The 57,671-nt window shown below is 44.4% G+C and carries 52 protein-coding genes and 3 pseudogenes (2 of these 55 cut by a window edge); 23 read left to right on the top strand and 32 right to left on the bottom strand.

The genetic code is table 11. The features are described from left to right. From K1M91_RS12620 to K1M91_RS12605, 4 genes are all read right to left on the bottom strand, one after another. Window positions 1–394 carry the 5' portion of an HAD family hydrolase gene (locus tag K1M91_RS12620; protein ID WP_232802127.1) on the bottom strand. 212 nt of this gene lie to the left of the window's left edge, so only the first 394 of its 606 coding nucleotides appear in the window; its start codon is at window positions 392–394; its stop codon lies off the left edge, out of view. A gap of 69 nt (window positions 395–463) precedes the next feature. Then, window positions 464–3,703 carry an SNF2-related protein gene (locus K1M91_RS12615; RefSeq protein ID WP_232802126.1) on the bottom strand — a complete coding sequence of 1,080 codons (3,240 nt, stop codon included), beginning with the start codon at window positions 3,701–3,703 and terminating at the stop codon, window positions 464–466. Between the two features lie 115 nt (window positions 3,704–3,818). Next, window positions 3,819–4,616 (bottom strand): M48 family metallopeptidase, encoded by a 798-nt coding sequence (locus K1M91_RS12610; RefSeq protein ID WP_232802125.1) that lies wholly within the window; start codon window positions 4,614–4,616, stop codon window positions 3,819–3,821. 247 nt (window positions 4,617–4,863) lie between these two features. Continuing rightward, window positions 4,864–5,415, bottom strand: a complete 552-nt coding sequence (locus tag K1M91_RS12605; RefSeq protein ID WP_232802124.1) for a PadR family transcriptional regulator — start codon at window positions 5,413–5,415, stop codon at window positions 4,864–4,866. Window positions 5,416–5,571: 156 nt separating this feature from the next. Between K1M91_RS12605 and K1M91_RS12600 the strand changes: the two genes are divergently transcribed. Both K1M91_RS12600 and K1M91_RS12595 read left to right on the top strand, forming a co-directional pair. Beyond that, a complete protein-coding gene (locus K1M91_RS12600) occupies window positions 5,572–7,497 on the top strand; it encodes a RecQ family ATP-dependent DNA helicase (RefSeq protein ID WP_232802123.1) in 1,926 nt (641 codons plus the stop codon). A gap of 86 nt (window positions 7,498–7,583) precedes the next feature. Further along, window positions 7,584–7,949, top strand: coding sequence for an STAS/SEC14 domain-containing protein (locus K1M91_RS12595; RefSeq protein WP_232802122.1), 366 nt, complete (start codon window positions 7,584–7,586; stop codon window positions 7,947–7,949). Between the two features lie 264 nt (window positions 7,950–8,213). Here the strand turns inward: K1M91_RS12595 and K1M91_RS12590 are convergent, their stop codons facing one another. Further along, window positions 8,214–9,035, bottom strand: a complete 822-nt coding sequence (locus tag K1M91_RS12590; protein WP_232802121.1) for a hypothetical protein — start codon at window positions 9,033–9,035, stop codon at window positions 8,214–8,216. 202 nt (window positions 9,036–9,237) lie between these two features. After that, window positions 9,238–9,621, bottom strand: a complete 384-nt coding sequence (locus K1M91_RS12585) for a hypothetical protein (RefSeq protein WP_232802120.1) — start codon at window positions 9,619–9,621, stop codon at window positions 9,238–9,240. A 93-nt stretch (window positions 9,622–9,714) separates the two neighbouring features. On the opposite strand from K1M91_RS12585, the gene K1M91_RS12580 reads away from it, so the two are divergent. After that, complete coding sequence (locus K1M91_RS12580; RefSeq protein ID WP_083155619.1) at window positions 9,715–10,041, top strand: helix-turn-helix transcriptional regulator; 327 nt, start codon at window positions 9,715–9,717, stop codon at window positions 10,039–10,041. Between the two features lie 135 nt (window positions 10,042–10,176). Here the strand turns inward: K1M91_RS12580 and K1M91_RS12575 are convergent, their stop codons facing one another. The 4 genes and pseudogenes from K1M91_RS12575 to K1M91_RS21535 all read right to left on the bottom strand — a co-directional run. Beyond that, entirely contained in the window at window positions 10,177–10,875 is a 699-nt protein-coding gene (locus K1M91_RS12575; RefSeq protein ID WP_232802119.1) for a hypothetical protein, read from the bottom strand. Between the two features lie 107 nt (window positions 10,876–10,982). Next, window positions 10,983–11,492 (bottom strand): hypothetical protein, encoded by a 510-nt coding sequence (locus K1M91_RS12570; protein ID WP_232802118.1) that lies wholly within the window; start codon window positions 11,490–11,492, stop codon window positions 10,983–10,985. Beyond that, the gene (gene mobI, locus K1M91_RS12565; protein ID WP_232802117.1) at window positions 11,485–12,063 is read right to left on the bottom strand and encodes a conjugative transfer protein MobI(A/C); all 579 of its coding nucleotides are present in this window, start codon (window positions 12,061–12,063) and stop codon (window positions 11,485–11,487) included. The genes K1M91_RS12570 and mobI overlap by 8 nt, the downstream gene beginning before the upstream one ends. A 599-nt stretch (window positions 12,064–12,662) precedes the next feature. After that, window positions 12,663–12,849: pseudogene (locus tag K1M91_RS21535) on the bottom strand (transposase); the annotation flags it as partial. Between the two features lie 294 nt (window positions 12,850–13,143). On the opposite strand from K1M91_RS21535, the gene K1M91_RS12560 reads away from it, so the two are divergent. Next, entirely contained in the window at window positions 13,144–17,730 is a 4,587-nt protein-coding gene (locus K1M91_RS12560; protein WP_232802116.1) for a PKD domain-containing protein, read from the top strand. A gap of 205 nt (window positions 17,731–17,935) precedes the next feature. On the opposite strand, the pseudogene K1M91_RS12555 reads toward K1M91_RS12560, so the two are convergent. Beyond that, window positions 17,936–18,233: pseudogene (locus tag K1M91_RS12555) on the bottom strand (IS3 family transposase); the annotation flags it as partial. A 240-nt stretch (window positions 18,234–18,473) separates the two neighbouring features. On the opposite strand from K1M91_RS12555, the gene K1M91_RS12550 reads away from it, so the two are divergent. The 3 genes and pseudogenes from K1M91_RS12550 to K1M91_RS12535 all read left to right on the top strand — a co-directional run bounded on the left by K1M91_RS12550 (window position 18,474) and on the right by K1M91_RS12535 (window position 20,744). Continuing rightward, the gene (locus K1M91_RS12550; RefSeq protein WP_232802115.1) at window positions 18,474–18,665 is read left to right on the top strand and encodes a helix-turn-helix domain-containing protein; all 192 of its coding nucleotides are present in this window, start codon (window positions 18,474–18,476) and stop codon (window positions 18,663–18,665) included. Between the two features lie 12 nt (window positions 18,666–18,677). Further along, window positions 18,678–20,350 (top strand): annotated as a pseudogene (locus K1M91_RS21530) (DUF927 domain-containing protein). A 58-nt stretch (window positions 20,351–20,408) separates the two neighbouring features. Beyond that, entirely contained in the window at window positions 20,409–20,744 is a 336-nt protein-coding gene (locus tag K1M91_RS12535; RefSeq protein WP_232802112.1) for a helix-turn-helix domain-containing protein, read from the top strand. 19 nt (window positions 20,745–20,763) lie between these two features. Here K1M91_RS12535 and K1M91_RS12530 read toward each other — a convergent pair whose 3' ends face one another. The 8 genes from K1M91_RS12530 to K1M91_RS12495 form a co-directional block, all read right to left on the bottom strand. Then, window positions 20,764–21,036, bottom strand: a complete 273-nt coding sequence (locus K1M91_RS12530; RefSeq protein WP_232802111.1) for a tyrosine-type recombinase/integrase — start codon at window positions 21,034–21,036, stop codon at window positions 20,764–20,766. Beyond that, window positions 21,033–21,941 carry a site-specific integrase gene (locus K1M91_RS12525; protein WP_232802110.1) on the bottom strand — a complete coding sequence of 303 codons (909 nt, stop codon included), beginning with the start codon at window positions 21,939–21,941 and terminating at the stop codon, window positions 21,033–21,035. Before K1M91_RS12525 ends, K1M91_RS12530 begins: the two co-directional genes overlap by 4 nt. A gap of 171 nt (window positions 21,942–22,112) precedes the next feature. Beyond that, on the bottom strand, window positions 22,113–23,480 hold the full coding sequence (mnmE, locus tag K1M91_RS12520; protein WP_232802109.1) for a tRNA uridine-5-carboxymethylaminomethyl(34) synthesis GTPase MnmE: 1,368 nt from the start codon (window positions 23,478–23,480) through the stop codon (window positions 22,113–22,115). Window positions 23,481–23,603: 123 nt separating this feature from the next. Next, window positions 23,604–25,280: a membrane protein insertase YidC gene (gene yidC, locus K1M91_RS12515; protein WP_232802108.1), complete on the bottom strand. Its 1,677-nt coding sequence runs from the start codon at window positions 25,278–25,280 to the stop codon at window positions 23,604–23,606. A gap of 7 nt (window positions 25,281–25,287) precedes the next feature. Beyond that, window positions 25,288–25,536 (bottom strand): membrane protein insertion efficiency factor YidD, encoded by a 249-nt coding sequence (gene yidD, locus K1M91_RS12510; RefSeq protein ID WP_232802107.1) that lies wholly within the window; start codon window positions 25,534–25,536, stop codon window positions 25,288–25,290. Next, complete coding sequence (gene rnpA / locus K1M91_RS12505; protein ID WP_232802106.1) at window positions 25,503–25,859, bottom strand: ribonuclease P protein component; 357 nt, start codon at window positions 25,857–25,859, stop codon at window positions 25,503–25,505. Before rnpA ends, yidD begins: the two co-directional genes overlap by 34 nt. A 10-nt stretch (window positions 25,860–25,869) precedes the next feature. Continuing rightward, window positions 25,870–26,004: a 50S ribosomal protein L34 gene (rpmH, locus tag K1M91_RS12500; protein ID WP_119910821.1), complete on the bottom strand. Its 135-nt coding sequence runs from the start codon at window positions 26,002–26,004 to the stop codon at window positions 25,870–25,872. Between the two features lie 290 nt (window positions 26,005–26,294). Beyond that, window positions 26,295–26,720: a 3-phosphoshikimate 1-carboxyvinyltransferase gene (locus K1M91_RS12495; protein ID WP_232802105.1), complete on the bottom strand. Its 426-nt coding sequence runs from the start codon at window positions 26,718–26,720 to the stop codon at window positions 26,295–26,297. A gap of 225 nt (window positions 26,721–26,945) precedes the next feature. Here K1M91_RS12495 and dnaA point away from each other — a divergent pair, with 225 nt between their 5' ends. The 4 genes from dnaA to gyrB are packed head-to-tail and all read left to right on the top strand — an operon-like array spanning window position 26,946 to window position 32,951. Further along, window positions 26,946–28,325, top strand: a complete 1,380-nt coding sequence (gene dnaA / locus K1M91_RS12490; protein WP_232802104.1) for a chromosomal replication initiator protein DnaA — start codon at window positions 26,946–26,948, stop codon at window positions 28,323–28,325. A 13-nt stretch (window positions 28,326–28,338) separates the two neighbouring features. Beyond that, complete coding sequence (dnaN, locus tag K1M91_RS12485; RefSeq protein ID WP_232802103.1) at window positions 28,339–29,439, top strand: DNA polymerase III subunit beta; 1,101 nt, start codon at window positions 28,339–28,341, stop codon at window positions 29,437–29,439. Window position 29,440: 1 nt separating this feature from the next. Continuing rightward, on the top strand, window positions 29,441–30,517 hold the full coding sequence (recF, locus tag K1M91_RS12480) for a DNA replication/repair protein RecF (protein ID WP_232802102.1): 1,077 nt from the start codon (window positions 29,441–29,443) through the stop codon (window positions 30,515–30,517). A 13-nt stretch (window positions 30,518–30,530) separates the two neighbouring features. Further along, window positions 30,531–32,951 carry a DNA topoisomerase (ATP-hydrolyzing) subunit B gene (gyrB, locus tag K1M91_RS12475; protein WP_232802101.1) on the top strand — a complete coding sequence of 807 codons (2,421 nt, stop codon included), beginning with the start codon at window positions 30,531–30,533 and terminating at the stop codon, window positions 32,949–32,951. 230 nt (window positions 32,952–33,181) lie between these two features. Here gyrB and K1M91_RS12470 read toward each other — a convergent pair whose 3' ends face one another. Beyond that, the gene (locus K1M91_RS12470) at window positions 33,182–34,432 is read right to left on the bottom strand and encodes a valine--pyruvate transaminase (RefSeq protein WP_232802100.1); all 1,251 of its coding nucleotides are present in this window, start codon (window positions 34,430–34,432) and stop codon (window positions 33,182–33,184) included. A 339-nt stretch (window positions 34,433–34,771) separates the two neighbouring features. On the opposite strand from K1M91_RS12470, the gene udp reads away from it, so the two are divergent. Next, entirely contained in the window at window positions 34,772–35,539 is a 768-nt protein-coding gene (udp, locus tag K1M91_RS12465) for a uridine phosphorylase (protein WP_232802099.1), read from the top strand. Window positions 35,540–35,638: 99 nt separating this feature from the next. On the opposite strand, the gene K1M91_RS12460 is transcribed toward udp, so the two are convergent. After that, window positions 35,639–37,501, bottom strand: coding sequence for a TIGR00341 family protein (locus K1M91_RS12460; protein WP_232802098.1), 1,863 nt, complete (start codon window positions 37,499–37,501; stop codon window positions 35,639–35,641). A gap of 191 nt (window positions 37,502–37,692) precedes the next feature. Here K1M91_RS12460 and K1M91_RS12455 point away from each other — a divergent pair, with 191 nt between their 5' ends. Then, complete coding sequence (locus tag K1M91_RS12455) at window positions 37,693–38,649, top strand: hypothetical protein (RefSeq protein WP_232802097.1); 957 nt, start codon at window positions 37,693–37,695, stop codon at window positions 38,647–38,649. Window positions 38,650–38,771: 122 nt separating this feature from the next. On the opposite strand, the gene K1M91_RS12450 is transcribed toward K1M91_RS12455, so the two are convergent. The 4 genes from K1M91_RS12450 to tusA all read right to left on the bottom strand — a co-directional run bounded on the left by K1M91_RS12450 (window position 38,772) and on the right by tusA (window position 42,771). Further along, the gene (locus K1M91_RS12450) at window positions 38,772–39,245 is read right to left on the bottom strand and encodes a peroxiredoxin (protein ID WP_232802096.1); all 474 of its coding nucleotides are present in this window, start codon (window positions 39,243–39,245) and stop codon (window positions 38,772–38,774) included. Between the two features lie 152 nt (window positions 39,246–39,397). Further along, the gene (gene glyS / locus K1M91_RS12445; protein WP_232802095.1) at window positions 39,398–41,464 is read right to left on the bottom strand and encodes a glycine--tRNA ligase subunit beta; all 2,067 of its coding nucleotides are present in this window, start codon (window positions 41,462–41,464) and stop codon (window positions 39,398–39,400) included. An 8-nt stretch (window positions 41,465–41,472) separates the two neighbouring features. Beyond that, a complete protein-coding gene (glyQ, locus tag K1M91_RS12440) occupies window positions 41,473–42,378 on the bottom strand; it encodes a glycine--tRNA ligase subunit alpha (RefSeq protein ID WP_232802094.1) in 906 nt (301 codons plus the stop codon). A gap of 150 nt (window positions 42,379–42,528) precedes the next feature. Next, entirely contained in the window at window positions 42,529–42,771 is a 243-nt protein-coding gene (gene tusA, locus K1M91_RS12435; protein ID WP_232802093.1) for a sulfurtransferase TusA, read from the bottom strand. Between the two features lie 167 nt (window positions 42,772–42,938). Here tusA and K1M91_RS12430 point away from each other — a divergent pair, with 167 nt between their 5' ends. After that, window positions 42,939–43,121 (top strand): hypothetical protein, encoded by a 183-nt coding sequence (locus K1M91_RS12430; protein ID WP_232802092.1) that lies wholly within the window; start codon window positions 42,939–42,941, stop codon window positions 43,119–43,121. 13 nt (window positions 43,122–43,134) lie between these two features. Here K1M91_RS12430 and K1M91_RS12425 read toward each other — a convergent pair whose 3' ends face one another. The 6 genes from K1M91_RS12425 to K1M91_RS12400 all read right to left on the bottom strand — a co-directional run bounded on the left by K1M91_RS12425 (window position 43,135) and on the right by K1M91_RS12400 (window position 48,659). Continuing rightward, entirely contained in the window at window positions 43,135–44,364 is a 1,230-nt protein-coding gene (locus K1M91_RS12425) for an ABC transporter substrate-binding protein (RefSeq protein ID WP_232802091.1), read from the bottom strand. Next, window positions 44,364–45,842 (bottom strand): ATP-binding protein, encoded by a 1,479-nt coding sequence (locus tag K1M91_RS12420; RefSeq protein ID WP_232802090.1) that lies wholly within the window; start codon window positions 45,840–45,842, stop codon window positions 44,364–44,366. The genes K1M91_RS12425 and K1M91_RS12420 overlap by 1 nt, the downstream gene beginning before the upstream one ends. Next, complete coding sequence (locus K1M91_RS12415; protein ID WP_232802089.1) at window positions 45,832–46,542, bottom strand: response regulator transcription factor; 711 nt, start codon at window positions 46,540–46,542, stop codon at window positions 45,832–45,834. Before K1M91_RS12415 ends, K1M91_RS12420 begins: the two co-directional genes overlap by 11 nt. Window positions 46,543–46,732: 190 nt before the next feature. After that, window positions 46,733–47,386, bottom strand: a complete 654-nt coding sequence (locus K1M91_RS12410; RefSeq protein ID WP_232802088.1) for a ChrR family anti-sigma-E factor — start codon at window positions 47,384–47,386, stop codon at window positions 46,733–46,735. Further along, the gene (locus tag K1M91_RS12405; protein ID WP_232802087.1) at window positions 47,379–47,993 is read right to left on the bottom strand and encodes a sigma-70 family RNA polymerase sigma factor; all 615 of its coding nucleotides are present in this window, start codon (window positions 47,991–47,993) and stop codon (window positions 47,379–47,381) included. The genes K1M91_RS12410 and K1M91_RS12405 overlap by 8 nt, the downstream gene beginning before the upstream one ends. Window positions 47,994–48,083: 90 nt before the next feature. Continuing rightward, the gene (locus K1M91_RS12400; protein ID WP_232802086.1) at window positions 48,084–48,659 is read right to left on the bottom strand and encodes an LON peptidase substrate-binding domain-containing protein; all 576 of its coding nucleotides are present in this window, start codon (window positions 48,657–48,659) and stop codon (window positions 48,084–48,086) included. Between the two features lie 246 nt (window positions 48,660–48,905). On the opposite strand from K1M91_RS12400, the gene K1M91_RS12395 reads away from it, so the two are divergent. After that, window positions 48,906–49,403, top strand: coding sequence for a glutathione peroxidase (locus K1M91_RS12395; protein ID WP_232802085.1), 498 nt, complete (start codon window positions 48,906–48,908; stop codon window positions 49,401–49,403). Between the two features lie 95 nt (window positions 49,404–49,498). Beyond that, entirely contained in the window at window positions 49,499–50,512 is a 1,014-nt protein-coding gene (hemH, locus tag K1M91_RS12390; RefSeq protein WP_232802084.1) for a ferrochelatase, read from the top strand. Between the two features lie 53 nt (window positions 50,513–50,565). Here hemH and K1M91_RS12385 read toward each other — a convergent pair whose 3' ends face one another. Beyond that, a complete protein-coding gene (locus K1M91_RS12385; protein WP_232802083.1) occupies window positions 50,566–52,917 on the bottom strand; it encodes a winged helix-turn-helix domain-containing protein in 2,352 nt (783 codons plus the stop codon). A gap of 227 nt (window positions 52,918–53,144) precedes the next feature. Between K1M91_RS12385 and K1M91_RS12380 the strand changes: the two genes are divergently transcribed. The 7 genes from K1M91_RS12380 to K1M91_RS12350 form a co-directional block, all read left to right on the top strand. Further along, window positions 53,145–53,840 (top strand): cytochrome c biogenesis protein CcdA, encoded by a 696-nt coding sequence (locus tag K1M91_RS12380; RefSeq protein WP_232802082.1) that lies wholly within the window; start codon window positions 53,145–53,147, stop codon window positions 53,838–53,840. 23 nt (window positions 53,841–53,863) lie between these two features. Continuing rightward, window positions 53,864–54,358 (top strand): TlpA disulfide reductase family protein, encoded by a 495-nt coding sequence (locus K1M91_RS12375; protein WP_232802081.1) that lies wholly within the window; start codon window positions 53,864–53,866, stop codon window positions 54,356–54,358. 3 nt (window positions 54,359–54,361) lie between these two features. Then, window positions 54,362–54,817 carry a hypothetical protein gene (locus K1M91_RS12370; RefSeq protein WP_232802080.1) on the top strand — a complete coding sequence of 152 codons (456 nt, stop codon included), beginning with the start codon at window positions 54,362–54,364 and terminating at the stop codon, window positions 54,815–54,817. Further along, entirely contained in the window at window positions 54,814–55,260 is a 447-nt protein-coding gene (locus K1M91_RS12365; RefSeq protein WP_232802079.1) for a redoxin domain-containing protein, read from the top strand. The genes K1M91_RS12370 and K1M91_RS12365 overlap by 4 nt, the downstream gene beginning before the upstream one ends. Before the next feature lie 580 nt (window positions 55,261–55,840). Beyond that, a complete protein-coding gene (gene folM / locus K1M91_RS12360) occupies window positions 55,841–56,548 on the top strand; it encodes a dihydromonapterin reductase (RefSeq protein ID WP_232802078.1) in 708 nt (235 codons plus the stop codon). A gap of 21 nt (window positions 56,549–56,569) precedes the next feature. Next, entirely contained in the window at window positions 56,570–56,935 is a 366-nt protein-coding gene (gene folX / locus K1M91_RS12355; RefSeq protein WP_232802077.1) for a dihydroneopterin triphosphate 2'-epimerase, read from the top strand. 334 nt (window positions 56,936–57,269) lie between these two features. Continuing rightward, window positions 57,270–57,671 carry the 5' portion of a rhodanese-related sulfurtransferase gene (locus K1M91_RS12350; RefSeq protein ID WP_232802076.1) on the top strand. Its footprint extends 588 nt past the window's final position, so only the first 402 of its 990 coding nucleotides appear in the window; its start codon is at window positions 57,270–57,272; its stop codon lies off the right edge, out of view.

Raw genomic sequence — 57,671 nt, 5'->3', positions numbered from 1 at the left:
TCAATATGCCTTCTGGATCAGGTTTAGCTCGACAATCCTCCCGTGTTAACACAAGCGGAATGTCCAGCTTGAATTTTTCCAGTACATAAAGGCTGGCATCGCGCATATTACGCGTGAGCACGGCGGTGGGGATACCTAATTGCCGCAAGGTGAGCAGTAGCTCTGCTACGCCTTCGATCGCTTCAGCAGCATGGGCGCCGACCATTTCATGATCATAAATACATTGCTCGGCATGGGATATTTGCTGGTGGCAGGTTAAGGTGGCGAGATGTTCGAGGAGTGGCGACTGCTCAGGAAAGTTAAGCTCAGCTCTGAGTAAGTCAAAGTCGAGCTTCGAATCCACTAGGGTGCCATCTAAATCAAAAATAACCCCTTTAATTTTCGTGAAATCCATTTTTCCACCTTATTAGGTTTGAGCCGATAAGCGTATTGGCAACAATACGCTTATCTATGTGCTAGATGGTTACATCGATTCAAATAGCTTAAGTAACTGATCACTATCGGTCAGCACTTGATGTTCAGCCTCTTTATCTCCGTATACTGCATCTGCAAGTTGTTGTTTCTGTTGTTGCAATTGTAGCACTCGCTCTTCAACTGTTTTTTCACAAATTAGTTTATAAACAAACACCGGCTTGTCTTGACCGATACGATAAGCTCGGTCTGTTGCTTGATTTTCTGCGGCTGGATTCCACCACGGATCGTAATGAATAACGGTATCCGCTGCGGTTAAGTTTAAACCAACGCCGCCAGCTTTTAGTGAGATTAAAAATACCGGTACATCGCCATTTTGGAATGAGTTTATTACGTCTGAACGTTTTTGCGTTTGTCCAGTTAGTTTAGCGTAAGGAATGTTGGCATCTTTAAACTTATTTTCAATGAGCGCCAGCATTTGTGCAAATTGCGAGAAAATCAAAATGCGGCGACCTTCTTCAAGCATTTCTGGCACTATATCCATTAAGAAGTCTAATTTTGCTGATTGGTTAATTTTTTGTGCTTCTTCTAATTTAACCAATTTCGGGTCACAACAAGCCTGACGCATTTTTAGCAGGGCATCTAAAAATTCAATACGACTGCGTGCCATGCCCTTGCTCGCCAATAAGCCTTGCACGCGAGACTCCATGGTAACGCGAATACTTTCGTATAAAGTACGTTGCTCTGGCGGCATTTCAATGAGATGGGTGATTTCTGTCTTCGGTGGTAGCTCTTTCGCTACTTGATCTTTAGTGCGACGCAAGAGAAATGGCGATACTTTTTGTTTCAGCCATTGTTTGGTTTGGAAATCGCCTTCTTTTTCTATTGGCGTACGGTAGTGCTTATTAAAGGCGCTTAGGCCACCTAAAAACCCGGGCATCAGGAAATCATATATAGACCATAGTTCACCAAGGTGATTCTCCATCGGTGTACCGGTTAAACATAAACGGTGATCTGAATTAAGTTTTTTCACCGTTTGTGTCATTTTTGCGGTTGGGTTTTTGATCACTTGCGCTTCATCTAAGATCAATTCACTGAACTCAAATTGGTCTAACTCTTCACTGTCTCGTACCATTAGTGGATAAGTGGAGATGATGATGTCGTGATTGTTTATTTCGCTAAATAGTTGTTTACGCTCTGGCCCGTGCAGTTTTAGTGTGGTTAGATCCGGCGTAAATTTTTTCGCTTCTGCTTCCCAGTTACCCACTAAGCTGGTAGGACAAATAACTAAAGCTGGTTTAGTGAGTTTACCTATGTCTTTGCGGTGCTGCAGATAGGCTAGTGCTTGCACTGTTTTACCTAGACCCATGTCATCCGCTAGGATACCGCCAAAGCCGTAATCAAATAAGAAGTTAAGCCAGTTTAGGCCGTCCTGTTGGTAGCTACGAAGCTCAGCTTTTAAATTAGGTGAAGGTGGGATAGCTTGAATACCGGAAAAATTAGCGAGCTTTTGCGCCAGTTTTTTCACATGTTCACCGCCTACCCAATTATTAATATCTGGTAGTTGTGCTAATAGCCCTGCGTGGGTGTTAGGTAAGCGTAAGGTTAAGTTATCTTGATTGGTGAGCTCTTCCAAAATAGCCAGAATTGGCTCAATAGAGCTACGCTTAATGGTCAGCATGGCGCCATTTTTTTGCGGTAAAATTAGATCGCCTTTTTGCGACTTCCAATCAGTATGGCGTTGGATCCACTCCAGTAACATTGGTAGTAAAGGTAAACTACGGCCTTCTACTTCGATGGTTAAGCCGACATCAAACCATTGACTATTTTCTTCTATTTCAATGTTCATGCCTTGAACTTGCTGTGCAGTTAAGTCGATACTTTTATCAAACTCAACCTGCCAGCCTTGCTGTTTAAGGCGCTCACCATGTAACAGATTAAAACCTAGCCAAAGTTCTTCTTGGCTAATTTTGCTGTTACTGTATAGAAAACCTTGTAGTACTTGCTTGTCTAAACGACCTTGCAGCAGGTGTTCATTAGCGGGTTTTAATTGTAAACGTTGATATTGTTGCCAAGCTTGCTGTTCTTGCTCTAGTTCCCGTTTAATGTGATAACTGTTGCCATGAATGGTAAAGCGTGTTTGGCGCTCAAGGTGGATCACATTTGGGCAAAGACGAACTTCGCCATAGGCGAACCAGAATTCAGCAATAAGCGCGGCTTGGCCATTTTCTAAGCTGCCTTTCTTTACCGTTAACATTGGTACGAGGGGAGCATCAACTTCAACTTTCGGTAATTGAATCGGTGCTGGGATCGCGTCTTCAGTAAAGTTGATTAACAGCTCTTGAGTGAAGTGGGTTGCTTGTTGCTCACCTAATGGTGGTAATGCTTGTAATGCCTGTAAGAAACTGCCTTCTAGTTCTGTTTCAATGGGGCCTGCCACCAGCGAACTAGGAATTAAATACCAAGGGCTAGGCGTAGGTAGAAGCTGCCATTGCTCATCAATACCCTCTAGCTCGATGCTGAGTTGATGCTGATCTTGTTTATTCCAGCTTAAAGTCAGCTTGGCACTGTTGCCTAATAGTAATGGCGAGGCTGTGCTTTCCCAAAAACAACGCCCGGACTTGAGCATGCGCTTTAAGGCTAACTCGTCATTTTCGGTGATAATTACCGTGCTTTTTAGATTGTACTTATCCGTTTCTTTGAGCAGTAACAGCCGCACTAAGTTTTTATCGAAGTCAGTTAACCACGAGTCAGACCAAGAGTAATCATTCACTAACTCTTCTAATCGTTTACTACTGAATGCGCCAAAACTGCCATCTTTAAGGGTTTTTGCTGCGCCAACTTCTACTTGAATCATTCCATCTTTATTGTTTGATAAACAATAAATTGCCTTTTCTTTTGCCGTTGCATTTGGGCTGCTGGCTTGGCTTTGTTGTAAGTGCTGAGGCAGTTGGCTAAACCATAATTGGTAAGGATCGGCAGGCTCGAGTTGTTTTTGATAAGCGAGTAATAGTGCAACCGCATGCTTACAGTTCCAACCAACAGGGCAAGAGCATTGGCTACGGATGATCAATTTTCCGGGCTGGTTACTGGCTTTTACTTCTACATTGGTGCTGTAGCTGGTTTCTTTATCGCTACCTGTTAGGCTACCAATAAGCTTGTCTAGCTCAGGGCTGTATTTGCATTTTTGTACCATGCCTTCTGTGAATACTTTAAGCCCTCGATCAAAGGTAGGGCCGCCGAAGCTGTTACGTATATCTTTTTCCGAATAATCCAACATGGTACTGAGCATCACTTTCATTTATCGCAGGAAATGGGCCCGATTATATCGCTTTTTGGCTCTCGGGTGGGAAATGTATCTTGATGAGGGTGGCAAAAGTCATGATTAACTGCTGCCACCCTCAACTCTAAGCCTTACAGTTTGGCTTATTTGTTTGATATTTAGGCAATTTGTTTATTTTATTTTGTAGGTCTTTAATTCGAGTGCTATGAGATGGGTGAGTTGAAAGTAACTCTGGTGGTTGCGCGCCGTCTGCAGCTTTAGCCATATTTTGCCATAACTTAATACTTTCATTCGGGTTAAAACCGGCTTTTGCCATTAACTCTAAGCCTAAAATATCCGACTCTGATTCTTGTGTACGGCCATAAGGTAACAAAATGCCGACTTGCGCGCCTAAGCCTAGCCCAGCCATTGCCATACTATGATATTCGCTACCACTTAAAGCGGCGCTGGATAGTTGTAAGCCAAGGTTAGTGATTTGGCTTTGAGATAGGCGTTCATTACTGTGGTTAGCTAATACATGAGCAATTTCATGTCCGATCACCGTTGCTAGTTGATCTTGATTTTCGGCAACTTTTAGTAAGCCAGTATAGACGCCAATCTTTCCACCTGGCAGGGCAAAAGCGTTCACTTGTTTGCTGTCAAACACCACTACTTCCCAATGCTGAAAGCTATTTTGAGGTGGCAATTGTTTAGTAATGGCATTGGTGACACAGGCTACGTATTGGTTAGTCTTTTTATCTAGACTGATCTTTTCTTGTTTTTTCATTTCCTCAAATGATTGCGTTCCGAGCTGTGTCATCTCTGTGTCAGAAAACATAATCACTTGGCCACGGCCTGTGGGCGAGGTGGAGCAGCCAGCAAGTGCCAGACTTGCACAAAGCAGGCTGGTTTTGAAAAAAGAAAAGCTAAATATATTGGTCATGGCTTCTATCCTGTAACCCATCAAACGAGCCCTACATCATACTCCGCCAGAGCCTATAGCTCTAGTTGGTTCTGCAATCGTTAATATTAGGTGATGGTAAGGGAGTATACCCAATTAACTTGAAGGTACATGCTCCAGAGCGCGTGTAATACACGGATTAATGCAAAGCCATTAGCTAGCCGTCGTCAATACCTGGCCTATACCTTTGCTGAAATTGAACACCTTAGGTTGATTGGGGTTGCGGTGATTAAGCTTGTTCTTGCTGGGCTAAAGCTTGGATCTCTGGAATAACATCATTGGCCCAACCAAGCCAAGCTTGTTCCATCGCGATACCGCGTTTAAGGCTTAAATACGCAAGTTTTTCGCCTTTGCTCAGGTATTTCATATCTGGAAAGTCGGTTTGAAACGCTAAATACATATTTAAAGTTGCCTGGTGCTCTTCCACCAATCTTTTTAAATCACTTAAAATTGCACTGGCATTGGCGCATTCTCCCGCCATAAATTTTGCCAAGAAAGGTGAGTTTAATAAGCGCTCCGACGTGGGCTTACTTAGCCAATGCTCTAAGGCCTGTTGACCCGTAGGGGTGACGCTGTAAATTTTTTTATCGGGTTTTCCTTGCTGGGCTTGTTCAATACAGCTGATTAGATCTTCATCAGCCATTTTTTTTAGTTCACGGTAGATTTGCTGGTGGCTAGCTTGCCAAAAATTTGCCGACTTTTCATCGTACTCTTTAGCAAGTTCGTACCCGGTCATATCGCCTTTTTGTAAGGTAATTAACAATACATATTTTAAGCTCATGGCTCGTTCTTTATCCGTTATTTGACCTATTCATATTAACTAATTAACAGTATTAGTTCGAGGATGGACTTTAATTTCTGATAGTGAATATGCATGTATTTGGGAGGTCAGCGGGAATCAAGTACACTGAGGTTAATAACACTATTTGGAATGATTATGCTACATAGCGCCCTGAAGCAACATTTTGGTTTCGAGCAACTTAGGCCTGGGCAAGACCAGGTTATTAACGCGATTATGCAAGGTCACTCAGCGGCTGCAATATTTCCAACGGGCTCTGGTAAATCTCTTTGTTATCAGTTACCCGCAACCTTGTTACCCAACCTCACTTTAGTTATTTCTCCTTTACTGGCACTGATTAAAGATCAGCTCGACTTTTTACAACAGCGTGGCATTGCTGCGGCCTCGATCGATTCCAGCCAAAGTTTTGAGCAAGTACAGCAGGTGATGCAGGGGGTGCGTAACGGTCAGATCAAAATACTGATGATTTCAGTAGAGCGATTAAAAAATGAAAGATTTATGCGCTTTATTGAACAAGTGCCCATTGCGTTAATGGTGGTCGATGAGGCTCATTGTATTTCTGAGTGGGGACACAATTTTAGACCCGACTATTTAAAGTTGGCGCAGTATCAAAAGCAGCTAAGTATTCCACAGGTGCTTTTGTTGACAGCCACCGCAACCGAGCCGGTGATTCAAGATATGCAGGCAAAATTTGCAATCAATAGCCAGCACATAGTGGTGACCGGTTTTTACCGTGGTAACTTAGATCTCGCAGTGATGGCAACGGAACCAGCTGCGCGTATGGTTCAGTTACAGCAACTGTTAGCGGCTGAGCCTTTATTACCGAGCATTGTCTATGTCACTTTGCAGCACACCGCGGAAGAAGTGGCTGCGCAACTACAACGACAGGGCATAAATGCACAGGCTTATCATGCAGGGATGGAATCAGATAGACGACAGCAAATTCAAGCCGACTTTATGGCCGGTAGCTACACTTGTATTGTGGCGACCATCGCCTTTGGAATGGGGATAGATAAAGCCGATATTCGCCGTGTGATTCATTTTGATTTGCCTAAGTCGATCGAAAACTACAGCCAAGAAATTGGCCGAGCTGGGCGTGATGGTTTAGCGTCACAATGTGTCGTGCTAGCCAATAAATCCAGTTTAACTTTGTTGGAAAACTTTGTTTACGGTGACACGCCTGATCAACGAGCGATCCAAGCTATCCTGGATGAAATTAGCCAAGGGTCTGCTGAGTGGGAAGTGGTGTTGACACGTTTGTCTAACCAAACCAACATTCGTCAACTGCCGTTGAAAACCTTACTGGTTTATTTAGAAATGCGAGGCATACTGCGCCCCGCATACAGTTATTTTGCCGAGTATAAGTTTAAGTATCTATGGGATAAAAACGCCATAGTGCAAGCCTTTCAGGGCGAGCGGCAAGTATTTGTGCAACAAATTTTAAGTTCGTCTGTTCAAGCAAAAATTTGGTGTACTCCGGATCTTGAGCAAATGTGGCAACAACATGGTCAAGCACGCACGCGTGTTATTGCAGCGCTCGATTATCTACATGAAAAAGGCATGATTCAGTTAGAAAGTAAATTGATGACCGACGTTTATCGAATACAGCAACCGCCACACTCACAACCTAATTTAGCCAACGAATTACACCAATTATTCATTAATAAAGAACAGGCTGAAATTAATCGTATTAGCCAGCTGATTGGTTTTTTTGAGTCTGAGCAATGTTTAAGCCATCGGTTAGCGGGTTATTTTGCCGATCATCAAGCACCTGATCGCTGCGGTCATTGCTCGGTATGTCGTGGTCAAGTGGCACAATTACCTGCAGCTGCGGCGGTACCTATGCCTTCCTCAGAGCAGTTAAGTACTTGGTTATCACCTTTTCAACAAAGTTATGAAACCGCGATGGGATATGCTGCCAGTATTGAGGCTCAAGCTCGGTTTTTATGTGGTATGGCTACACCTGTACTAACCAAAATTAAAGGCCGAAAAATGGCAGGCTTCGCTCAACTAGAGCGGGTGCCATTTAATCAAGTGAAAGGCCTAATAGCGCAATATAATTAAACTGAATCTTGGATGAGCGAAGTAGCATGTGTCATGCTTGATTCGTTATTGCAAATTATTGAACCGGAACGGCATAGGAGATCACCATGTTTAAAGTTACGCGTGTGAATGATGCTCGTCTTGATCTTGAGGTTTCAGGCAAGTTGGACAGCGAAGCAATGAAATTAGTGTTAGATGAACTAATCGCAAAAAGTGAAGGTATCAGTGCGGGTAGCATGCTCTATCGAATTGCGGCATTTAATATTCCTACCATAGGGGCGATGGCGGTAGAGATGTCGCGTTTATCAGAGTTGTTTACACTGATGAAGCAGTTTCGCCGTATTGCGGTGCTCACCGACAAGGACTGGGTAAAGAAAGTCAGTGAGTTTGAAGGAGCGGTTATCCCTCATATAGACATTAAGGGCTTTAGTTTAGAAGATATGGCGGCTGCAGAGGCTTGGCTCGAACAATAATACATAGGCGGCTAGATTGACTAAAACTCAGGATAAGCCTTTAGGGGATACGGGCTTAAACTGAGTTGTAGACTATTCGGGTAGCGTTTTATTTACCGATACAGAAAGTGAAGTTTCCCATAATAGCTGGCCTCGCGCGACGTCTTGGGGACCAAATTACAATTTATGGTCAAATTCTTACTTCCCAAGATGACTTCCATCATAGATCAGGATGGGAAAAGTGGGAATGGTGGGAAACCGGATCAGCTTTCACTATCTTTCTCTTCAGCCAACGACAAACAAGAGAGGTTTTCCACTCTCTAGCAGGTAAGGTGCGGTGATCGTCTGATTACCAAGGTGAATGTTCCCTTTTGCTATATAGATGAAGATCCAATTGGGTAACTTACTACTAATAGCAGCGTAAAGTGCATCAGAGGGGATGTCACGATTCTTGCCTGGCGAAATTCTAAATCTCTGGTAGTAGACGTGATGGTTGGATTCAAATGCAGAACTTTCCTGTCCATCGTTCACGAAAGACGGTGACATCGTTCTTCTCGGCTCGAAAACTTCTATGGTGATATAGCATAGGCCCTGGTTTGTCATACCAGCTTGGTATTTTGGACATTGGTAGTCTGCACTATGGAAGTAGAACTCTATCTTTTGTTCTGAATTGCCATTAGTGCGCTCATAGTTAATAGATTGTTCTTGAAGCACGGTTTCGATGGCTGCGTTGAAGTGGTAGAGCAACTTTTGCTGTGCGTCTCGAGCGGATGTCGTTTCTTGTATAGGCATCCAAGCAATAATGCTGTTTCGTGAAGCGGTATCAGGCTGTTCCAGCAATGACGTTAGTCCTTCACTTAACTCAAGTCCCGCGCCTACTGAAGACGTGAGCAACAATGTATTTCCTGCGGCAGCTTCCGCGAGCTTAAATGCCTCAAAATCTTTCATTGGAATGACTTTGTCTTCTGTTTGGTAGAGCCCACCTGCATGAGCAATGTTATGATCACGGCTGTGGCTGTTGTCATATTGGATAGGAGTTGATGTAGAGGCGAATCCAGTGAGCAAAATGAGTAACGATAATGGAGTGAACCTAGCCTTCGGTTTCATGAGAAATTTCCTTTTCAAAACAATTTGATTTTGCAGTTATTTATCGGGTGATCACCAAGTTGACACATTGTAGATAAGCAGGAGATATCTTTTGATCTTTAAACTCACCAGTTGCAGATCGGGGGCTTTGCTATGGATCGTGGATCATTTTGTTATTACGATCCTTCCCAGTAGGAGCGAAAGTAATCATCACCTACCCATATCAATCAATCTTCCAGCCATAAGCTTCACCTGTCATGTCAAAGTGCCTGTTCTTCATCAACAAACCAGTGCTTGGGTTGATGCGTCGAGGCGCTCGCTTAACGCAAGACGAGTCATTGAGCGGAATGTTTTGTTGGTGCAAATGCCAGACATGAATGAAGAAATAGGTGAGGGTGGCGGCACTAGTGAATAGCCAGTTTATATAAAAGAGTACAAACCAAAATAACAACGTGATGTACTTATTTTTGTGGATAACATCCAGAGGCTTATGTAGCCAAATAACGCTTGGGAAGGCCATCAACATCACACCCCAGCTTTGATATACAGTCACTAACGCACCAAGACAAAAAACGCAAAATAGTGCGAACTTTTTTAGTTTTTTCATCTTAGTCTCCATCTTGTGCTTAGTTTTCCTAAGTATACAGGTATAATTAAAACTTAGAAAATCTAAGCATCGTAGGTTGATGATGATTCTCACTTGTCTAAAACAAATCCATTTCCACAGCGCCTTAAACAGGCAAGAAATCGCGTTGGTATCAGCCAGAGGGAGCTTGGTATCCGTTTGGGTATGGACCCAAGTTCAGCGAGTGGCCGTATGAATCATTATGAAAAAGGGCGTCATATGCCCGATATCGGTACGCTACAAAAGCTTGCTCAGGAGCTTGGTGTGCCTGTTGCATTTTTCTTTTCAGATTCCGACAGCTCAGCGGAACTGGTATGTTTGATTGAAAAGCTCAATGAAACTAAAAAGCAGGCGCTTATTGATCAGATCAGGCAGGAACTCGATAACATCGACCATTCATAAAGCTATCGCTCTCGTCCTGAATACCAAAATACTCCACCGACTGCGGCGACTGTCAGTAATAAACCACCCAGCCAAATCCAAAGTTCCATATTTACCTCCTGCAAGTATCTTCTATCTCTATTTAGCTTAGCTTTCCTAAGCATGAATTTCATCGAAAGCATGCGTCACTTGAGAAAAAACCGTCACAACCAACTTGTGCTCCGCTAAGGATGCAATTTGAAAGTAAAGATTACCTGTAGGGTTGGCCCAAATTTCATGTTGCTCGCTTCCGTAACGGAGTAGCTTTTGAAAGCGTGTTCTTGATGACAAAGTCAGTCTTTCTAGATTTGAATGGGAGAGTTGCTTCTGTAAGCTGTGCCATGGATTGCGAATATCACCTTGATTGTGTCTTTGTTGGTAGCGTTGCATTGCATGGTTACTGATGGCGATGGTGCCAAGTTTTGCAACCTCAAACGTCGGATAGGGTGAAGCATAAGGCGTAATAATGTCTTTTGTTTCTGGATGAGTGATATCAACAATCTCGTCAGAATAAAGTTTGATACCGGATAGACGGTTGGACAGAAACAGTGCGGCTGCTTTGAGAGTTTCATTCTTGGCCGCTAAAATGGTTTCTTTGGTTAGGCTGAGTGCGAGACCTTTACCGCTGTTTGGTACGCGCCCGAATACCTGTTTGTCGAGTAGTAAGAACCTTGCCGCCGTTAACTCTGCTATAGCGCACCAGAATTCACTTTGAGCAATTTGAACAGTAACGATACCGTGATTGTTCAATCCCGCGAACCAAGCGATATCGACGCTTTCAGCATTGATTTTTTCAACCTGAACTTTCAATCTCATCACAGCATTTTCTCCTCACTTTACTACCAGCATATCATCGACTTTGAAAATGCAAACTGTAGCTAGAAGCTTCATTTCACGGTATGAAGCTTCCAGATTGGATAGAGCTAAATATGCAGCTTTTCTATCGCTCGCATCGTTTTTCTCACCTGACTAGACAGTTTTCTTATAGGCTTCACACGCTGTTCCAGTTGGTTGAGCTGGTCTAGTAAATGCAGATAAAGTGGAATTTCCCAATCCATTGCATGTGAAAAACGGCGTAACACCCCATCTGAAACTTCTTGGGTTTCAAGCTCAGGATACCAACCTCCACGAGCGATCACGCGGTGCCATTTGATTTTAGGTAAGCGCTGTTCACTCGTAACAATGAACTCATAGCGAAATGGGTACTCGACGTTGTACTCTTTTGACAAGGCTTTCTTTAGTTTATCCATTTGTTTCTTCAGTTCTTTTGCTGCTGCCATCAAGTGCTTTGACTCTGTCGCAACGAAATCAGATAAACCATAGATTCTTTCAGGCAAAGGAACTGGCTCAGGCTGCTTCAACTTTAGATTACTGAACTCAATTTCCTTGCTTAGTTGCGTGATGCCGACGTTGGGTGTGGTTTTCTTAGTCATTTGGCTTCTCCATTTTTTTAAAGTGTTCACGAAGCTTGTGAAGTCGTTTTGTACAGATTTGGGCTTTTTGTTTGATGGTGAGGATTTCATGTCGCACTTCGCGGATCAGTGCGAAGGCATCTTCTGTGTACGCAATAAGATCGGATTCCCATTCAGCGTTGGCTTTTGAAAAGCGACCCGGTGGGTAACGAAAGCCTTTTCCTTTTGATAAATGCTTTGAGCGAACACGCTGTTCTTTGTTGTTTCGTTGTGACATTTGATTAGCACTGAGATACCAGTTGTAGTACCAAGCCGCTTTAAAGCGATGGTTGCGAACCCGAACACGGCAGCCGTAGCGACCAGGTGAAGTGTCCTTATGAGCTCGATGGATTCGCCAAAATTGGTTAGCGTAGCAACTGGCTAAAAACTCAAGCAAGTAGGGCTCCTGCATTGCAAAGTTCTCGATATCAGCAAGGGCTTTTAACGATTGTGATAGAGCGAGCTCAAAGCACTCTTGTTCACTTTCGGGTTGCCGCTGTTGGGCTCGTTGATGCCATTGATAGGCGGCGGAATGTTCATTTAGTTCAGTCATGTTGGCTCCTTGGTTGTTGAGCTCAAGGTAGCGCAAACATATTCTTACTTACGCATCTGTAATTGCCCTTTTGGGGTGCGTAATTTCCTTGTGTCCCACAGTTAGTTACCAAGCATTGCAGCGATTCCTCTCCCTGTACTTTCCAGATACCTATCTTTGTGGGACGTTGCTACGGATTATTTTCGTTGCTTTATTGTTTTGGAGGGGATGTAGGGAGTTATAGTCCAATCATTGTGGGACCTGAGCGTCGATTATTTCTTTTGATGGGATTGTGACGGTAAATTTCTAGATTATTGTGGGATTTTTCCTGTTTGTAGTAGATGAGGGCTGATGTACTTTCACATGTGAAAGCCCGTCGTTTTTATCGATTAGCATACCTTTTCCATACTTTCTCTTGGTGCCTTGTATAGATGAAAAGTAATGACACACAAATTCGGATGATAATGCAGACCATCACAAGAGGCGTTAACTGTTTTTGGTAGCGTTTTCGCAATTCACTTTCCCGAGCAAACGTAGAGTAGGTTGCTATTAATTGAGCCACTGAGTATGGCATGTTTATTAAACTAGATGACCAATGGGCTTTCTATCGTCAGTATTCTCGGGGGGAGTTGGGCCGCAATAATATCACCAAGGTTATTCGTGATGATGTGAAGTTTAAATCCATAAAATCAACCTATTATGCTTTTACCTCCTACAGCAGTCCCTTGAAACACTTTATGCCTAGGGATAGACCTTAATGCTCTTAGAATCAATAAATTTAATGCCTGTAGGTTCTCATTTTAGATGGGTGAAGAAATGAACTGAGAGGGGCAAACACGTAAGGCATGACGTCAAGAAAGCATGTATAGCAGAGCTGGAAAGTCATTCTTTCTGATCACAGAAACAGATCTTGGTTCCCTTCAATTCTTATCCCCGTTCAGTTTGAACAACGCTCACAACCTAAAAGTATTGACATAAAAATGCAAACACAACTCGATGATTACCGCTTCTAAGCTGTTATTTTATGAGCCTTTTCTTGAGTATATGAAATTCATTGTCTAGCTTTAAGATCGAAGAATCTTTTTAGTGCAAGGGACAACAATGAAAAAAATAACAATGCTTTTGTTGGGTTTTGTCGCGGTATTCAACATTGGGTGTGACAACAACACAACAACCCAAGAAGAAATATTACCGATTGCGAATGCAGGGCATCCAATATCCAGCGGGCGTGGAACAACAGTCGTACTCAACGGCAGTCAATCCCACGATCCAGAAGAAAAATCATTGACTTATCAATGGACAATTATCGAAAAACCGTCAGGTAGCCTTTCAACATTAAGTGACAACACATCCCCTTTCCCCAGTTTATATCTCGATAAAGTGGGCATTTATAAAGCTCAGCTCATCGTCAGCAATGGTGAGAAAGAGAGCCAGCCTTCCATTGTCACCATTTCAGATGCAGACACTCCTCCCGTTGCCAATGCAGGGAAAGACATAAAACTATCGGATCTAGGTTTTGTCGTTCTGGATGGAACTGGCAGTTTCGACTCAGATGGAGACAAGCTCGAATACCGCTGGACTTTGGTAAAGAAACCTCAAGGCAGCAGTGCCAGTATTCTCCAACCAACAAGTGCGACACCCACACTAAACTACGACTCTTCTGGCGAATATATCGCAGAGCTTGTTGTGAGTGATGGAGTGTATCAAAGTGCACCAGATAGAGTGGTTTTGACGGATAGCAACATTGCCCCCGTAGCCAAACCGAAGGCCGCTGCTTTTAAGACCCTTGGACAAGCGGTCGCTTTAAGTGGATCTGAGTCGTTTGATGCGGATGGCGATACTTTAAGTTACCAATGGCATATGGTCGCAGGGCCAAACGGCAGCCAGGCAAACTTACTTAATGCGACCACGCCACAAACGTCGATCACTCCCGATGTGGCAGGCGATTACATCGTAGCTTTAGTCGTAAAAGATGGGAACAACGCCAGTAGCCCAGCCACCGTGACCATTCATGCAGCTTCCAGTTTAAATCAGGCTCCCATTGCGGTAACAGGCCACGATAGGCAGATAACCACTTCACAGGAAGTGCATCTCGATGGCAGCGCCTCCCACGATCCGGAAGGTAATAGCCTGACTTATCGCTGGTCACTGGTACATAAACCTTCTGGCAGTCTGGCGCAGCTCAGTGAGCCGTTCAGTGTCCATCCTTTTTTTACTCCGGATATCCCGGGCAGTTATGTGGCGCAGTTAATCGTTAACGATGGTACGCGAGACAGTCTTCCGACTCGCGTTCTTCTGTCTGATAGCAACCTTCCACCTGTCGCCCATGCCGGCGGCGATCTCAAAGGCACCCCAGGACAAACCGTTCAGCTTGATGGCAGCTCTTCCACCGATGGTAATGGTGATCCTCTCAGTTATCGCTGGCATATTGTGAGCCAGCCTTCAGGAAGTCAGGCAGTATTAGCCAATAGCACAGCGGCACAACCATCATTCACTCTTGATGTACAAGGTCATTACGTTGTTCAACTCGTGGTCAATGACGGCTATGCGGACAGTGCACCAGATAATGTGGTGATAACCGATGTAAACCTAGCGCCGATAGCGGATGCGGGTAACGACCAAAAAATCAGTAAAGGCAGTACGGTTAAGCTAAGTGGTAGCCGATCGACTGATCCAGAAGGCTTGCCTCTCAGCTACCACTGGACACTGTTAAGCCAACCTGCTGGCAGCGCAGCGCTGCTCAGTGCCACCGATACCATAACCACTGACTTTGTGGCCGATGTGGGGGGCGATTATGTAGTCCAGCTGGTTGTGAATGATGGTGAACTCGACAGTACGCCCGCGACCGTCATAGTGCGCGACTTTGACAAAAACACTTTGCCAGTGGCCTCTGCAGGCTCAGACTTGGCCGCCGAGGCGGGGCAAAGTATATTGCTTGATGGCAGCACCTCCTACGATGCCGATGGCGACAGCCTGAGCTATCAGTGGGCTCTGCTGACCCGACCAAGTGGCAGTGCCGCCCAGTTAACTGATGCCGTCAGTGCCAATCCGACCCTTAAAACCGATGTGGTGGGTGATTACGTGGTGCAACTGGTGGTGAGTGACGGTAAGGGCAATAGCCTGCCGGATACCGTACTTATCCATGACATCGCCAAAAATGTGGCCCCGGTGGCCGATGCCGGCAATGACAGGCAGGTTGATTTGGGGAGTGTGGTCGCCCTCAGTGGCCAGGCGTCATTCGATGCCAATGGCGACTCCCTGAGTTACCGCTGGGCACTCATCAGCAAGCCCGCAGCCAGTGCGGCTTCGCTGAGCAGTATCAATCAAGCTAGCAGCCAGTTTACTCTGGATGTCGCCGGCAGCTATGTTGCCCAATTGATTGTCAACGATGGCAAGCTCGACAGCAGCCCAGTGACCGTATCCATCAGCAATAAGCCCAGTACCGGTATTGGTGCCAACCCTGTCCCCAGTGGTCATACGTTGATTTTAAGCAGTTCTCTTGGCGGGGATGAGCAGGTTGGTGGTTTGTATTCCATCAGCGAGAAGAACCTCAATGAAATACACCCGCTGATGAGTCTTAAAGGCAAACCCGGGGTACAGACAACCGATTATTTGGGCTTGGTGTTCAGCCCAGAGCGGGGCAAGTTCTTCTTTATGCTGCCAAATGAGGGCTTGTACGGCGGCGCGACCGTGATGAGCTTCGATCCGGTAACCAAAGCGGTGGAGGTGTTACGCCATATTGAGTATGAAGTCGTCAATGGTTATCGAGTTTATGGGTTTGCTAGCCGCTTGTTGATACACCCATCCGGAAACGCGCTGTTTGGTTTGGCCAAGTTTGGCAGTGTGTTGGATGCGGGGAGGGTGTTTTACCTGAACATAGATCCTGCCAGTGCGGATTATCTTAAATTTGCCTGGGTCGCAGACCTTGGTGCCCCCGATGCTAAGGGAGATACTTTTGGTCGCTCGCCACTGGCCCATATGCAATGGAATGATGAAAACCGCATCTTTATTGCCAACTACAGTAGAGTGAATGCGACCAAGACCAATGTGTTTGAACTCATGCCTTCCAATTCAGCGGATTTAAGTCAGCCTTGGGTTCCCACTTCCTACCTCAACTCACGTTTTATTAGTGAATTTATCTACACCTACAGTGGCAATTACATCAGTACCTATGGAGACGCCTTTCTTAGTGCAAATAGCTTTGAGGATAAAACCATTTTTGATGTCAGCGACCGCGAAGGTGCAGGCCTTGGTACCGTCAATTCTGACTGCAGAAACAGCATGGGGGTATTCAGTTGGATTGGAAATAACCGCTACTCTGTTTGCAAAGGAATCGGTTCACAGGCCCCTTTGCTGACAGAAGTAAACACAGTGAATGGTAGTTCAAGCGATGTCAGACGCTTTTCCAATTGGGGAGGAGCAATCGCAACGGGAATTGCACCATCCACTACAGGAGGAGCGCTGTATATTGCTAATGGAGATAATGCGGCAACCGTTTTTGCTGATTTGGTGCGCAGTAGTGGTTCGAATGTGATTGGCGGCTACACGGTAAAACCTTCGCAGGTTCGCAGTGTCGGTGGTCTTAACTTTACAGATAGCGCATTTATTGTGGCTGGCGCAGACCGGGGTTATCTCTTCATGGGGGATCCCGGTGTCGCCGATTTCCCCAATGACAACATCAATGACAGGTATGTGTCTGTTTTAAGCTATGACGGCGGCGCGACCCGCAACGGTGCCATCGTCACTAAGGATCGTTTGGATGATAGCGTCACTGTAACCAGTCTGGGTTATGCGGAAGGCGCCTATCCGATTGGCAAGCCGGTAGTGCATTCCAGCGGTAATATTTTCAGCGGAGTTTGGTTTGCGCCAGGGTTTGAAGGATGGGGTGCGACGTTCAGCTACGATCCAACCAATGCCCTGATCAAGTACGGAACCGGTAACCAATCAGTCCGTCCAGGCATTGCGCTTAAAGAAGATTTGCAAGGGCAACTCATTGGCCTTGGAACCGACACTAACGATGCGTTCCGGCAGGTGCTGTACAGCATAGATCCGGACACCCTGGCCTATTCTGCCATTGCCAGTTTTGACAGTACCGGTCAGGCAGAGGCAACCACAGAAGTGGCTCTAAAAGACACTCAGGCATGGGTCATTTCAGACGCCAATCTCTATTGCTTTGATTTGCAAACAAAGGCGCGCGCCAATACAGGTTCCTTTATCAGCAACGGGGCACATGCCCCCGTCAGAGCCATGACCTATTCTTCTGCGAGTAGCCACTGGTATTTACCTACGGCGGCAAGTGGTGTCAGTGGGGAGGGAACGATTCAACAAATCACCGATGATTGCGCAGCACCCATCAGAAGTGATGCCGTTACCGGGCTTGTAGATATTCCGGCTACCGCTCTGTTGGCGGCTTCTGACGGCAAGCTTTACTATGGAACCAAGAATGGCAAACTGATGCAGTTTGACCCCTTGCTGAACCAGGTTCAGCAGTTTGCAGCTTTGGGACAGGGTGAAGTTGTAGGTTATCTCACTGAAGACAGCAACGGTGACATTCTGGGCATCTTAAGACAGAGCTCGGGGGATTTATTGTTTGCAGCACCTTTGGCTGGAGGCACTGTGACTTCCAAGGCGTTGCCAAGCTCCTCACCAGTAGATGCCTATTACCCTGGAGTCGTCGAGCTCAAATGATGAACTTAATAGCCAGCCCAGTCTAACCTGGGCTGCTTTTTTCCCCTGTAAACACTAAGTAATCTGAACTCGGGATAAGAATTGAAGGACTTTTATCGCGGTATTATCCCCCGATACTAAAAGAGTGATTTCCCCCCTTGTTCAACTATACACGCTTGCTTGAAGTTATGACTTCCGTATTTAGTCCCTCTAAGTTTTTTGTTTATCCATCCATACTGAGTCGTTCGCCATGGTAGAGCAACTTTTGTGTGAATTTAGTGCTGGTAAATTGGCTACTTTGATCGGAGCTAAAAATATCGGGTGGTCCATAGTGCTCTATAAGTGACAATACCTTATTGTAGTGCTATATCAGGCGATAATGGCAACTAAGTACAGGAAGCTTTTAGCCATTGGGATGCAAGTGATATAAATAGACAAGCTTGGTTCTGGTAAGTGACTTCGATATCACACAGCAGTTAGGAATAAACCTTGTGTGCTTTATTCACCAGCGTCGTTTTATGGCGCAATTCAATTTCCTCAGTAGAGATCTCTTGGGCTGATAGTAGGCTGTTGAATGGGCAATTTTAACGTTAGATGTCGAACATCTTTACCATATTATTATGTGCGCCTGTGATTGATACCATCGTATTTTTATCTGTTAATTTTCTCTCAATCTGCCCAAAACGGGCCTGAGCAATGCGCGTGTTTCCTTTGACAATGTCAGAAAATACCTCCTGCTAGTTCTTTTATCGACGGGAGCAATTATGGACGAACAAAAACAATCAAATCAGCTATTGAGTTATCAAGAAATCTGTCAGCTAACTCAATTGTCGCAAGCGACGATTCGCCGCTATGTAAAAAACGGTTTCTTTCCTACACCTGTCACACTCTCACCTGGCGCTCGAAGTGTGAGATTTCGTCTTGAAGATGTGCAGAAGTGGCTTCTGAGTCTGTGATAGGGAGGTCATATGACGTTTCGACATCACCATGATCAACTACAGTATTTTTGCCGTGAGCGAGGCTGGCGTTCGTTGAGCTCTTCGGTCAAGGTTCTCGCTAGAACGCGTTCACCTGATCGGAAGTCAGGGTTCAGTGCTTGTATTGAAATCATCAATATGGATAAGCAGATGATCAGAATGATAGTGCCAGCCAGAAAGATCATGGGAGGGAGCAACTATCAGTTAAGAGATGAATTGTTCGATACCGGTTTTTGGCTGGAGCCAGAGCAAACTGCATGGAATATGGTCCAGCGATATTTGCGGGAAGAGCTCAAAGCGGCGGAAACGGCCTTTTGTGTCACAAGAACAGGTTGGCATAACAAGGTGTTCGTCGCTTCGGAGAAAAGTTTCGGGCGGTCAGATGAGTCCTACTACTTTTCTGGTGGGATGGCTGATTCACTCTGTTTGGCAGAAGGGAGCTTAGCGGAATGGCAAAGTGAAGTCGGTTCTTTGTTGGTTGGTAACCCCTTGCTCATATTTTCTGTTGGGGTTGCGTTGGCCGCACCACTTCTCAAACCAGTAGGGATGGAAAGTGCGGCATTCCATATCATGGGGCCGTCTTCGTCGGGGAAGTCTGTCACATCATTTGTTGCGGCGTCTGTTTATGCTGATAAGTCTTATATCAAGTCTTGGAAAACAACCGCTAACGGTATTGAGGCGGTTGCATCAGAACATCACGACATGTTGCTTGTGTTAGATGAGCTAGGGTTGTGCTCTGCGGAAGAAGCCAGTTCTGCGGCTTATCAAATCGTCAACGGATGTGGGAAGCTGCGAGCCACGGAAACAGGCGGCCTGGCGAATATTGCTAATTGGCGGACGTTGACCTTGAGTAATGGAGAGATTGGCCTGACAGAGCTGATGGAGTCCTCTGGTTATCAGGTGAAAGCAGGTCAGCTGATTCGAGTAATCGAAATTCCTGCCGAAGAGCGTTTCGGCTGTTTTGCGGAGCTACACCGATTTTCTTCACCATCTCAGTTTGCTGAGCACTTGGAAAAGCAGACGCAAAAGTACTTTGGCACTTTGTTCACGGCTTGAATGACGCTTATTTCAGATAAGCCTGATCTGGGAGTCGTTTTACAGCGTGAAATCGAAACGCTGAGGCAGCATTGGTCTAAAAGCAATTATTCCGGCCAGGTTCATCGGGTCTTGAAGCGCTTTGTCCTGGTTGGTTTAGCGTTGTCTGTTGCGTCAAGAAACAAGTTAGTGCCATGGTCTGAAGAAGAGTCGCTCTATTCCGTATATAGCGTTTTTAGTCGCTGGCTAGCCCATCGAGGGCATCAGCACAATCAGGAAACGTATGAGGTGTTAAGTGCTTTGAAACAAGCGATTCGGTATTGGGAAAATAAGCTTTCTGAATTCTGTACGAGCATATCTTCAAAGTTTGGTTACTGGCGGCAGGATGGTGATGACGTCCAGTGGCTTATCCACAAACAAGAGTTTGTTAAGCAGTTACGACTGCGGCGTCAGTACAAGAGTCAATCGAGCCCTTGATTCACAAAGGGTGGTTTGAAACCAATGAAGATCGTAGAGGAACACTTCGGATTATCGATAAGAAAAACGGTACTGAGTTTGATCATCGTTTTTTCGCTTTTTGGCCGGAAAAGATCCTCTCTGAATTGAAGGAGATGGGCATCGATGAATAATATATTCCCAGCTTTCCCACCTTCCCAGAGACATTCCAATGGGTGAGGAGGTGATACGATGACAACCAACGAGCAAGTTCTTCTTCAATCGATTCTCGCCAAAATAGATCGTGTTGAGCGCGCTGTTCTGGAGCAGCGTTTGCAGCAACAAAAGGTGGAGTTGCTTGGAAAGGACATTCTAACTGTCGATGAATGTTCTGTCTTACTCGGTTTGTCTACAAACCAGCTGTATAAGTTGACCAGCTCTGCGGAAATACCATTTTTCAAAATTGGTAAACACCTCCGATTTGAGCGTCAAGCCATCATGGATTGGGTAGAGCAGCAGCGTGTTTCATCTCAATATGAGATCGAAAAAAGGGCAGCAAACTATGTCGCCACCACCTCTCGCAAGTAATACTTTCATAGCAGCGGCCTTAGGCCGCTGAATCCTTTCCAGAAGAAGCAAAAAAATCGGGGAATGTGAGCATGGCTTCCATCCTACGTTGTTCAATGATGTCAGCGTAGATCTCGGTTGTTTTGAGTTCGCTATGACCGAGCAATCGAGACACTGAGTAAATATCCGCGCCTCTGCTCAGTTGGATCACGGCAAACGTATGGCGACCAGCATGGAATGTAACGTGTTTACTTATTCCAGCAGCCAGAGCCCATCTAAGCAGTTCTACATTTATGTAAGAAGAGTATTTCAATCCCTTGAATACGCGCTCGTGAGGGGCTTTGGGGCTACCCAAAAGTGATTCTGCTGACTTTGTATGTCTAAATACTGAAGGCTCTTAGCATCGCCGTGAGAGAGTTTGGCTTGGTCGAAGATAATTCGTTTGTGGCTATTGAATGTCTCTATTTCTGACCAAGTAAGTCGGTGGATATCGCACCAACGCATACCCGTTGCACATGAGAATAAAAACGCCCTTCTGAGGACTTGATAGCGACATTCCGTTTGGGCTAACGCGTTGACCTCATCCAGTGTTAAATAAACCCGCTTTGTCGTTTTGGCTTTGATGCTGGTCACTTGTGCAAGCGGGTTATCGCGAATAATACCTTCTCGATGCGCTTCGTTGATCGCAGCTCTAACTTTATTGAAGTAGGAGCTTTGTGTGTTGCGAGATAACGGTGTATCACTTTTGGTTTTCGCTTCATTGGTTAGGTAATACTTAAACCCGTCTAACCAGTCTTTATCCAGCTCATCAAAACTAAGATCATTTTTCCCGCAGTAGAACAGCAGGTGCTTACGAGCTGAAAGCCAGATCGAATGGTTGGAGGTTGAGGAGGTTTGTTCTTTGATGTCAATTTGCCGTTGAAAGTAATCAATGAAGCTAGCTGAACGCTTGGTTCGATCCTCAAAACCGTGCTTTTGGGATTGCCACTCAACCAGTCGTTTACTCTTAATGGTTTCGGCGAGAAGCATATGCTCTTTGTTGTGTTTTCGCTGAGCTGGTGTTTTGGGTTTGTCATAGATAAACAGATCTAGCACTTCGTGTTCACGTTTTCGCTGACGAGATCCGTTTGATTTAATGGTATAACCGTAGTCATAAATGAGACGCAATGTTCGCGTTCCATCTTCTTTAAGTGCCCGTTTTTCAATGAAAATTATCATGTTTGTCCCCAATTGGTCCCCAATACGGCATTTATCATGTCATTGGGGACCAACTGGGGACTAGATTTGGTAATTAACGGCAATAGATGGAAACAAACAGCAAATGACGTTCTAATAAAATCAGTGTGTTATATACCGTTGCTTGCAGTTGTTTTCCGTTATTTGCCCACTTTACTTCCCGATACAAAAGCTGGAGAAGATGCGAGTCAATAAATCATCGCTGGTAAACTCTCCAGTGATTTCACTTAAGGCTTCTTGGGCAAGTCTTAGTTCTTCCGCGAGCAGTTCACCTGCCATATAGACTTCTAATTGCTCTTTACCGTTATCTACATGGTGACTTGCAATGTTGAGCGCTTCCAAGTGACGGCGACGTGCCATAAAGCCACCTTCGCTGTTGCCTTGATAGCCCATAATCTGTTTAAGGTGCTCACGTAATGATTCGAGTCCTAAACCGGTTTTCGCACTGATGCGGTAAACGGGATGGCCGTGATCTTCGGTGATGGCTAAGGTTTCACCGGTTAGGTCTGCTTTGTTGCGTATCACCGTCATACCGATATTTTGGGGTAAGCGTTCAACAAAATCAGGCCAAATTTTGGCGGGGTCAAGCTCATCGGTGGTGGTGCCATCAAGCATAAACAATACCCGATCAGCATTATTGATTTCTTGCCAAGCGCGCTCAATACCGATTTGTTCTACTACGTCAGGACTTTCGCGCAAGCCTGCGGTGTCGATAATGTGCAATGGCATGCCATCAATATGAATGTGCTCGCGTAATACATCGCGTGTGGTGCCGGCTATTTCGGTGACGATGGCGGCTTCTTTTCCAGCCAAGGCATTTAACAAGCTTGATTTGCCAGCGTTAGGCCGACCAGCGATCACTACTTTCATGCCTTCGCGCATGATTGCGCCTTGTTTGGCTTGGCTTTGTACTAAGGCTAGCTGGTCGATAATAGCATAGAGCTGTGCTTGAATTTTACCGTCAGAAAGAAAGTCGACCCCTTCTTCATCGGGAAAGTCGATGGCTGCTTCAACAAAAATACGCAGATGAATAAGGGCTTCAACTAATTCATGTATCTTGTTAGAAAATTCACCTTGCAGTGAATTTAAGGCACTTTTCGCGGCTTGCTCTGAGGTGGCTTCGATTAAATCGGCAATGGCTTCTGCTTGGGCTAAATCAAGTTTGTCGTTCATGAAAGCACGCTCTGAAAACTCACCTGGACGCGCTGTTCGTACCCCTGGAATAAGCAGAATTCGCTTGATCAGCATATCCATGACCACTGGGCCACCGTGACCTTGTAGCTCTAGCACATCTTCACCGGTAAACGAATTCGGGCCCTTAAACAGCAGGGCTATCCCCTCATCGAGAGCGTTGTTGTGCTCATCTTTAAATGGCAGGTATTCGGCATAACGCACTCGGGGTTGCCTGCCTAATACTATCTCTGCCACTTGCTCACAAGCGGGGCCGGATACCCGAATAATGCCGACGCCGCCACGGCCGAGGGGGGTTGCTTGCGCGACGATAGTATCAATTGAATTCATCTGCTTATGCCTGTTGTATTAGAAGGTACAAATTATATATACGCTGCTCGGTATTATACGCAGTTCATAAAGAAAAAGGAGCCAAACGGCTCCTTCTTAATATGGCTTAAGGATTAGCTAAGTTTACGCTGAGGCGTTTTTACCTAACCCCTTTTTGTCCAACTCGCGGAAAATTAGCCACTGTTGTAACAAGGTTACTAAGTTACTCACTAACCAGTAAAGCACCAAACCTGAAGGGAAGAACAAGAAGAATGCGGTAAATACTACTGGCATATACTGCATGATCTTCGCTTGCATCGGGTCTTGTACTGTTGTTGGTGACATCTTCTGAATAAAGAACATGCTGATACCCATTAGGATAGGTAACACGTAGTACGGGTCTTGTACTGATAAGTCAGTGATCCAGCCAAAGAATGGCGCATGACGTAATTCAACCGACTCCATTAATGACCAGTACAGGGCAATAAAGATTGGCATTTGCAATAGGATAGGTAAACAGCCACCGAGTGGGTTTACTTTCTCTTTCTTGTATAGCTCCATCATGCCTTGTGAGACTTTTTGCTTGTCTTCACCATAGCGGTCACGTAACTGTTGAATTTTTGGTTGTAGTAAACGCATTTTCGCCATTGAGGTGTATTGCGCTTTCGTTAGCGGATACATCACACCTTTAACAGCAAAGGTGACAAGAATGATAGCGACACCCCAGTTACCAACAATGCTTTGGAAAAATAGCAATAATTGGAATAGCGGTTGGGCGATAAACCATAACCAGCCGTAATCCACGGTAAGGTCAAGGTGTGTGCCCACTTCTGCCATTTCGTCTTGTAGTTTTGGACCGACCCAAAGTTTCGTGCTCAGGGTTGCTTCACTGCCTGCTGCTACTGTTTGCAGTGGCGCTTTATACCCAATAGCTGCATCTGTGCCATACACACGGGTGTAAAGCTCATTGGTTTGCTCTTCGCTAGGAATAAATGCCGATACAAAGTAATGCTCTAGCATAGCAACGTAACCGCCTTTTGTTTCAACGGCTAAGTTCGCTTCTTGCATGTCATCAAATGGGTACTTGGTGTAGCGAGTATCATTTCTAGCAGCTAAAGGTGCAGAGTAAGCACCGCCACGATAAACCGGCATCACTAGGCTGCCGCCAGATGGCACTACGGTTTGTTTCAACTGGCCATATAGTTGCAAGTTAACAGGTGCATCTGAGTTGTTAATGACCTGATAATCAATGTCTACTTCATACTTGCCTTTTAGCAAGGTAAATACTTTTACGTACTTAATGCCAGTATCGGTAGTGAAATATAATTGCGCCGATACCTTATCCGCCCCTTCACTTAAGATAAATTTGTCTTGAGTGGTGGTGTAATGTGGACGACCTTTAGGGTGGCTATCAGGACCTTGACCAATTAAACCACTTTGCGCGATATAGGTATGGCCCTGTTCGCTTTTAAGTAGTTTAAATGGGGCTGGCTCGCCTTGTACTTCTGGGTACAACAGTAAGTCTGCTTCAACTATGTCACCCCCAACAGTATCAATCACTAACTTTAGTGTGTCATTGCTTAGTGTGATGCGCTTTTGTGATGCACTGTTTGACTCTACCGGTACATCTTGATTGGCATCAGCAGACGCCATCGGCACATCAGCGCTGATGTTAGCACTGCTAGGAACATTGTTAGCTGGTTGTGTTGCGACAACGGTTGGTTGTTCTGGTTGCGGATTCTTAAATTCTGTCCAAGCGACAAAAATTAAGTAGCTGACAAACAGCAGACCAATAAGTAAAAAATTACGCTGAGATTCCATAATTTAGTTAATCTCTTTTCTTAGGTTTAGGAACAGGGTCGTACCCACCAGGGTTTAAAGGATGACATTTTATAAGACGTTGGCCCGCTAACCAACAACCTTTTACCGATCCATGTATTTTAATTGCTTCAATAGCATAATGTGAGCAAGTGGGATGAAAACGACAGCGTGGGCCGAGTAAAGGACTAATAAGTACTTGGTAAGATTTTATTAAGCCAATGGCTAACCATTGCAACGGCGAACTATTCTTTGCCATAGTTTACCTAGAAGTTTTGCTAATTCCTCATTACTGAGGTCACCTGAACCACCTTTTGCGATGACGACTAAGTCGACGGCGGGCAATTGATGTTGACGAGTACGAAAGCTTTCTCTAACCACACGACGAATACGATTTCTACCCACAGCACGTTTGATGTGTTTTTTCGGTATAGCAAGACCAAGTCTAGGATGGGTAAGACCATTAGGTTTAGCAAGTATTGTAATATGAGGAGATGAAGCTGGAATGGGGTCTTTGAAGACGTTTTTGAATTGTTCGGGAGTTAACAAACGTAACTCCCGATCGAACGATAATTTAATCACGTCTGACTAATTATGCGCTCAGGCGCGTGCGGCCTTTAGCACGACGACGAGCTACAACTTGACGACCGCCTTTGGTCGCTTTGCGAGCACGAAAGCCGTGAGAACGCTTACGCTTAAGATTGCTTGGTTGAAAAGTACGTTTCATGGTTCTTTCCGTTATCAGTTAACTGTACAGTTGGCTTTCGTTCATAATGCTGTGAATGACATTATGGCAGTTGGCCTCAAAAAAGAGGGCGAATTCTATACCTTGAAATGAATCAAGTCAATTTAAATGCCGTCGTGTTGTGCAATTTTTATCCTAAGATAAAGCGCACGTTTCAGATTGGTGCCTAATAAAAGGTTATAAACTGAAAGTGCGCAGGATTATATAGAGATTTATTGAATTAGCAAGGATCTGAGAAGATCACAGCGTTTAAATTTTGCACTTAAACTCGATCAATTGAGAAAGCTGGTTTTAAACCAACCCCAGACGCCGAAAGAAAAGCCCGGTATGAGATCTATGCCTGCCGCTGATTTAAGTAAATAAAGGATCAATACACCTAATCCGGCACAAAAACACAAAAATAAACTGAGCAAACCGGCTTGGATCAAGCGTGAAATGTTTCTCTCGCGACGGGTAAGATCACGACGGTTACGGCCGGCCAAAAATACATAATAATAACGCCAGCGCAAAAATTTAACGGTGCCGCGAAAATCAATTTTATGCTCACCCCAACTGCGTGCGCCCAAAGCTACTTTCAAGTGGATCAATTGCTCTTCACTAAAACTATCATGAAGATCCTCAGGCAGTCGCTCGAATAGGTTTCGGACAAAAGGATCTTGTTTGATCGAACCTTTAATCGTGTTGGTTTTAGGTTCCATCTTACTGAATCCTCAAGGTTAATATGTTTCAATCATAGTCAGGCTAGGCCTTGGCGTAAATATAATTCATTTAATCAGCACATTTTGCACGCTTAGACCGAAATTTAATCTACCGCAATCTGTTTTTGTCAAGGAGCAAATTTGTCAATATGGTGATATAAAGCCTAGAGAAATCGGGCTTAGCAGGATAAAATGTGCGACCGTTTTTTTGTTTTGGAGTGATCTGTGTCTTCTTCCGTTTGGCAAAACTGCCTAGCTAGATTAAAGGATGAATTGCCGGCTACAGAATTCAGCATGTGGATCCGCCCACTACAGACCGAGCTGAAAGATAATGTTTTAACCTTTTACGCACCAAACAGATTTGTACTGGACTGGGTGCGGGATAAATATCTTAACCACTTCACTTCTTTGTTAGCTGAGTTTTGTGCTAATGAAATGCCGATTTTAAAATTTGAGGTGGGTTGTAAGCCAGTTATTGTTGAAACCAAAGCGACAGAAAAACCAGAACAAGCTGTTTCGTTTAGCAACAGCAGTGATAAAACCCCTTGGGAACGAGAGCCTAAAGCCAAGCCTGAGATATTTCATCGCAGTAACATCAACTTAAACTATACCTTTGATAACTTTGTTGAGGGTAAATCAAACCAACTCGGCCGAGCGGCCGCACGCCAAGTAGCTGAAAATCCGGGTGGCTCGTACAATCCACTGTTTTTGTATGGCGGCAGTGGTTTAGGCAAAACGCATTTGTTACATGCGGTGGGTAATGGTATCCGCGAGCACAAAAAAGACGCTAAAGTGATTTACATGCACTCAGAGCGCTTTGTGCAAGACATGGTCAAAGCACTGCAAAGTAATGCCATCGAAGAATTTAAACGCTATTACCGTAGCGTGGATGCCTTATTGATCGATGACATTCAATTTTTTGCCAACAAAGAGCGCTCTCAAGAAGAATTCTTTCATACTTTCAATGCCTTACTTGAAGGTAATCAACAAATAATCTTAACCAGCGACCGTTATCCGAAAGAAATAGATGGCGTTGAAGACCGCTTAAAATCGCGTTTTGGTTGGGGCTTAACGGTGGCTATCGAGCCGCCAGAGCTCGAAACCCGTGTCGCAATCTTAAAGCGCAAAGCGGCAGAGCATAACTTTGATTTGCCAGATGAAAGTGCATTTTTTATCGCCAAACGTCTGCGCTCAAATGTGCGTGAGCTGGAAGGCGCATTAAACCGCGTGCGGGCCAATGCTGATTTCACAGGTCGCACAGCAACTATTGATTTTGTCCGCGAAGCGTTGCGTGATTTATTGGCACTGCAAGAAAAGTTAGTGACTATCGACAACATTCAAAAAACCGTGGCGGAATATTACAAGATCAAAATGGCAGACTTATTGTCGAAGCGCCGTAGCCGAAGCGTGGCTCGTCCACGTCAAATCGCAATGGCGCTGGCAAAAGAGCTAACCAACCACAGCTTGCCTGAAATCGGTGATGCCTTTGGTGGTCGCGACCATACGACTGTACTTCATGCTTGTCGTAAAATTTTGCAGTTACGTGAAGAAAGCCACGATATAAAAGAAGATTACTCTAACCTGATTAGAACCTTGTCATCGTAAAGGAAAGGCGACCATGCATTTTTCTATAAACAGAGAAGCCTTGCTAAGGCCACTACAACTTGTGACTGGCGCATTAGGCAGTCGTCCCACGCTACCTATCTTAGGTAACGTACTGATTGAGGTGAGTGATAATTTACTTTCATTAACGGGCACGGACTTGGAAGTAGAGTTGATCGGTCAAATGCCCTTAGAAGGTGATATTGAACCTGGACGTACAACGGTACCCGCGCGCAAGCTACTCGATATTTGTCGCGGCTTACCAGATCAATCAGATATTCGTTTAGCGTTAGAAAACGATAAGGTCATTTTACGTTCGGGTAGAAGTCGCTACACCTTATCTTCATTGCCTGCGAATGATTTTCCCAATATTGAATCTTGGCAGAGTATTGTTGAGTTTAGTTTGCCGCAAAGTCAGATGCGTCGCTTAATTGAAAGCACGCAGTTTTCCATGGCCAGCCAAGATGTACGTTACTACCTAAACGGTATGTATTTTGAAACCGATGGCCACGAGCTAAAAAGTGTCGCAACCGATGGTCATCGCTTGGCCATGTGCAGTGTGCAGCTTGAGCAGCCATTACAGAACCAATCGATCATTGTGCCACGCAAAGGGGTATTAGAGCTGATTCGTTTGTTAGACAATGACGATCAGGCACTGCAAATTCAAATTGGTAGTAATAATATTCGGGCTATTACCGCTGGGTTTACTTTCACTTGTAAATTAGTTGATGGTCGCTTCCCTGATTATCGTCGCGTGGTTCCTGATAATGGCGATAAAATTCTTTCATCGGGTCGTGAAGAGCTTAAGCAAGCATTTGCCCGTGCCGCCATTCTCTCGAATGAAAAGTTCCGTGGTGTGCGTTTAACGCTGTCTGAGAACTTATTAAAAATTACCGCAAACAATCCTGAGCGTGAAGAAGCAGAAGAAATCTTGGATGTTAGCTTTCCTAGTCACGAATTAGAGATCGGCTTTAACGTTAGCTATGTGCTGGATGTACTAAATACGCTAAAATGTGAGCGGATTAAGATCATCATGCGTGATGCAAATAGTAGTGCCTTGATTGAAGCCGATGAGTCTTCTGACGCTATGTATGTTGTGATGCCAATGCGCTTATAACATGGCCATTACTCAGGTTAATTTAAGCCATTTTCGAAATATTAAAGAGGCCAGTTTAAAACCTGACTTAGGCGTGAACTTATTACTGGGTAATAATGGCAGTGGCAAAACCAGCATCTTGGAAGCGATCCATTTTTTGGGATTAGGGCGGTCATTTCGCTCCCATCTCACCAAACGAATCGTACAGCATGAGCAAGATGCATTTACTTTATTTGCGCGCTTTCAACACCATGATCAAACCTTACCTCTGGGTTTGAGAAAGTCTCGTACTGGTGATACAGAGTTAAAAATTAATGGTCAACGCGCCGATAAACTCGCGCAATTGGCAGAACTGCTACCGCTACAATTAATCCACCCAGAAGGCTATAGCTTACTAACGGGTGGACCTAAGGGGCGGCGTAGTTTTATAGATTGGGGAGTGTTCCATGTGGAACCTTCTTTTTTCCCGCAGTGGTTAAGAGTGAAGCGTTTATTAAAACAGCGCAATGCGGCGTTAAAAACCGCACGCTCTTATCGGGATATTGGATTTTGGGACAACGAACTGGGTGAGCGTGCTTTACACATTACTCAGCTTAGACGCGATTATCTTAAGCGACTTGAAATAGAAATATTGAATACGGCAAAGGATTTTCTGCCTGAATTTGAGTTCAGTATTGAGTTTTTTCAAGGCTGGGATAAAAGCCGAGATTTGCTGGAGTACATGCAGCAAAACTTTGAACGAGACCGAGCTCTTGGATATACCAGCATAGGGCCGCAAAAAGCGGACTTACGCGTTAAGGTTGACGGAGTGCCGGTTGCAGACGTGTTGTCTCGAGGTCAGTTAAAATTATTGGTTTGTGCCCTTAGGCTTGCCCAAGGCAAATTCCAAAATGGGGTTGGTTCAACAAAATGTATTTTCTTGATTGATGACTTTGCGTCTGAGTTGGACCGAGAAAAACGTATACCCCTGGCAAAACATATTGCCGAATCCGGCGCTCAAGTGTTCATCACTGCAATTGAAAAAGAGCAGATAGAAGAATTATTTGGGCAACAAATTAAAGTGTTCCACGTGGAACACGGAAACGTTTCAGAGCAATAAGTGAGATCTTGGTATGTCAGAGAACTCTTACGACTCGTCGAGTATTAAGGTGTTAAAAGGGCTGGATGCGGTAAGAAAGCGTCCGGGCATGTATATCGGTGATACCGATGATGGTTCAGGTTTGCACCACATGGTATTCGAGGTGGTTGATAACTCAATCGATGAAGCCTTGGCCGGTCATTGTAAAGACATTGTGGTTACCATCCACCTTGATGGTTCGGTGTCAGTAAAAGACGATGGCCGTGGTATCCCAGTTGATATCCACGAGGAAGAGGGGGTATCAGCCGCTGAAGTTATCATGACGGTACTTCATGCTGGTGGTAAGTTTGATGACAACTCATATAAAGTATCCGGTGGTTTACACGGGGTAGGTGTGTCAGTTGTAAACGCACTGTCAGATAAGTTACGCATTAAAATTAAACGCCATGGCCGTGTCCATGAGCAAATTTATCACTTAGGTGTACCTGAAGCGCCATTAGAAGCAAAAGGTGAAACTGATAGTACTGGTACAGAAATTCGTTTCTGGCCAAGCCCAAGTGTGTTTGCAGACATTGAGTACCATTACGATATTCTGGCAAAGCGTTTACGCGAGCTATCGTTCTTAAACTCGGGCGTTTCAATTATTTTGCGCGATGAGCGTGAAGCAGACAAACAAGATCACTTCTGTTATGAAGGTGGTGTTAAAGCATTTGTTGAATACCTGAATAAAAACAAAAACCCCGTTCACGAAAAAGTATTCCATTTTTGTCATGAGCGTGAAGACGGTATTTCAGTTGAAGTATCAATGCAGTGGAATGATGGTTTCCAAGAAAATATTTTTTGTTTTACCAACAACATTCCACAGCGCGATGGTGGTTCTCACTTAGCGGGTTTCCGTGGCGCACTGACGCGTACACTGAACAATTACATGGAAAAAGAAGGCTACAACAAAAAAGGGAAAACCAGTGCTAGCGGTGATGACGCTCGTGAAGGTTTAACCGCTGTTGTGTCGGTTAAAGTTCCGGATCCAAAGTTCTCTTCACAAACTAAAGATAAATTAGTTTCATCAGAAGTGAAACCTGCGGTAGAGCAAACCATGGGAGAGAAACTATCTGAGTTTCTATTAGAGAACCCAGGTGATGCGAAAACGGTGGTTAACAAGATTGTTGACGCTGCCCGTGCTCGTGAAGCCGCCCGTAAAGCACGTGAAATGACTCGTCGTAAAGGCGCGTTAGATATTGCAGGACTACCCGGTAAGCTGGCCGACTGTTCTGAAAAAGATCCTGCTCTTTCTGAACTATATATAGTGGAGGGTGACTCTGCTGGTGGTAGTGCTAAGCAGGGACGTGATCGTAAAACTCAAGCTATTCTACCGTTAAAAGGTAAAATCCTTAACGTAGAGAAAGCACGTTTTGACAAGATGCTATCTTCACAAGAAGTTGCAACTCTTATCACTGCGATGGGCTGTGGTATCGGCCGTGATGAATATAACCCTGATAAAACACGTTATCATCGCATTGTCATCATGACCGATGCCGACGTCGATGGTTCGCATATTCGTACGCTGCTGTTGACCTTCTTCTATCGTCAAATGCCTGAAATTATCGAGCGTGGTTATATTTATATTGCACAGCCACCTCTTTATAAAGTGAAAAAAGGTAAGCAAGAAACTTACGTTAAAGACGAAGGCGCACTGCAAACTTACCTCACAGGCATGGCATTGGATAACGCAAGTTTACATGTTAATGAGCAAGCTCCGCCGATCAGTAACGAAAACTTAGAAAAAATTGTTACTCAATATCGTAACGTAGATAGCATGATTCAACGTTTCTCGCGTCTATATCCTATCGTTACCATGGATAAGCTAGTGTATTCAGAGCCGCTAACCGTAGCTGATTTAGCGGAAGAAGAAAGAGTAGAATCTTGGGTTAGCTTGATTATCGATGAGCTAAACGATGAAGAAACCAGTGGTGCTATTTACAGTCATAAAGTAGTTAAAGATGCAGAGAATGACGTTTTTATTCCTGTCATCACCATACGTTTACATGGTCTTGATACTGACTATGCATTCGGTTATGACTTCTTCTCGTCAAGTGAATATAAGCAGATCACTAGTTTAGGCCAAACCTTATCTAACCTATTAGAAGAAGGTGCATATGTTAAACGTGGTGAGCGGGTGCAACCAGTCTCGACATTTGAAGAAGCGTTAGCATGGCTAATGAAAGAATCAAAACGTGGCCTGTATGTGCAACGCTATAAAGGTCTAGGTGAGATGAACCCTGAGCAACTTTGGGAAACCACCATGGATCCAGAAAACCGTCGCATGCTTCAAGTTCGTATTGAAGATGCAGTGGGTGCCGACCAATTGTTTACCACCTTGATGGGTGATCAAGTTGAACCTCGTCGTGCATTTATTGAAGCGAATGCGATGAAAGTTGCTAACTTAGACGTTTAAACTAAGTCTATATTGTTCTTGTCTCTTAGTGGGGCAAGAGTCGTAAAGCAGCAAAGAAGCCAGTCAGTTATTGTCTGGCTTTTTTTGTATCTACTGTTTCACGTGAAACAGTAGACAAAAAAACTATATTTTTTGATGATAAATTTCGCTCCCACAAGGCCAAAGTTTGGAGTCGGAACTGAACTTATTCTGCGAACAAAGCGGGTGATACGCTAACTAAGTTAGCCATTCTATTCCGCATAAATAGCATTAATTTCCGCCGCGATAATCGCAATACCTTTTTCTACATCTTCTGTTTTTTGTGAATAATTCATGCGAATACACTCATGTGTATGCTGCCATTCTTGTTCTAAACCAGGGAAAAAATAATGGCCAGGAACGATTAATACGCCTTTTTGCTTTAATCTTTGATATAGCTCCTCACAAGTTATTGGCAGGTCCTTAAACCATAACCAGAGAAAAATCGCCCCTTCTGGTTTATGAATTCGAAAACCGGGAACGGTTATTTGTTCTTGCAAGAGTTTTACTGCGTGCATCGCGCGTTGTTGGTAAAAAGGTTTAACTATGTTTTCGCTTATCGAGATAATGCTCTTATCTTGGATAAAGGGCAGAGCTAGTTCTGGACCAATACTTCCTGGCGATAGGGCGATAATACCTGATAGGTTAGAGAGGGCAGTAATGGTCTCTTCTTTTGCCACCACTATGCCGCAACGCGCGCCGGGTAAGCCAAGCTTTGATAGGCTTAAACAGAGAATGATATTGTCATTCCAAATCGGAGTGACATCTTCAAAAATAATGTTTGGGAAAGGCGTGCCATAAGCGTTGTCAATGATAAGTGGAATGTCCTTAGCTTTGGCTATTGCATCCAACTTTTTTAACTCTTCGTCTGTAACAACATTACCTGTTGGGTTAGTTGGTCTAGAAACACACATTAGGCCAATATCATCACCGACCTCTAAATGCTCAAAGTCGACGTGGTATTTAAATAGGCCATCGTCTAACTCCTCAATACTGGGTTTTGCTGCTACAAATACTTCGTCATCTAATGTTGCATCGGCATAACCGATATATTCGGGAGCCAATGGGAACAGTACTTTTTTGTGGCTGCCGTCGCTGTACTTACCCGCAAACAAATTAAACAAATAGAAAAAGGCATTCTGACTGCCGTTGGTAAGGGCGATATTTTTACTGCTGATATCCCAGCCATATAAATCTTTGAATAGCTCGGCGAGGGCGCTTAGAAATGTATCTTTACCTTGTGGTCCATCATAATTGCCTAGGGCGTCAATTAAGGCGCCTGATTCATTGAGTTCCGTTAGCTTCTGCTTAAACAGGGTTTCAATCTCTGGAATCGATGCAGGGTTACCGCCTCCTAGCATCAGAATGTCGTCACCACCTCGTATCCCTTCATTGAGATCATCCATCAGTTGTGTGATGCCAGAGTGGCGGGTGAACTTGTTACCAAAAGATGAGAAAGACATATATTGAACCTACCGGAAAGGGAGTTATTACTGAAAAATCATGAGTGCAGAAGATAGCGGAAATAGCATTAGAAGTCATGTCGATTGTGTTCCACGTGAAACAAACGGAGCCATTGAAGCAGGCAATAGAACTCGCTCTTCGAAAAATGTTTCACGTGGAACATTAGAGGGGCTTCAGCTGAGCTATCGAATCTCGCTTTCATAATAGCCCTTAGCAACATATTTGGTTCACATGTGAAATATATAAATCATTAGCAAGGAATTTGTGATCGGGCAGACAATTGCACTAGGCTCATTTAAGTAAATTTATATTTTGAACATATGTCTTGGAGAGAGACCATGAGCACACAGAATGTATTCCATTTAGGTATCAATGCCGCCGATATTGAAGGGGCAGCATTAGCGATTATTCCAGGTGATCCGGCACGAGTAGAGCGGATCGCAAATTTAATGGATGAACCTAAGTTTCTTGCTTCTCATCGAGAGTATACCGTTTACCTCGCCAAGCTTGATGGTCATAGTGTGGTGGTTTGCTCGACAGGTATTGGTGGTCCATCAACGTCTATTGCCGTTGAAGAGCTGGCTCAGATCGGTGTACGTACTTTCTTGCGTATTGGCACAACCGGTGCGATTCAGCCGCATATTAATGTGGGTGACGTGATTGTAACCAGTGGTGCGGTGCGCTTAGATGGCGCGAGCTCGCACTTTGCCCCAATGGAGTTTCCAGCGGTTCCTGACTTCAATGTCGCAACGGCGATGGTTGCGGCAGCAAAAGCCTCGGGTGCTGATGTTCATGTCGGTGTCACGGCATCCAGTGACACTTTCTACCCAGGTCAAGAGCGCTACGACACTTTCTCTGGTCGCGTAGTTAAGCGTTTCCAAGGCTCAATGGCTGAGTGGCAACAAATGGGTGTACTAAACTTCGAAATGGAGTCAGCTACATTATTTACCATGTGTGCCAGCCAAGGGTTGAAGTCGGGTTGTGTTGCGGGGGTTATTATTAATCGAACCCAGCAAGAAATACCTGATGAGTCATTGATGAAAGGGACTGAGCATCGTGCAATTAGTGTGGTAGTCGACGCAGCACGTCGGTTACTTACGGAGTAGTTTTAGCTTAGACGTTTAGGTCTGTGAGAGAGCTAGAGCAAGAGCGACTAATTTAGTCGCTCTTTTTTTATGGCGTGATTATTCTACCCTGACTTGTACTTACTCGCGGCGGATCACTACCTGCGCTTCCATAATGACATCACGATTCAATTTACCCTCTACGACATCTTTGATGGTATCTAAGTCTGCGCCAGTTAATGCCGCAGGTGTAACAATTTGTAAAGAAAGCTCGATAGGCTCATTCGCTCGCGCTTGAATATGGCGCAGTATCACTGAGCCAATTTCCTTTCCTTCCAAAGCTTGTACTATTTTCGCTTCCTCCGATAAGCGCATAAAACTAAACACCAAAGGAATGCTGACGATGGCTACTGCTAATAGGGCGATACTTAGCCCTTTCTTTGCTCGGGTAAAGGGAGCAAAGCCCAAAGTAAGAAATGTTAAAGAGGCGGCAAATACAATGCCGGCTAAGTTAGTTAAAAACAGTAGTAGCGCCCCCCAGGCGACATGCCAATCTAACCAACCTAAACCTATTCCCGTCACTGCTAATGGTGGTACCAAGGCGACGGCAATGGCGACGCCTGCGAGGCTTTTCGCAGCATCAATTCGTGCATGGGCATAAGCACCAGCTATGCCTGATATCACGGCCACACCCAAATCGAGTAAGTTAGGGCTGAGACGCGCCGCTATTTCTGCGGTAACCACCTCCATGGGCATAATAAAACTGGCAAAGGATGAAAACAGTAACGCCATAAATAGGCCTGTCGCTAATGTTCTTAAGCTACACACGAGTAAGCTGGGATCTTGTCGTGTCATTGCCATTGCCAGAGAAATAATCGGCGCCATTAGTGGTGCTAGGATCATAGCGCCAATAATCACCGGTGCAGAGCTGGCATATAAACCAATACTGGCGAGGAGGGTTGATAGTACCATTAAAGTTAAAAACGCTGGTGAGGCTGTCGCATTTTCGCGTAATAGTTGGTAAAGGTCTTTAAACTCTTCTGGCGCTGCGTGAGCGATCAGAGACAAAGGTTTGGCTGCCATCGCGGTAATGGCTTCGCCAGCGGGTAGGCGTGACACTTTACGTTGCTCTTTGCTGCTCTGGGCATTGTCAGATATGGGCAATGATTCACCCACTAGCAGACTTAAACAGCGTGGTTCGGTGTCGATAACCAGCTGTTCTGCCGTCATGCTACGGCCGTCAATTTCATAATCGAGCTGCTGATTATTGCTAATGGTAAGGGTCTTAGTTTTAACCAAACCGAGAAAATCGGGTTGCTTCATCACACGGTTAAATGACGACTTAATAAAGAAACTCAATATTTCCATCACACTGCGCGGCGCTAAAATCATGGTATGAAGCATGCCATCATTGATATGGCTATCGGGTAATATGTTACGAGATAGCATAGAGCCATGGGCATGTTCGACGACAACGACACCAACTGCCGCGGTAGTAAAGGTGCTGTCATTAGCAGTTGAAAAACTTAAGCGTTTTGGTAGGAAGTTATTAACATGACGAATGTTGTCCCATGCTTTATTTAACCGCTCCTGCCACACATGGCTTTGTCCTCCGGGTCGTAAACTAAAGCCATGACCAAGCACCACTGAGCTTAATACTATTTCGTTATTACAGCGCAGCACATCAACTTTTTGTTCTTTAGCTTGCTCGGCTGCCTTAATCGCTTTTTCTAAATTGCTTTCTAGACAAAAGCCTCGCCGTGCATAACTGGCATTTGGGTGAGGTAAAATGGCTAAGTGCCAGCCTCCCATTAGCGCGGCATTTATGATGTTGGGAACTTGCTCATCGCTAATATACACGTAAACACGGCTTTCAGGATTAAATTGAGCGGGATCGTGCGCTGTCCATGCTTTAGGTAATACGTCGTCGCTAAATAATGGCAGTACTTTATCGGTAATGTCGTCTCTGTCGTCGACATCAAATAATAAGAAACTGTCTGACATAAAGGGCCTTATTCATTAAGTGGTTCACTACACTGGTTGCTGTGCTCATTCATTGATGCATAAAAAATGAGAGTGTTATGTAAGGTAAAAGAGATCTGTAACGAAAAAGTAAAATATAAATTAAGTAATAACTTGTGAAGAATAACTCTCATCAACAAAATATCACAATCATTATTACATGGTACAACTCGATGAAAAGAACAAAACTCAAGATATCTCTCATATTGACGGCTCTTGCGAGCGGGCAAAGTTTCGCTGCACCGCAAGAAAATCCAGATCAGTGTCAGTATCCACTGTCTTCACTCAGTCAGAAACAACAAATCGCTATGATGCAGCAAGGGATTGAAAGCTGTCTATTGGCGGCGGGGAACCAAAATTTTAAACGCCAAGGAAAGCAGTTAATCATCCCTCTAGCGAAAGGAAAGGTGACTTATCTAAACAAACCTTCGGAATATGATACCCACCGCACTTACCAATATGGTGGTTACGATAAAAAAAATGGTTTTCACTTGGTTGATGGTTCCGGCGGTGAGTGGCATTGGCATGAGCTTATTTCACATACAACGGGATATCGTTATACGCTTGATGGCGTCTTGATTGCTGGAGGGGTTTCGCCTGGTGCTAATCTGGCCTTTTTTACTTCCGGCGAAATGTCTTGTGGTAATGAAGTTTATGTCGGCAAGTTAACAACAGAGAAAAAACAAGGTGTGCTGAAAGAGGTTGAAAACCTGACACCACAGGTGAGTGTATGCCAAGATGAGCTGGTATCGGTTCCGGCATCGATCGAGTGGGTTTCTCATCGTCGCGTTCGTATTCAGTGGCACTGTCAGTTTAATTTTGAAGAGCAAGGCCAAGATGAAACGCTGATTGTTAATCAAAACGGCCACTGGCAGGCTGATCGGTTACCTTGTTTGAGTAACGCTAAGACACAAGGACAGACTCAGCTAGCTAAGCATGACAAGGCAGTATTAAGTGAAAATATGTCATTGAATGAGGTAGAAGCTTTATTCGGAGGTGATGCAGAAGCGTTTGTTGTTGACCCATTTGGTCTGTTAACAGAGAGTAGTATTACTCGAATTTGGAGTGTGAACGGCGCAAAACTGAAGGTAAAATTTGTCGATGACAAAGTGGTTAGCTGGAGCTACTAAGTCTGCCCGATGAATAAAATAAGAGCTAACTCTGGCTAATAATGTTTATGTTGGGGGGCTCATTGGTCAGCTGTATCGCACTTGAAATACAGCTGACTTGCTACAGGTTGAAGCCGTTGCAGTTATAGCAACTCCAACATGGTTTCAGCGCTTGATTCGCCGAACGTTTTTGCTGGCTCTACGTTTAGGTGTGTCACCACGCCATCTTTTACTATCATCGCGTAACGTGAAGAGCGGTAGCCGCCGAAGCTGCCAGTATCTTTGCCTAAGCCAATGGCTTTGGTAAAGCTAGCATCGCCATCAGCGAGCATGATCAGTTCATTGGCATTTTGCATCTCGCCCCACGCTTGCATCACAAACGCATCGTTTACCGATAAACAAATAATGCTATCAACGCCTTTGGCTTTAATTTGATCCGCCAATACTACGTAGCCCGGTAAGTGAGATTCTGAACAAGTAGGGGTAAATGCGCCAGGTACAGCAAAAAGTACGACTGTTTTATTAGCAAATAGGTCAGCAGTGGTTGGGTTTTCCATGCCCTCGTAAGTTAATACAGAAAAAGTTGCTTCAGGTAGTTTATCGCCAACGTTAATCATGGTGTGTCCTTATTTTATAGAGAGAATGCGCGCTATCCGCGTTTTGAAAATACGTTATCACTATAGCGCTAAATGATGACATAAAAAAACCCGATACGATGATCGGGTTTTAGTCACTATGATCGCGTCAGGTAATCAACCTTAGGTTGTTATCAGCCTTGTAATAGTGAAATATCAGCAATCTGCAAGAACAAGCCGCGTAGCTGGGTTAACAGTGCTAAACGGTTTTGTTTCAGAGCTTCATCGTCAGCCATGACCATTACCGAGTCGAAGAAGGCATCTACGCTTTCGCGTAAGCCTGCTAGTTCAGTTAGGGCAGCTTGGTAGTCACCTTTGGCAAACAAAGGCGCTAGCGCAACGCTAAGCTCGGCTACTTGGCTAGCCAGTGCTTGTTCAGCGGCTTCTTGTAACAACTCAGTATTTACTTTGCCGTCAGCGGGCGCGTTATTTTTCGCTAAAATGTTACCCACTCGCTTGTTCGCCGCGGCCAGTGCAGCAGCTGCGTCTAGGCTGCGGAAGTGACTCACAGCTTTAACACGCTTGTCAAAATCGGCAGGCTTAGTTGGGCGGTTCGCAAGCACGGCTTGGATCACGTCAACTTCAACTCCGGCTTCTTGATACCAAGCGCGGAAACGACCTAAAACAAAATCAACCACTTCAACAGCGACATTTTGATTACTTAACTTGTCACCGTATAGCTTAGCGCTGGCATCTACTAGGTCATTAAGATCCAGTGGTAGGTCTTTTTCTACGATAATACGTAATACACCAATCGCTGCGCGACGCAGGGCAAACGGGTCTTTGTCGCCTTTTGGCGTTTGACCGATACCGAAGATACCGACCAGCGAATCAAGCTTATCAGCCAGTGCTACTGCACAAGCAATTAATGAGTTAGGTAGTTGGTCACCAGAGAAGCGCGGCATATATTGCTCATTAAGCGCTTGTGCTACTTCGTTGGCTTCGCCATCGTGTTTTGCGTAGTACATGCCCATCACGCCCTGTACGTCAGGGAACTCCATAACCATTTCGGTCATTAGGTCGGTTTTTGACAGTAAACCAGCACGTTGTGCATGTTGGCTATTAGCACCAATTTTGTCAGCGATAAACTGCGCCAAATCAGCAATGCGCTCTGACTTCTCTTTTAGCGTACCTAGCTGCTGTTGGAACAACACGGTTGAAAGTGAATCTAAACGGCTTGCAAGGGTCTTTTTCTTATCGGTATGGAAGAAGAATTCAGCATCTGCTAAGCGTGGACGAACCACTTTCTCATTACCTTCTACCACTTGTTTCGGATCGCGGCTAACGATGTTAGAAACAAAGATAAAGCGGGGCATCAGCTTGCCGTCTTTATCTAATACTGGGAAGTATTTCTGGTTGTCTTTCATGGTTGAGATCAGCGCTTCAGACGGCACGTCTAAGAACTTCTCTTCAAATGAACCAACCATGGTCACCGGCCATTCTACCAGCGAGTTTACTTCTTCCAGTAAATCTTCATCGATATCGGCAACACCATTTTCATGGGCGGCAACGGCATCAACTTGTTCGCGTATGGCATCTTTACGACGTTGGTAATCAACGATGACCTTACCTTTCATGTCCAATAGGTTTTCGTATTCATCGGCATGATTGATGGTCATTTCGCCTTCACCTAAGAAACGATGACCACGAATAGTACGATCGGATGCCACACCTAATAGTTCACCTTGAATTAATTCACTGCCGTACAACATGGTTACTGTGTGTACTGGGCGAATAAATTGCGTGGTTTTTGCACCCCAACGCATTGGTTTTGGGATTGGCAGTTTAGCTAAGGCACTGGCGGCAAATGCTGGGATCAGCTCCGATACTGGCTGACCTTTCACTTCTGCTTTGTGCAGTAACCATTCGCCTTTGTCAGTGACTAAGCGTTCGGCTTGCTCAACGCTAATGCCGTTTGAGCGCGCCCAACCTTGTGCTGCTTTAGTTGGGTTACCGTCAGCATCAAATGCGCCACTTACTGCTGGGCCACGTTTTTCAACAATTTTGTCTGCTTGCGCTGCTTGTAGTTGGCTAACCACTAAGGCTAAACGACGAGGTGAGGCTAACCAGCGTACCCCTTGGTGCGTTAATTCAGCATTGCTTAACTCGGTTTCAAAGTTAGCAGCAAAGGCTTCGGCCAGTTTGCGTAGTGATTTTGGTGGTAACTCTTCGGTACCAATTTCAATTAATAGATTTTCCATGTTGTCCTCTACGCCTTGTCTTTACAAAGTGGGAAGCCAAGGGCTTCACGCGCTGCGTAATATGCTTCTGCTACCGCTTTTGATAGGGTGCGCACGCGTAAAATGTAGCGCTGACGTTCGGTGACCGAGATCGCGTGGCGAGCATCTAGCAAGTTGAAGTAGTGAGAGGCTTTCATCACTTTTTCATAGGCGGGTAAAGGCAGGCCTTTTTCGATTAATTCGTGACTTTCTTTTTCACACTGGTCGAAGGCAGCAAATAGCGCATCAACATCAGCGTGTTCAAAGTTGAAAGTAGATTGCTCAACTTCGTTTTGATGGAAAATGTCACCGTAGGTTACGCGGCCCATTGGGCCATCAGCCCATACTAAGTCATATACGCTGTCGACGCCTTGTACGTACATGGCAAGACGCTCTAAGCCGTAAGTTATTTCACCGGTCACAGGTGAACACTCAAGGCCACCTACTTGCTGGAAGTAAGTAAATTGAGTCACTTCCATGCCGTTTAGCCAGATTTCCCAGCCTAAGCCCCAAGCGCCTAGGGTTGGCGATTCCCAGTTATCTTCAACAAAGCGAATATCATGAATAGAAGGGTCGATGCCGATCGCTTCTAATGAGTCTAGGTATAGCTCTTGAATATTATCTGGCGATGGCTTCAGTACTACTTGAAATTGGTAGTAGTGTTGCAGACGGTTGGGGTTCTCACCGTAACGGCCATCGGTAGGACGGCGACATGGCTGCACATACGCACTGCTCATTGGCTCAGGGCCAATTGAACGTAAAAACGTTAACGGGTGGAAAGTACCTGCACCCACTTCCATGTCGAGTGGCTGTGCAATTACACAGCCTTGGCGTGCCCAATAATCTTGCAACGCAAGGATCAGGCCTTGAAAGGTCTTGATATCGAATTTTTGCATATTGGCTTAGCTGCTTTTCTTAAAAAAATACGCGCAAGTATAACTTTTATGGCGTCGGGTTTATAGAGCGATTATTGCTCTATCCCCTTGAGAGCGGTATTTCTTTGAGTGAATCACAGATTGCAGCATGATCCTTGATTAAAAAGAGAACTATCCCTTTTTGATCAAGTAGCGATACGGTTGATTTTCCGTTTCACTGGCCACTAAAGCATGATCCATAAAGCGACAAAAACTGGGAATATCGCGCGTAGTAGAGGGGTCGTCCGCGATCACCAGCAAGGTTTCGCCTGTGGTGAGTTTACGCACGGTTTTTCTGATCATCATTACAGGCTCAGGGCAACGTAGGCCGATGGCGTCTAATTGGTGATCTGCTTGTTGAAATATATCGCTCATTTTACTGCTTTTTATACTATAAAACGGTGGTTTATTCACCAGTTTTGAAATGATTACGTTGCTTATGGGTTATTTTTAGTCTTGCCTGCTTATTTTTAATTTGCGCAACTTTTGTGCAAAAAAGCCATTAGACTTAAAGGGAGCAGCATATCACTAAGGAGGCCGATATGTTACAGCAAATGATGCGATTAAACCTGTATTCTGGTTTGGGCTTTTTTGCCTTCGCGATGATAGTGCTAAACAGCCCTATAGGGAACACTGCCACTTGGCTAACCAGTTTAATTTTAATTGGTATCGGCTTTTGGATTGAATTGGGTGACGACTTTCAGGAAGACGACCAAGATAATTAACCTGCTAGATTTGTTATGACTGAGTGGCGACTATTGCCACCATCAGCTGCTGGGCTGCTTTTTCAGGGGTGATCTTAGGGTTGTTGAAAAAATGGCTAACCACATCCACTATGGCATTTTGGGTTAATCCTGTATTGGCCATACCTTGAGCTAACGATGGTAATAAAGTTAGCTGGCTAAAGTCTTTTATATCTTGTTGTGAGCAAGCATCAAACAGTGCAGGGTTGATGTCTTGGCGTGCCGGAATTGAGCCTTTTATTTGGTTAAATTTAACCTGTAATTCTTTGCCTGAAATACTTTTGGCAAGGTCGGTTTGCGCTTGCTGGTTATCGGGTTGTTGATGTTTTTTGAAAAATACAAAGGTATCGATGTTATAAGCAAAGGTGTCTTGAGTACCAGGCGCGGGAACGCAGTAATAATCTTCATTGGGTCTTTGTTGTTGTAAGCTCAGCTCTCCTTTTACCCAGTTACCCATCACTTGCATTGCCGCTTTCTTTGCTATCAATAATTGGGTGTTTTGGTCCCAGTTTCGGTCGATAGCTTGAGCATCGACTAGGTTTCTTAAGGCGCGAAACTGTTCAAATACCGCGACTAATTTAGCTGATTGAAAACTACTAGGATCATGCTGAACAAAAATAGCACGGTACAAGTCTGGGCCTAGCACCGAGATAGCAACCGATTCAAACAATAACGTATCTTGCCAAGGCTGTAAGCCATGAGCAAAGCCAATATAACCGGCTGCTTCGATGATTTTTGCGGTGTTAATAAACTCGGCCCAAGTGGTTGGTGGCGTTAACTTGAGCTCGTCAAAAATAGCCTTATTAAGCCACAGCATATTGACCCGGTGAATGTTAAATGGCACTGCGACAAAACTATCTTGGTAGCGCAAATAGTCTAATACTGTTGGCGAGTAAAGGGTCGACCAGTGTTGCTCTTTGGCTAAGTCATCTAGGGGCAATAAAAAGCGCAACGAGGCCCATTCTTGTATTTCTGGCCCTTTAATTTGTGCGCTGGCGGGAGGGTTGCCGGATACTGCCCGTGTGCGCAACACGGTCATGGCACTGTCGCCACCGCCACCGGTAACGGCAAAATCTCGCCACTGATGGCCTTGATCGACTAATGATTGCTTAATTAAATTTAGGGCTTTGGTTTCACTGTCTGAAGTCCACCAATGTAATACCTCGACATTGCCGGCATAGCTTAATGGGCAAAGTAATCCTAACAATAGGCACAGGCGTTTCATTATAACTCCGAGTAATGACTGCGAGGCAGGCGTAACTTTATTAGTAAACCGCCATCACTGGCGTTGGTGAGTTCAATATCACCGCAATGAGCATGCACAATATTGCGCACTATGCCTAAGCCTAAACCATAGCCTGGCTCTTCGCTGTGTAAGCGCACATAAGGGCTAAAAATGCGCTCAAGCTCTTGCTCAGGAATACCTGGGCCTTGATCTTGAATGGTGATATGTAAATTATCGCCTATGTCCATTAGGGTGATCACCGCTTTATTACCATATTTGATAGCATTGTCGACTAGATTGGTCAGGCAGCGTTTTAAGCCTAGTGGTTTACCGCGATAGGGCGCCACATAATGGCCGATTATTTTAGTTTGCTCAGGGTAAATTTCACATACTTGGTGGACCAGTTTTAAGATATCAATTTCGGTTATGTTTTCATGAATATCAGTATCTTTTACCGTTTGCAGCGCCCCCTTCACCATTAGTTCTAATTCATCTAAATCGGTATTAAATTTCTCGATTTTTGCTTCATCATCGAGCAATTCAGCGCGCAGGCGCAATCGAGTAATCGGGGTTTTTAAGTCATGAGAGATCGCGCTAAATAACGATTCTCGATCAGCAATATAGCGCTGCAGCTTTTGTTGCATGTTATTAAAGGCGCGAGTGGCGGTTAGCAACTCTAACGCGCCTTCTTCTTTTAATGGCGCTTGGTGTAAGTCTATACTCATATCAGAAGCGGCGCGGGCCAATCGAGCCAGAGGCCGTGTTTGCCACTGAAACAGTGAAAAAGTAAACAACAACAAAAAGATAGTGGTTAAGATGATGGTAGTGAGTTGTGGGCTGGGGATCAGGTCTTTTTGCTCGACGATATAAGGGGGTGGCATCAGCGCCGCTAAATACAGCCATTCGTTACTGGATAGTTCAATTTGCAGCACCAAAATAGGTAAGTTGAGTTTACTGGTGAGTAGTGAGTAACTGGCCCAAGACGGTGGTAAATCGGTTAGTAAGGTGTCGTTATTCAGCACCTTGAGTTCATTTGGCCGCGAAAACTCTATTTTTATCGGATAACTTGGCCCTAACTTATGCCGTAAAATTTCGTCCATCTTATTTATGACTAAGGTTTTTTGTGGCGAGTCGGCGATTGGGTTGATGATAATTTCTTCGCTATTTAACGACACAAAAAATCGCGACCCGCCCATATTTCGCAGTTGGTCTAGCACGATGTGACGAAATTCGAGGGGTAATTTTTTAAAGAAACTGGCCGTGCTCGCTGCGCTATTGGCCAACTGTTCGGCGTTGCTTTGCAGGGCGGTGTTCTCTTGCGTGGTGAATAAATTAACCCAAATAAAACTACTAATACCTTGGGCTAACGCCACGGAAAAAATGATGATGATCACCATTCGGTTAAGCAGTGACTTAGGCCAAAGGCTAAGCCATAAATTGCGCCAAAGCTGGGCAATTTGGTGGGAACTAGCCTTCATGTTTCACTTCTGCTATCAGCACATAGCCGGCGCCACGGATGGTTTTTATTAGTTTTGGACTTTTGCCGTTGTCCCCTAAGCGTTGGCGTAGCCGACTGAGTTGTACATCAATGCCGCGCTCCATCGGCAGCGCTTCGCGGCCGCGGGTGGCATCAGAAATAGTATCGCGATCGAGTATTTGATTGGGGTGTTGTAAAAACAGCATCAGCAGGTTGTAGTCGGCACCCGATAGCTCCAACTCTTCTTTGTCTTGGCTTGTTAAGCTACGCTTTAATGTATCCAGCCGCCAATTAGCAAAATGAATATAACGTGAACCACTGCTGGCACTAAACTGCGCACGTCGCAGCAGGGCTTTAATACGGGCCAGTAATTCACGGGGGCTGAAAGGTTTCGCGATATAATCATCGGCACCAATTTCTAACCCAATCACTCGATCGGTTTCGTCTGAGCTCGCGGTGAGCATGATGATTGGCACGTTAGAATCACGGCGAATTTTTTGGCATAGGGTAAAGCCATCATCTCCGGGCATCATAATGTCGAGAATAATAAGATCGGGCACCATCTCATTTAAACGCTGAAACATTTCGATGCCTTCAGCGGCAGTGGTTACGGCAAACCCTGCTTTTGCGAGGTATTGTTGCAGTAATTCACGTATTTCAGTGTCGTCATCAACAATTAAGATTTGTTTGGCGCTGTTCATATTATCGCTAGTCGTTATTGGCTAAATAGGCTTGAATGAGTTAATTGAAGCCTTGCTAAGGATAAAAAGCAATAACCAGAGTGTGTTAGTGTGGGATGGCTCGGCTAGGTTGGTTTTATATGATGTTAATTTGAGTTAGTAATGCTCATTATTAAGCAACATCAACCTAGCCAATAGTTGTTTGGATGGTTTAGTACAAAAAACGCCCAATAGGATTAAGCAGTTTGCTCACACCAGAGGTAAAATGCAGCGGTGCATTGGACACGGTATAACACAAACAACCTTCAGCCGTATAAGGACTATGTTGATGCTCACCATTTAAGATAATAAAGTCACCTTTTTCATAGCGACCCGACTCATCTTCAAAACAGCCATCCAAAAGTAGAGTTAACTCATATCCCTTATGGGTATGGTGTGGTATCGCGCTGTCTTCGCCTATTTGCAGCAAGCTAGCATGAACTTCACCTTCTTCAAGGGGAAGCCGGGCTCGTTGAATATTACCTAGGCCGCTCCATTTACTATCCGCAAACTTATTCAAAGCGCGCGGTAAAGTATAAACTTTTTGCTCCACTTTTATTGTAGTGGCCGCTTTAACCGGCGCTAGCTGGTGGGTAACAGGCTCTGCCGTGATGTTCGCCATCATGGCAGAAAAATCTTCGCTAGCAGATAAATCAAGCTCTTCGTTAAATTCTTCATCTGCTAAAGCTTGGGTCATTTTTGCTGCAATGGCTTTACAGTGCGGACATAAGTCTAAGTGAATACTCACCGCGATTGAAAGAGAAGCGGGTAACTCACCAGCGGTAAACGCTTGAATCATGGTAGATTCTGGATGATGTTTAATCATTATGCTGCTCCATTTGTTCTTTCAACTTTTCTAACCCCAAGCGTAGTCGGGACTTAATTGTGCCTAAGGGCACTTTTAAGTGTTCAGCAAGCTCCTGATGGGTCATCTCTTTTAAATAAATCGCCTCGACCACTTCTTTTTGTTTTGCCGGTAAGGTATCCAGCCCTTGAATTAGCTGAGCACGCATTAAGTGGTCGTCCTCATGGTCCGGCTCAGCGTCGGCCTCTTCGTATAATGGCCACAGGTCATCACTTAAATTATCTTCTTTGTTATGCTTTATTTTTCTAAGCATATCAAAGCTATAGTTACGCATAATGGTAAATATCCAAGTGGACGCCTTGCCTTTGTCAGGGCTGTAGAGCTGGGCTTTGCGCCAGACTAAGCTCATGGTTTCTTGCACTAAATCCATTGCCAACGCTTCTTGTCGAAATTGTTTTAAGCCAAATGCTTTAATCTTGGGTGCAAAAAAGGCAAACAATTTGGCAAATGCGGCCTTGTCCTGATCCCTTGCAACGGCAAGCAAGTGCTGATTCAGCTCAGGCTGAATATCGAGGTTTGGGTCTGGCTTTTTAATGTTGGCATCCGCTAACTGACTAGTTTGATACATGATTTTATGCTCTTAGCTGATGATGTAAAGCTGCAACGGTGCAAACTGATAAGTACAAGCAGCACCCACTAGAAAACCAATACGCCATTGTTAATGGCTTAGATCATTTTGTTGCAATAAAACATCGTCAATGAGCTGTAACAAGCCTTCAAATTTCAGTTGCATAAATAGGTTCTGCTTTTTTTGTGCTGGCATTGGCAGCAGTTCTAGCCAGCGCTGACAGACCCAAGTTAAGTCTTGCAGTGGTTGCTGTAAATCTTGTTGCTGATATAGGGTGTGGTCACGCAATAACTTGGCAAGACTGTCGGCAACAAATTGGTGCTCTTTACTCACTTTTCTGGGCGGCCAGTTTTCTAGTAGCGTTACTTTACCTTGGCGTAATCCATCCTTATCGGTTGTGAAGTTGTCAATGCAAAAGCGGTCTTTCCCTTCAATGGAAATACTGAGGGTGCCGTCTTCGAAGCGATCGAAATCAAATATTTCAACGCGGGTTCCTGCTTGCATCAGTTGTTGCTGAGCGACATCCGCAAAACTACATAAGCCAAATCCGGTTTGGTTTTTTAACGATTCAGACACCATACGCTGGTAACGTGGTTCAAAAATCCGTAACTGGGTTTTCCCGCCAGGTAAAAGAAAGACTGGCAGTGGAAATAAGGCTAATTTCATCTTGTGGTTCCTATTGCGTATTCGTCGGTTATTACGTAGTGGCTCAGCAATGTGATCAGCTTCTCGAGTTGAAAGTTTTATCCTACTTCCGTCTTTGTGCTAACACTGATCCTAATAAGTGGTAAATTCGTTCTATCATTCAGTGAGATAAGCTTTCTCTTGAGCTTAATATAAGAGAAAGCTCAAATTTAATGGGAGAGCATCGTGAAGTTATTAAACCAAATATTGCTTATAGGAAGTCTTGTCATGAGCACAACAGCTGGGGCGCAGTGCCTCGATTTTTTAAATGTGTCAAAAGAAAAGTTAAATTCAGACGAGCAGATTAACTTGTGTGAGCTTACTCAAGGCAAAACCGTTCTGATCGTGAATACCGCCAGTAAGTGTGGCTTTACCCCGCAGTTCACAGAGTTAGAGCAGTTGCATCAAAAATATAAAGAGCAAGGCTTAGTGGTGCTTGGCTTTCCTTCCGATGACTTTTTCCAAGAGAATAAAGAAGAAGAGGACACCGCTAAGGTTTGTTACATCAATTATGGTGTGACCTTTAATATGTTTGCTCCGGTGTCGGTTCGAGGTAAAAATGCCGATCCTATTTTTCAGCACCTAGCTAAGCAATCGGCTTCGCCGAAGTGGAACTTTTATAAGTATCTAGTCAGTGCCGATGGCAGAGAAGTGAAACACTTTACCAGTACCACTAAGCCAAGTAGTGATAGTTTTCAGCAGGCATTAAAATCTATGTTGAAGTAACGTAGGAGTAATTACACCATTAATTTAAGATTATGGTTAAAATGATGTTTTAAAGTAGCGGCTAAATATGAATTGCCGTTTTTTGGAGAAAAGCTTTGTCTCGATTTACAGCGTTAACTGAAAATGCCCATGAAAAGCTATCGGCTAGCACAGGTGTACTATTAACCAATTTAGGTACGCCTCAAGCGCCAACGGCAGCGGCTTTACGCCCTTATCTAAAGCAGTTTTTGTCTGATCCGCGGGTAGTGGAAATACCGCGTTTGGTATGGATGATTATTCTTCACGGCATTATCTTACGGGTGCGCCCAGCGAAATCGGCTAAGTTATATCAAAGCATTTGGATGGAAGGTGGTTCGCCGTTGTTGGTTCATAGCCAAAATCAGCGTGACAAGCTGGCTGCACAATTGACTGAGCAAGGCTTCAATGCCAATGTGAAGTTGGCGATGCGTTACGGCGAGCCTGATATGGCGAAGGTACTGCAAGAGTTTCAGCAGGAAGGCATCCGAAACGTTGTAGTGTTGCCGTTGTACCCGCAATATTCAGGCCCGACTACCGGTTCTACTTTTGATGCGGTGAGTCGAGAGTTGAATAAGTGGCGTTTTGTGCCGCAGCTGCACTTTATCAATAGCTATCATGACCATGAGATCTACATTCAAGCGTTAGCTAACTCAATAGCCGCTGACTTTGAACAACATGGCATGCCGGACAAGCTAATTTTGTCATATCACGGCATGCCAAAGCAGTTTTTTGATAATGGTGATCCTTACTATTGTTTGTGTATGAAAACCAGCCGTTTAGTCGTTGAAAAGCTTGGTTTGAGCAAAGAGCAGCATCAAACGTGTTTCCAATCGCGCTTTGGTAAAGCGGAGTGGCTCAAGCCTTATACCGATGCAACCTTAACCGAGCTGGCTGAACAAGGCGTGAAGAATGTGGCGGTGGTTTGTCCGGCATTTAGTGCTGACTGTTTAGAAACACTAGAAGAAATGGTGCACGAAAATAAAGATGTATTCATGGAAGCGGGTGGTGAGCACTATCGTTACATCGCAGCACTAAACGATAACCCTGATCATATAGATATGATGGTTGATTTAGTGAAACCCTACCTCTGATACAGTCATTCGTTGGGTGCTCGTTCATCCAACGAATACAATATGCTGATGATTTAACCCTTTTCCACCAGCCAGTCTGATTCACAATAAACCCCATGGGCGACAGGCTCTGCTGGCAGTTCTGTTTTTGTTTGGGAAATCGTTGCAGCTTGATAAGTAGCCAAGCGTTGCGCGTCTTGGTTTTGCCATTGTGTTGGCAACGCTTGTTTCAAATTCAGTAGGGTAGTACTGGCTTTTTTATACAGCCCTTTTTCATAATATGCGCGCGCTAAGTAAGTGTATTCCAACTTAGTGGTTGCTTTATTCGCATTGCCTAAAGCTATCACTGCGTCAAAGTCGGCAAGGTCAAGATAGATACGCATTTGACTGTAACGGCTATAACCTAGGGATGTGCTGAGATTCAGCTCTTGATAATTCAATTCTGCTTGCTTTAGGTAATCTAATGCTTGGTCATATTGGCCCAAGTCTGAATATGCCCAACCTAGCATAAACAAAGTGTTGGCTTGATTGGCGCTTAAAGCTAACTTGGGGAGTAATGATTTAAAATCAGCAATAGCCCCTAAGATGGCTGTTCTGTTTTGTCCATGACGGCCTAAAGAGCTTTGGTCTAACCCTTGGTCTAGCTGCGCGAAAGCAAGATAGAAATGAATGGTTTGCTCAAGCGCTGTTGCGCCTAGGGTTTGGCTAATGTTCTGTGCTGCCGATAATGGCCCTTGCGCGGCCTTGCCTTGTTTGAGCTGAATGAATACAAAGCCTTGGTAAGCAAGGGCGGTGGCCAGTTCAAATGGCTGATTCAACTGTTTATATAATTCTATTGCTTGCTGTAATGCCTGCTGTCGTCTAGCAATGGCAACATTGTAATTTTGTGCAATGGCAAACAGGCTGTCGGCTATTTTAGGTTGATTACCCAACTGTTGGTAGAAGTTATGTGCTTTCTCTAATCGTTCTTGGTCTAAAAGTAAATGCGTCTCTGGTGACTTATCTGGCCCGTGAGCGGGTGGATTACCTAGATAAAATAGCCTGTCAGCTTGCATTTCCAAGTCATTCTCTTGCGGAAATAAAGCAGAAGCTTGTTCTATCCAATGTTGATAAGTTTGCCATTGCATCTTGTGCCAGGCTTGTTGCGCCCTCAGTCGATAAACCTGAATCAGTATATCGTGCTTACCGCTCTGCTCTGCTAATGTTTGCGCCATCGCGATTTGCTTCGTTAACTCAGCTTGATCGCCACGACGAAAAGCTAATTCAGCCAGCCAGTAATGAACAAAAGCTAACAAAGAGGGCTGTTGTTGCGGGTCTTCAATAAGCGCTAACATATTTGTTTCAGCTTCTTGCCAGCTTCCTGTTAATACTTGGCTTTTGGCCATATATGCCGCACTCCAGGTTTGATTTGGCGCCAAAATATACGAGGCCTGAAAGAATTTAAACGCATCCATCTGGCCGGTAGTATGGGCTGCTTGCAACCCTCTGGCTAAGGTTTGTTTAGCTAAAGCGTTTGCTCCTGATTCTTCCTCTGAGATGACCGAGAGTGAGCCAGATTGTCCGGATAATAAGTGTAGGAGCTGGTTCGCAACGGCGTTGGTAGCATTGGTTAAGGAGGTGTATGTCATCGCTCCTTGTTGTACGCCACCCGTTTGCGAAATAATCTGAAATGCTAAAACTTGTTGCCCTTTGTGAAGTTGTACATTAGCCAGTAGCGCTTTATCAATATCTTGCTTTGCCAGCAAGGCTCTAATGTCGATAGCTAAGGGGGGCCAGCTTAGTTCAGAGCCGGCAAATAAACGATTGGCCATCGCCGGGGGAATAATTTGCAACGAGCCTTGGCTTGCTAACTCGTTAGCCACCATGTCGGCGAGTCCGAGCTCAAGCCAGTCCATGGTTTTATTTCCTGTCTGATTAATAAAAGGCAGCACCAGTAAGCTTCGGTTCATTGTTTGGGCCGTGTCATTGGTTGTTGAATTGACGACAAAAAAACTCAAAACAAAAAGCATGACTGCTACTAAGGCAAGAGCCATATTCGTTATGCTAAGCCATGTGAATCTGTGTGGTGTTTGATTGTTGTTAACTGACTGATCAGCTTCTGTTTGGTTTTCAAATGGGCAAACCCATTGATAGCCGCGTTGTTGGTAGGTTTTTATAAATTTTGGCTCACTTGCCTTGTCCCCCAATGCTTTGCGTAACTCTCGAATGCTTTGGGTGAGGGAGTTTTCTCGGTACTCGCTTTGCTGCCAAAGCTGATCGAGTAGTTCATCTTTAGGTATGACACGATCGCTGTTGTCGATAAGGTATTTCAATAAAATGCTAACTTTGTAGCGCAGCTGAAGTGGGGTTGATTCCACCTTCTCAACATTGCTTAGTTCGCCATTACTACTATTGAATTGAAATTTTTCAAACCGATATTGGCTCATGACTTCCTTCTTGTTAAACCTAAAACGCGCTTAAATTATAATGTTTTCGACTCATATCACCTAACGATTAATACTTTTTGTAAATCTTTAAGTGTATGATTTTAAATTGTTTAAACTATTTCATGCCGATTTTATGTCGATTTATCTTAGATTTTAACTCGATATCAAGCGTACCGCTTTCCGTTTCGATAGCTTTGCACTCAATGACCAATTGAAGGAAGCAAGAAATGGAAAGTATGATTCAAACCCTGCTGATGCAGCATGAGTTATCACTGCTACTGTTAGGCATGGTTTTTTTTGCTGGGGTGTTAACTAGCATCACACCCTGTGTTTATCCCTTATTGCCGATCACTGTCTCTTTGGTGGGAAATTTTGCGACATCCCGACGCACTGGTTTTTATTTTTCTATCATTTATGTCCTTGGTTTAGCTTGCTCTTATGCTGCACTAGGTATGCTGGCGGCGAGCACTGGGCAGCTTTTTGGTGGCGTTTCCAGCCATCCTGCAACACTCCTATTTATGGCACTAGTGTGTTTTTTGATGGCGGCTTGGATGCAAGGCTGGCTACGGTTACCGCAATGGACAGTGGCCTCACATATCAAACCTTCCGAGAAATATAAGAAGCTATCAATTTTTTTATTGGGGGCGCTATCTGGTTTAGTGATGGCTCCTTGTACCTCACCTGTACTTGGTATGTTGCTGATGTTTGTAGCAGCAAAAGGTAATCCCAGCTGGGGGGCGGGCATGATGTTTGTCTTTGCCTTTGGTATGAGCAGCTTGCTTATTCTGGCGGGCACCTTCAGTGGCTTTCTTACCCTGCTTCCTAAGTCTGGCTTTTGGCTGGTTCGCATCAAAACACTACTTAGTTTGCTTATTTCACTTGCTGGTCTGTACCTCGTCTGGCAAGCCTACTTGGCTTGGTAAAAGCTATTAATAAAGGAGATTTTATGGAAATAAATATGAAAAAATTAGGCGCAACGCTACTGATAGTAGGCCTGACCTGCTCAAGTTCTGCGTTAGCTAAAGTGGGAGACATGGCGCCAAACATTAATGCCACCACTATTAATGGCCAAGCTATTAACTTTAGTGAATTGAAAGGGAAGAAGCCTATTTATCTAAAATTTTGGGCCACTTGGTGTAGCTATTGTAAGGCTGAAATGCCTCACTTACAGCGTATTCAAGAAGAGTATGGTGATGAGATAGAGGTGCTGACGGTGAACGTTGGGCTAAATGACTCCGTAGAGAATGTACAAGCTCTGTTTAAAGAAGAAGGCTATACCTTACCCGTTATCTTTGACACAAAAGGGGATATAACAGCTGAATATCAAGTGGTTGGAACGCCTTTTCAAGTGTTGATTAACAAGCAGGGTGAGGTGGTTTATGAAACGTTTTTGGCCACTGATGAGTTAAGTAATAGATTGGCCACCTTGGCGCAGGAGTAAAAAATGAAAGCAATCAATAAAATACTGATAGCAGCCGTCACTTCTGCTGCATTCACTACTTCGGCGTTCGCGGCAGTAGATCAAACCAGTATTAGTGGTGAAGTCATATCTCTAGATAGCGCAACTCACCTGATATTTTTTGATGTTTGGGCTAGCTATCAAGGCGCTGGGCCTGAGCAAACGCTAGCAGCATTGCCTAAGTCATTCAGCCAACAATTTAGTCCGGTGTGGGTACAGCCGCAAATCAATGTCACGCCTGCTCAGTTGAGTGAGTTTCAACAGTTTTACCCTGACGTTAAACCTATTGTATTAGATAAGGGGTTCCAGCTGATTCGTCAGTATGACGTTTGGCAGTCACCGCATCATGTATTGTTGGAGCAAGGTCAGGTGGTCTTTTCTGGTAATGGCCAACAGCTGATCGATTTTGCCAATCAGTTTTCTGTAGGAGAAAGTCAATGAAATCAATGTTAACGCTGTTACTAACTGTTGCTTCTACTGTGGCTCTGGCGCGACCTGATGTGGGTGATAAAAGCCATAACTTCTCAGCCACTAGCCTCACAGGACAATCAATTTCACTACAACAATATAAAGGTGAGGCTGTTAATCTTGTTTTTCTCGACTCCCTCTGTCCAATGCCTCATTTTCCCGGCTGTGAGGAAAAAATTGCTAAGCTGAATAAGCAGGTAGCGGCAAAACCGCAGGCTAATTGGGTTGGCTTTATCAGCTCTTTTTATGTTGATCAAGGGATTGCCGAAGCGTTTAGGGATAAATATCACATCAAGATCCCTTTAGTGTTTGATCTCGACAATAAGGAATTCCAACAGTATCAAGTGTTTGCTACGCCTTATTTAATTCGCTTAGATAATGAACATAAAATTGTTGAGCGTGGGGATGCGTTTTAGCCCTTAGTGATAACCCGAGTTTGGCTCAACAAGATAGTATGTATTCCTATGCTCTGCGTGTTCATTGTTGACAACGAAACGTTGCAGTAAAAATATCTTTTATCGATTTATAATGGGCTGCAAAAAAAGACGCTAGATAGCAAAAAGCACCTGAATTCAGGTGCTTTTTTTACTGTCTCGCTATTCCTTTAGCAACCACAGTAACTATCGCGAAGGGGCTTCATTAGGCTGGTCGATACAGCAATAATATCGAGTGTAAACACTTCAATTACCCTTCAAAAGATAAAACGCTTGTGCAAGAGGATTGGATCAGCTTTGCCGAGAAAATATTTTCTCCATCTCATTTTTGTTAATTTAATCAGTAAACTAGAATCAAATTGTCCATAATCATTGTATCTGTTTTTTATAAAGTGATTGAACCAGCTTACTGCCACCAGCGTAGTTTGCTTACATTCAAACTTCCCATAGGTTGCTGTTTGGTGAAAGAGTTCATCAATATCTGGGGCGTTACCTGAGAGCGTCATCTGAAAGCATTAATAGCGCGATAGCAGCTAAAAAGTTAAAACATAAGTGGGTCTAAATGAGTTCTACCATAGTGATCACAGGCGCGGGGCAGCGCATTGGTCTGGCCCTTGCAAACGATTTATATCAGCAAGGTTTTCAAGTGATAGTCAGTTATCGCACTGAGCGAGAAGGGGTAAGACAGCTGCGTAGCTTAGGTGTTACTTGTATTCAGGCTGATTTTTCTAGTCAGGTTGGCATCGAGACATTTATTGCGCAAGTGAAGCAGAAGGTCACTAATTTAAGAGCGATTATCCATAATGCATCAGACTGGGCCGCAGAGAAAAACAGCCATGATTTTGGCGCTCTGATGCAACAGATGATGCAGGTGCATGTACAAGGGCCTTATCAATTAAACTTAGCTTTGGCTCCCTTACTACAGGCCAATGACGGTATGGCCGATATTATCCATTTCACCGATTATGTGGCTGAAAAGGGGAGTCAAAAACACATTGCTTATGCTGCCAGTAAAGCCGCGTTAGCTAATTTAACCTTATCGTTTTCCGCTAAGTTAGCTCCTAAAGTAAAAGTAAACAGCATAGCGCCTGCTTTGCTTATGTTTAATCAAGGTGATGATGAGGCGTACAAAAAGAAAGCACTGGCTAAATCTTTAATGGGGTTAACTCCAGGTGAGCAAGAGGCGGTTGCCGCCGTTACCTATTTACTGCAAAGCCAATATATTACGGGCCGCACTATACACCTAGATGGTGGGCGTCACCTTGTTTAAGGCCATTTAATAGAGGATCTTATGTCTACTAGCCAAGCGATTATTAATATTTCTGATTTGCGATTACGTACCTTTATCGGCTTTAACCCTGATGAAATGGAAAAAATGCAGGACATAGTGATTAATGTTGAAATTCATTACCCTGCAGAAAAAGCTCGTTTGTTTGATAATGTTGCAGATGCCTTAAATTACAAAGATGTTACCAAGCAAATTATTCATCATGTTGAAGAAGGGCGCTTCTTATTATTAGAAAAGCTGGTGGATGACGTGCTGAAAATCAGCCATCAACACCCTTGGGTAACTTACGCTAAAGTGAAAATTGATAAGCCTCACGCACTGCGCTTTGCTGACTCGGTGTCACTGACATTAGCTTGGCAACGTGATTAGCACTGCTTAAAACAGTATTTGCCAAAATGGTACTCGTCAAAATAGCTTATCCCTATGCAAAACCGCAGCGAGTGCTTCCCTGTAAGCTTGGATTTTTCATCCCTGAAAATACATTTTGCGCCGCGACAAGCTATTTTATTGTGCGGCTAAATAATTCGGAAAATTAAGCTGACTAATGTGCATAAAAAGACTATTTTTTAAGCTAACTACTTGCTACACATTACAAAGTATTTAACCCTACAAAGTGTCGGTATTTAGCGGCAAGCAATCTGGTTAGAATAGCGCCTCATTCGCGCCCTGTTTACGTCAGGGTTAGCAATATAAGGAAAAGAAAATGTCGCAATATGTAGTCTGTGCCCTCTATAAATTCGTCACCCTTGACGATTATCAAGCCATTCAAACCCCACTGTTAGACGTGATGCTCCAGCATGATGTTCGCGGTACCTTGCTGTTAGCCCAAGAAGGGATTAATGGCACAGTCGCGGGATCCCGTGAGGGTATTGATGCGCTATTGGCATGGTTAAAAAGTGACCCTCGATTTGCTGATATCGGCTATAAAGAGAGCTTGGATGACGAACAGCCTTTTTTACGCACTAAAGTGAAGCTGAAAAAAGAAATTGTCACCATGGGCGTGGAAGGGTTAGACCCGAAAAAAGTAGTGGGTACTTATGTTAAACCACAAGACTGGAATGCCTTAATCTCTGATCCTGAAGTGTTGCTGGTGGATACCCGCAAT

It is taken from the genome of Motilimonas sp. E26 (genome assembly GCF_021278025.1).
Taxonomy (GTDB): Bacteria; Pseudomonadota; Gammaproteobacteria; order Enterobacterales; family CBDFNC01; genus Motilimonas.
Note: the sequence above shows the minus strand (reverse complement) of the source record. Positions and strands in the feature narration are given on the sequence as shown.

Bases quoted from the DNA above. Each gene is read 5' to 3' on its own strand.
- K1M91_RS12615 (WP_232802126.1), bottom strand. From the start codon at position 3,703: ATGCTCAGTACCATGTTGGATTATTCGGAAAAAGATATACGTAACAGC.
- K1M91_RS12610 (WP_232802125.1), bottom strand. From the start codon at position 4,616: ATGACCAATATATTTAGCTTTTCTTTTTTCAAAACCAGCCTGCTTTGT.
- K1M91_RS12605 (WP_232802124.1), bottom strand. From the start codon at position 5,415: ATGAGCTTAAAATATGTATTGTTAATTACCTTACAAAAAGGCGATATG.
- K1M91_RS12600 (WP_232802123.1), top strand. From the start codon at position 5,572: ATGCTACATAGCGCCCTGAAGCAACATTTTGGTTTCGAGCAACTTAGG.
- K1M91_RS12595 (WP_232802122.1), top strand. From the start codon at position 7,584: ATGTTTAAAGTTACGCGTGTGAATGATGCTCGTCTTGATCTTGAGGTT.
- K1M91_RS12590 (WP_232802121.1), bottom strand. From the start codon at position 9,035: ATGAAACCGAAGGCTAGGTTCACTCCATTATCGTTACTCATTTTGCTC.
- K1M91_RS12585 (WP_232802120.1), bottom strand. From the start codon at position 9,621: ATGAAAAAACTAAAAAAGTTCGCACTATTTTGCGTTTTTTGTCTTGGT.
- K1M91_RS12575 (WP_232802119.1), bottom strand. From the start codon at position 10,875: ATGAGATTGAAAGTTCAGGTTGAAAAAATCAATGCTGAAAGCGTCGAT.
- K1M91_RS12570 (WP_232802118.1), bottom strand. From the start codon at position 11,492: ATGACTAAGAAAACCACACCCAACGTCGGCATCACGCAACTAAGCAAG.
- mobI (WP_232802117.1), bottom strand. From the start codon at position 12,063: ATGACTGAACTAAATGAACATTCCGCCGCCTATCAATGGCATCAACGA.
- K1M91_RS12560 (WP_232802116.1), top strand. From the start codon at position 13,144: ATGAAAAAAATAACAATGCTTTTGTTGGGTTTTGTCGCGGTATTCAAC.
- K1M91_RS12550 (WP_232802115.1), top strand. From the start codon at position 18,474: ATGGACGAACAAAAACAATCAAATCAGCTATTGAGTTATCAAGAAATC.
- K1M91_RS12535 (WP_232802112.1), top strand. From the start codon at position 20,409: ATGACAACCAACGAGCAAGTTCTTCTTCAATCGATTCTCGCCAAAATA.
- K1M91_RS12525 (WP_232802110.1), bottom strand. From the start codon at position 21,941: ATGATAATTTTCATTGAAAAACGGGCACTTAAAGAAGATGGAACGCGA.
- mnmE (WP_232802109.1), bottom strand. From the start codon at position 23,480: ATGAATTCAATTGATACTATCGTCGCGCAAGCAACCCCCCTCGGCCGT.
- yidC (WP_232802108.1), bottom strand. From the start codon at position 25,280: ATGGAATCTCAGCGTAATTTTTTACTTATTGGTCTGCTGTTTGTCAGC.
- yidD (WP_232802107.1), bottom strand. From the start codon at position 25,536: ATGGCAAAGAATAGTTCGCCGTTGCAATGGTTAGCCATTGGCTTAATA.
- rpmH (WP_119910821.1), bottom strand. From the start codon at position 26,004: ATGAAACGTACTTTTCAACCAAGCAATCTTAAGCGTAAGCGTTCTCAC.
- K1M91_RS12495 (WP_232802105.1), bottom strand. From the start codon at position 26,720: ATGGAACCTAAAACCAACACGATTAAAGGTTCGATCAAACAAGATCCT.
- dnaN (WP_232802103.1), top strand. From the start codon at position 28,339: ATGCATTTTTCTATAAACAGAGAAGCCTTGCTAAGGCCACTACAACTT.
- recF (WP_232802102.1), top strand. From the start codon at position 29,441: ATGGCCATTACTCAGGTTAATTTAAGCCATTTTCGAAATATTAAAGAG.
- gyrB (WP_232802101.1), top strand. From the start codon at position 30,531: ATGTCAGAGAACTCTTACGACTCGTCGAGTATTAAGGTGTTAAAAGGG.
- K1M91_RS12470 (WP_232802100.1), bottom strand. From the start codon at position 34,432: ATGTCTTTCTCATCTTTTGGTAACAAGTTCACCCGCCACTCTGGCATC.
- udp (WP_232802099.1), top strand. From the start codon at position 34,772: ATGAGCACACAGAATGTATTCCATTTAGGTATCAATGCCGCCGATATT.
- K1M91_RS12460 (WP_232802098.1), bottom strand. From the start codon at position 37,501: ATGTCAGACAGTTTCTTATTATTTGATGTCGACGACAGAGACGACATT.
- K1M91_RS12455 (WP_232802097.1), top strand. From the start codon at position 37,693: ATGAAAAGAACAAAACTCAAGATATCTCTCATATTGACGGCTCTTGCG.
- K1M91_RS12450 (WP_232802096.1), bottom strand. From the start codon at position 39,245: ATGATTAACGTTGGCGATAAACTACCTGAAGCAACTTTTTCTGTATTA.
- glyS (WP_232802095.1), bottom strand. From the start codon at position 41,464: ATGGAAAATCTATTAATTGAAATTGGTACCGAAGAGTTACCACCAAAA.
- glyQ (WP_232802094.1), bottom strand. From the start codon at position 42,378: ATGCAAAAATTCGATATCAAGACCTTTCAAGGCCTGATCCTTGCGTTG.
- tusA (WP_232802093.1), bottom strand. From the start codon at position 42,771: ATGAGCGATATATTTCAACAAGCAGATCACCAATTAGACGCCATCGGC.
- K1M91_RS12430 (WP_232802092.1), top strand. From the start codon at position 42,939: ATGTTACAGCAAATGATGCGATTAAACCTGTATTCTGGTTTGGGCTTT.
- K1M91_RS12425 (WP_232802091.1), bottom strand. From the start codon at position 44,364: ATGAAACGCCTGTGCCTATTGTTAGGATTACTTTGCCCATTAAGCTAT.
- K1M91_RS12420 (WP_232802090.1), bottom strand. From the start codon at position 45,842: ATGAAGGCTAGTTCCCACCAAATTGCCCAGCTTTGGCGCAATTTATGG.
- K1M91_RS12415 (WP_232802089.1), bottom strand. From the start codon at position 46,542: ATGAACAGCGCCAAACAAATCTTAATTGTTGATGACGACACTGAAATA.
- K1M91_RS12410 (WP_232802088.1), bottom strand. From the start codon at position 47,386: ATGATTAAACATCATCCAGAATCTACCATGATTCAAGCGTTTACCGCT.
- K1M91_RS12405 (WP_232802087.1), bottom strand. From the start codon at position 47,993: ATGTATCAAACTAGTCAGTTAGCGGATGCCAACATTAAAAAGCCAGAC.
- K1M91_RS12400 (WP_232802086.1), bottom strand. From the start codon at position 48,659: ATGAAATTAGCCTTATTTCCACTGCCAGTCTTTCTTTTACCTGGCGGG.
- K1M91_RS12395 (WP_232802085.1), top strand. From the start codon at position 48,906: ATGAGCACAACAGCTGGGGCGCAGTGCCTCGATTTTTTAAATGTGTCA.
- K1M91_RS12385 (WP_232802083.1), bottom strand. From the start codon at position 52,917: ATGAGCCAATATCGGTTTGAAAAATTTCAATTCAATAGTAGTAATGGC.
- K1M91_RS12380 (WP_232802082.1), top strand. From the start codon at position 53,145: ATGGAAAGTATGATTCAAACCCTGCTGATGCAGCATGAGTTATCACTG.
- K1M91_RS12375 (WP_232802081.1), top strand. From the start codon at position 53,864: ATGGAAATAAATATGAAAAAATTAGGCGCAACGCTACTGATAGTAGGC.
- K1M91_RS12370 (WP_232802080.1), top strand. From the start codon at position 54,362: ATGAAAGCAATCAATAAAATACTGATAGCAGCCGTCACTTCTGCTGCA.
- K1M91_RS12365 (WP_232802079.1), top strand. From the start codon at position 54,814: ATGAAATCAATGTTAACGCTGTTACTAACTGTTGCTTCTACTGTGGCT.
- folM (WP_232802078.1), top strand. From the start codon at position 55,841: ATGAGTTCTACCATAGTGATCACAGGCGCGGGGCAGCGCATTGGTCTG.
- folX (WP_232802077.1), top strand. From the start codon at position 56,570: ATGTCTACTAGCCAAGCGATTATTAATATTTCTGATTTGCGATTACGT.